Annotated in this window: 36 protein-coding genes and 1 pseudogene (2 of these 37 only partly in view); 16 read left to right on the top strand and 21 right to left on the bottom strand. The window is 67.6% G+C overall.

Annotation, left to right across the window (positions count from 1 at the left end):
• From QFZ58_RS08615 to galE, 5 genes are all read right to left on the bottom strand, one after another.
• Positions 1-1,372, bottom strand: the 5' portion of a protein-coding gene (locus tag QFZ58_RS08615) for a stealth conserved region 3 domain-containing protein (protein ID WP_307124331.1). The gene continues 1,502 nt to the left of window position 1, outside the view; 1,372 of the gene's 2,874 nt are visible here — the first part of the coding sequence; its start codon is at positions 1,370-1,372; its stop codon lies beyond the left edge, outside the window.
• A complete protein-coding gene (locus QFZ58_RS08620; protein WP_307124332.1) occupies positions 1,369-2,325 on the bottom strand; it encodes a hypothetical protein in 957 nt (318 codons plus the stop codon). The genes QFZ58_RS08615 and QFZ58_RS08620 overlap by 4 nt, the downstream gene beginning before the upstream one ends.
• Positions 2,322-4,121, bottom strand: a complete 1,800-nt coding sequence (locus QFZ58_RS08625; protein WP_307124333.1) for a stealth family protein — start codon at positions 4,119-4,121, stop codon at positions 2,322-2,324. Before QFZ58_RS08625 ends, QFZ58_RS08620 begins: the two co-directional genes overlap by 4 nt.
• Before the next feature lie 235 nt (positions 4,122-4,356).
• On the bottom strand, positions 4,357-5,463 hold the full coding sequence (locus QFZ58_RS08630; protein ID WP_307124334.1) for a hypothetical protein: 1,107 nt from the start codon (positions 5,461-5,463) through the stop codon (positions 4,357-4,359).
• 169 nt (positions 5,464-5,632) lie between these two features.
• Positions 5,633-6,637, bottom strand: a complete 1,005-nt coding sequence (galE, locus tag QFZ58_RS08635) for a UDP-glucose 4-epimerase GalE (protein WP_307124335.1) — start codon at positions 6,635-6,637, stop codon at positions 5,633-5,635.
• Positions 6,638-6,825: 188 nt separating this feature from the next.
• On the opposite strand from galE, the gene QFZ58_RS08640 reads away from it, so the two are divergent.
• The gene (locus tag QFZ58_RS08640; protein WP_307124336.1) at positions 6,826-7,890 is read left to right on the top strand and encodes an LCP family protein; all 1,065 of its coding nucleotides are present in this window, start codon (positions 6,826-6,828) and stop codon (positions 7,888-7,890) included.
• 17 nt (positions 7,891-7,907) lie between these two features.
• Positions 7,908-8,318 carry an NTP pyrophosphohydrolase gene (locus QFZ58_RS08645; protein ID WP_307124337.1) on the top strand — a complete coding sequence of 137 codons (411 nt, stop codon included), beginning with the start codon at positions 7,908-7,910 and terminating at the stop codon, positions 8,316-8,318.
• A gap of 33 nt (positions 8,319-8,351) precedes the next feature.
• Here the strand turns inward: QFZ58_RS08645 and QFZ58_RS08650 are convergent, their stop codons facing one another.
• The 9 genes from QFZ58_RS08650 to ngcE all read right to left on the bottom strand — a co-directional run bounded on the left by QFZ58_RS08650 (position 8,352) and on the right by ngcE (position 20,478).
• Positions 8,352-9,860, bottom strand: a complete 1,509-nt coding sequence (locus QFZ58_RS08650; RefSeq protein WP_307124338.1) for an amino acid permease — start codon at positions 9,858-9,860, stop codon at positions 8,352-8,354.
• Positions 9,861-10,007: 147 nt separating this feature from the next.
• On the bottom strand, positions 10,008-11,921 hold the full coding sequence (dxs, locus tag QFZ58_RS08655) for a 1-deoxy-D-xylulose-5-phosphate synthase (protein WP_307124339.1): 1,914 nt from the start codon (positions 11,919-11,921) through the stop codon (positions 10,008-10,010).
• 172 nt (positions 11,922-12,093) lie between these two features.
• A complete protein-coding gene (locus QFZ58_RS08660; RefSeq protein ID WP_307124340.1) occupies positions 12,094-13,371 on the bottom strand; it encodes a sugar ABC transporter permease in 1,278 nt (425 codons plus the stop codon).
• Positions 13,368-14,156, bottom strand: coding sequence for an ATP-binding cassette domain-containing protein (locus QFZ58_RS08665; RefSeq protein WP_307124341.1), 789 nt, complete (start codon positions 14,154-14,156; stop codon positions 13,368-13,370). The genes QFZ58_RS08660 and QFZ58_RS08665 overlap by 4 nt, the downstream gene beginning before the upstream one ends.
• 188 nt (positions 14,157-14,344) lie before the next feature.
• The gene (locus QFZ58_RS08670; RefSeq protein WP_307124342.1) at positions 14,345-15,454 is read right to left on the bottom strand and encodes a sugar ABC transporter substrate-binding protein; all 1,110 of its coding nucleotides are present in this window, start codon (positions 15,452-15,454) and stop codon (positions 14,345-14,347) included.
• Positions 15,455-15,573: 119 nt separating this feature from the next.
• Entirely contained in the window at positions 15,574-16,773 is a 1,200-nt protein-coding gene (locus QFZ58_RS08675) for an ROK family transcriptional regulator (protein WP_307124343.1), read from the bottom strand.
• Positions 16,774-17,041: 268 nt separating this feature from the next.
• Entirely contained in the window at positions 17,042-17,959 is a 918-nt protein-coding gene (locus QFZ58_RS08680) for a carbohydrate ABC transporter permease (protein WP_307124344.1), read from the bottom strand.
• A 97-nt stretch (positions 17,960-18,056) separates the two neighbouring features.
• Positions 18,057-18,980 carry a carbohydrate ABC transporter permease gene (locus tag QFZ58_RS08685; RefSeq protein ID WP_307124345.1) on the bottom strand — a complete coding sequence of 308 codons (924 nt, stop codon included), beginning with the start codon at positions 18,978-18,980 and terminating at the stop codon, positions 18,057-18,059.
• A 49-nt stretch (positions 18,981-19,029) separates the two neighbouring features.
• The gene (ngcE, locus tag QFZ58_RS08690; RefSeq protein ID WP_307124346.1) at positions 19,030-20,478 is read right to left on the bottom strand and encodes an N-acetylglucosamine/diacetylchitobiose ABC transporter substrate-binding protein; all 1,449 of its coding nucleotides are present in this window, start codon (positions 20,476-20,478) and stop codon (positions 19,030-19,032) included.
• Positions 20,479-20,973: 495 nt separating this feature from the next.
• Between ngcE and QFZ58_RS08695 the strand changes: the two genes are divergently transcribed.
• From QFZ58_RS08695 to QFZ58_RS08705, 3 genes are all read left to right on the top strand, one after another.
• The gene (locus QFZ58_RS08695; RefSeq protein WP_307124347.1) at positions 20,974-24,825 is read left to right on the top strand and encodes a GH92 family glycosyl hydrolase; all 3,852 of its coding nucleotides are present in this window, start codon (positions 20,974-20,976) and stop codon (positions 24,823-24,825) included.
• 228 nt (positions 24,826-25,053) lie between these two features.
• Positions 25,054-25,806: a hypothetical protein gene (locus QFZ58_RS08700; RefSeq protein WP_307124348.1), complete on the top strand. Its 753-nt coding sequence runs from the start codon at positions 25,054-25,056 to the stop codon at positions 25,804-25,806.
• 49 nt (positions 25,807-25,855) lie between these two features.
• Entirely contained in the window at positions 25,856-26,503 is a 648-nt protein-coding gene (locus QFZ58_RS08705) for a class F sortase (protein ID WP_307124349.1), read from the top strand.
• Between the two features lie 105 nt (positions 26,504-26,608).
• Here QFZ58_RS08705 and QFZ58_RS08710 read toward each other — a convergent pair whose 3' ends face one another.
• Positions 26,609-28,306, bottom strand: a complete 1,698-nt coding sequence (locus QFZ58_RS08710) for an LCP family protein (protein ID WP_307124350.1) — start codon at positions 28,304-28,306, stop codon at positions 26,609-26,611.
• A 432-nt stretch (positions 28,307-28,738) separates the two neighbouring features.
• Here QFZ58_RS08710 and QFZ58_RS08715 point away from each other — a divergent pair, with 432 nt between their 5' ends.
• Positions 28,739-29,206, top strand: coding sequence for a hypothetical protein (locus QFZ58_RS08715; RefSeq protein WP_307124351.1), 468 nt, complete (start codon positions 28,739-28,741; stop codon positions 29,204-29,206).
• Between the two features lie 33 nt (positions 29,207-29,239).
• Here the strand turns inward: QFZ58_RS08715 and QFZ58_RS08720 are convergent, their stop codons facing one another.
• Positions 29,240-29,863 (bottom strand): histidine phosphatase family protein, encoded by a 624-nt coding sequence (locus QFZ58_RS08720; RefSeq protein WP_307124352.1) that lies wholly within the window; start codon positions 29,861-29,863, stop codon positions 29,240-29,242.
• A gap of 308 nt (positions 29,864-30,171) precedes the next feature.
• Positions 30,172-32,427 (bottom strand): alpha-xylosidase, encoded by a 2,256-nt coding sequence (gene yicI, locus QFZ58_RS08725; protein ID WP_307124353.1) that lies wholly within the window; start codon positions 32,425-32,427, stop codon positions 30,172-30,174.
• Between the two features lie 344 nt (positions 32,428-32,771).
• Between yicI and xylA the strand changes: the two genes are divergently transcribed.
• The 5 genes from xylA (at position 32,772) to QFZ58_RS08750 (ending at position 38,571) form a co-directional block, all read left to right on the top strand.
• On the top strand, positions 32,772-33,941 hold the full coding sequence (xylA, locus tag QFZ58_RS08730) for a xylose isomerase (protein WP_307124354.1): 1,170 nt from the start codon (positions 32,772-32,774) through the stop codon (positions 33,939-33,941).
• Between the two features lie 140 nt (positions 33,942-34,081).
• Entirely contained in the window at positions 34,082-35,338 is a 1,257-nt protein-coding gene (locus tag QFZ58_RS08735) for a sugar ABC transporter substrate-binding protein (protein ID WP_373428535.1), read from the top strand.
• A gap of 10 nt (positions 35,339-35,348) precedes the next feature.
• Positions 35,349-36,320: a carbohydrate ABC transporter permease gene (locus QFZ58_RS08740; protein ID WP_307124355.1), complete on the top strand. Its 972-nt coding sequence runs from the start codon at positions 35,349-35,351 to the stop codon at positions 36,318-36,320.
• A 5-nt stretch (positions 36,321-36,325) separates the two neighbouring features.
• Positions 36,326-37,183 carry a carbohydrate ABC transporter permease gene (locus QFZ58_RS08745; RefSeq protein WP_307124356.1) on the top strand — a complete coding sequence of 286 codons (858 nt, stop codon included), beginning with the start codon at positions 36,326-36,328 and terminating at the stop codon, positions 37,181-37,183.
• 8 nt (positions 37,184-37,191) lie between these two features.
• Positions 37,192-38,571 (top strand): GH1 family beta-glucosidase, encoded by a 1,380-nt coding sequence (locus QFZ58_RS08750; protein ID WP_307124357.1) that lies wholly within the window; start codon positions 37,192-37,194, stop codon positions 38,569-38,571.
• Positions 38,572-38,943: 372 nt separating this feature from the next.
• Here the strand turns inward: QFZ58_RS08750 and QFZ58_RS08755 are convergent, their stop codons facing one another.
• From QFZ58_RS08755 to QFZ58_RS08765, 3 genes are all read right to left on the bottom strand, one after another.
• Positions 38,944-40,308 carry an alpha/beta hydrolase domain-containing protein gene (locus QFZ58_RS08755; protein ID WP_307124358.1) on the bottom strand — a complete coding sequence of 455 codons (1,365 nt, stop codon included), beginning with the start codon at positions 40,306-40,308 and terminating at the stop codon, positions 38,944-38,946.
• A gap of 189 nt (positions 40,309-40,497) precedes the next feature.
• Positions 40,498-41,727 carry an ROK family protein gene (locus tag QFZ58_RS08760; RefSeq protein ID WP_307124359.1) on the bottom strand — a complete coding sequence of 410 codons (1,230 nt, stop codon included), beginning with the start codon at positions 41,725-41,727 and terminating at the stop codon, positions 40,498-40,500.
• Between the two features lie 80 nt (positions 41,728-41,807).
• Positions 41,808-44,606 (bottom strand): aconitate hydratase, encoded by a 2,799-nt coding sequence (locus QFZ58_RS08765; protein ID WP_307124360.1) that lies wholly within the window; start codon positions 44,604-44,606, stop codon positions 41,808-41,810.
• Positions 44,607-45,060: 454 nt separating this feature from the next.
• On the opposite strand from QFZ58_RS08765, the gene QFZ58_RS08770 reads away from it, so the two are divergent.
• Together QFZ58_RS08770 and QFZ58_RS08775 are read left to right on the top strand one after the other, a co-directional pair.
• Positions 45,061-45,261, top strand: a complete 201-nt coding sequence (locus QFZ58_RS08770; RefSeq protein ID WP_307124361.1) for a DUF4236 domain-containing protein — start codon at positions 45,061-45,063, stop codon at positions 45,259-45,261.
• A gap of 156 nt (positions 45,262-45,417) precedes the next feature.
• A complete protein-coding gene (locus tag QFZ58_RS08775) occupies positions 45,418-46,947 on the top strand; it encodes a UDP-N-acetylglucosamine 1-carboxyvinyltransferase (RefSeq protein ID WP_307124362.1) in 1,530 nt (509 codons plus the stop codon).
• Positions 46,948-47,940: 993 nt separating this feature from the next.
• Here the strand turns inward: QFZ58_RS08775 and QFZ58_RS08780 are convergent.
• Positions 47,941-48,430, bottom strand: a pseudogene (locus QFZ58_RS08780) (hypothetical protein).
• A gap of 189 nt (positions 48,431-48,619) precedes the next feature.
• On the opposite strand from QFZ58_RS08780, the gene QFZ58_RS08785 reads away from it, so the two are divergent.
• The 3 genes in view from QFZ58_RS08785 to QFZ58_RS08795 are tightly spaced (each overlapping or abutting the next) and all read left to right on the top strand, a layout consistent with a single transcriptional unit that may run on beyond the window.
• On the top strand, positions 48,620-51,520 hold the full coding sequence (locus QFZ58_RS08785; RefSeq protein ID WP_307124363.1) for a hypothetical protein: 2,901 nt from the start codon (positions 48,620-48,622) through the stop codon (positions 51,518-51,520).
• Positions 51,517-52,608 carry a hypothetical protein gene (locus tag QFZ58_RS08790; protein ID WP_307124364.1) on the top strand — a complete coding sequence of 364 codons (1,092 nt, stop codon included), beginning with the start codon at positions 51,517-51,519 and terminating at the stop codon, positions 52,606-52,608. Before QFZ58_RS08785 ends, QFZ58_RS08790 begins: the two co-directional genes overlap by 4 nt.
• On the top strand, positions 52,605-57,671 hold the 5' portion of the coding sequence (locus QFZ58_RS08795; RefSeq protein ID WP_307124365.1) for a DEAD/DEAH box helicase. 507 nt of this gene lie beyond the right edge of the window; only the first 5,067 of its 5,574 coding nucleotides appear in the window; it begins with the start codon at positions 52,605-52,607; the stop codon falls past the right edge of the window. The genes QFZ58_RS08790 and QFZ58_RS08795 overlap by 4 nt, the downstream gene beginning before the upstream one ends.

Genomic DNA, 57,671 nt, shown 5'->3' on the forward strand with positions numbered 1-57,671 from the left:
ACTCCGCATCGGTGACGCGGCACAGCTGCCCGCCGTCCTTCACCAACTCGGGCCTGCGTTTGGCGACCTGCTGTTCCAGCTGGCGATGTGCGCCGGACCGGATCTGGCTCGGCGGCGCGGGCGTGGCCGCCGTGGCGGCGCCGTCCGGGCCGCTGTACGCGGCGTGGAGCGCCAACCGGTCGGCCTTCACCGCGGCCCGACCGCCGTGTGCCCGCTCGTCGACCAGGCCCTGGAAGAAGGACTCCCAGCGTGCGGTGACCAGAGGCGGCGCGAACCTGGTGATCGACTCAGCTGCCGACGCGCCCATCCGGTGGCGCAACGGGCCGTCCGTCATGAGCTGGTGCAGCCGCCCCGCCAGTGCCTCCACGTCACCGGGCGGCACCAGGACCCCCGACTGCCCGTCGAGAATGATCTCGCTGGGACCGTTCGGGCAGTCGTACGACACCACGGGGACACCCGCCGCCTGCGCCTCCATGAGGACGAGGGGGAACGCCTCGTTCTTCGAGGTCATCAGCGCGATGCTGGCCTTGGCCCACTCCTCCGCGAGATGCGGCGAGTTGCCGTTCAGCTGGACGCAGTCGTGCAGCCCCAGCTGTGATATCTGACGTCGCAGCGCCCCGCTCATGGGGCCGTCCCCGAAGATCTTCAATGTCCAGCCGGGGTGGTGGGGAGCAAGCAGCGCCCACGCTTCCAGGGCGTGGTCGAGCTGCTTCTCGCCCACCAGCCGGCCGGCTGTCACGACGGTCCTGGTCTCCAGCGTCGAGCGTGGCCGGAAACCGGCCGGCAGGGCGTTCGGCACCACTTCGATACGCGGGGCGGTCGCTCCGAGCGTCTCGGCGAACCAGTCCCGGGTGCGATCACTGAGCACCGCCAGGGCGTCAAGGCGCGCCGAGTAGCGCAGGAGCGGCTCTCCACTGGTGCCGCGCAGTTCCGAGACGCGATGTTCCTGGTGCACGGTGATCACCGCGGCGGGGGCCAACTGCACGGCCAGAGCCATGAGCGCCGGGGTGGTGGTGATGAGGATGTCGGTGTCGGTGTGCTCCAGCGCGAGGCCGAGTTCGACATCGGACAGCCTGTTGAAGGCCGCTTCCCAGGCACGGTCGACCAGACTGCTGGGCTGCGCCGCCAACGCCGCGTAGACCGAATCCGCGAGATCCGCCTTGCGCAGTGGGCGCTGCACAGGGCCGGTCATGTCGACGAGGTAATCCACCCGGATGCGTTCGTCGGGTGAGAAGAAGAGTTCGGCCTTGCTCTTGAAGACACTCAGGACACGGACGTCATGACGCTCGGCGAGTTCCGCCGCCTGGTTGAACACCGCCCGCTCCGTACCGCCCACGGCGTCGGCAGTGGTCAGCAGAAAGGTGATCTTCATGTGCTTCTCCGCCCGGCTTCAGGCATACGGCTGCACGTCACGCGGAAGTTGCCCGCAGGTGTGTAGCGAGGGTGCACGAGCAGGGGGCTCTGGCCTCTGGGGGCCACGCTCGCCTGCGTCATGGCAAATACTCGGAGCGGATTGCGGACATCGTGAAGGCGTCGCCCGAGTCGCATGCTGCGCATGCCCGGTGCGCAGAAGGTGACGTCCCAGTGTTCGGTCGCCCTGCGCTCCGGCGTCATCTGTTCCAGCGGGACGACCGTGCGCCACATCCCGTCGCCGAGTTCGGTGACCGGCTGCTGGATCCGGCGGCCTGAGGCGATGAACTCGGTCCACGGCTCGACGGCTTCGGCCCCGAGGACCCGGAAGTCGACGATGAGTCCCGTGTGGAAGAGCTTGACCTTCACGACCTCGGCGGAAGGCCGGGCGCGGGAACTGACCACCCGGAGATGGCCCGTGACCGTGCGCCCCAACCGGTACCGTCGGCCGCTGACCGGCGAGACGGACATGGGCATGGTGGGCCCGCCGTACGGCTTCGGCGGCTCAAGGAGGAGCAGCGGGAAACGGGTCGACTTGCGTCCCGTCCGTGTGGACAGCACGACCTTCCAGCGTCCGTCGTCCACAGGTACGCCACCGGCCTCCGCTCCCAGCAGGACCGCGGCGTCCATGAGGAGGCGGCCTTCCCGGTCCTCGTACACGCGTGCCGGACTTTCGTATCGTCGTCGTCCGCGCCTGATGACCAGTTCGGCCTTCTCGGGGAGGCGCGCCGAATCCGGGAGTACGGCGTGCAGGTTCACCGTCTGACCGTCGAGAACCGCCGCGTAGGCGAGACGTGCCGCGCGGCGGGAGCGCAGGGGCACGAAGAAGCGCCGCATGAGCCAGGAGCGGAGCGGAGCCGCACGTGTGGTCAGCCGGCGGCGTACGGCTGCCAGGTGCCTGCGGCGGGGCATCATCGGCCTGCTCCCAGTTCTGCGGTGCGCCGTGTCGGCAGGCCTTCGGCTCCAGGAAGCTCGAAGGGGCTCGGGACGGGGAAGTAGTCGTTGAGGAACCGTTTCACCATTCGTTCCTGCGCGTCCGGGTCGGCTGGGACGATGGTGTCGTTGATGCAGAAGGTGTCGAAATCACGCCGGGCGACCAGCCGGTCCAGTCTCCGCTGTGCCAGCGCGTCACCGATGTCGACGTACACGTACCGAAGGTTGCCGAGGGTCGCACGGGCCTGGTGGTACGCGTAGTAGTGGTGGAGCGAGGAAGCGATGGGGATGTCGTGCGGCGAGCGGAACCGGGAGTGCTGTGTCACCCAGTGGGCCCGCTCGTAGGTCTGCTCGATCTCGGCGAGCACGGAACGGCTGAGCGCATGGGGTGTGTGCTTCATCTTCTGGGAGATGACGGTGCCGAACTGCTGGGCGATCAGTCCCCGGCTGTTCTTCCCGGCCGCGTTGACCGGCAGGTCGTCCGGGGTGATCTGTCCGGACGGGATGAGGGCCTTCGACGTGAAGAACTTCGTCAGCCCGTTGGGGTGGAAGAAGTGGCCGGGGCCGACCGGTCTACCGAAGAAGACGTCGTCATTGAGGTACAGAAAGTGCTCCGCCAAGTCGCCTATGTGATGCAACTGGCTTTCGATCGCGTGGGAATTGAACGTCGGCAACGCGCTGGGATCGGAGAATATCTCGCGGTGATCGACGACACGGAGGCCCGGGTGCTCGGTGTTCAGCCAGCCGGGGGCCTGGCCTGCAGTCACCAGGTAGATGTTCCGCACCCACGGTGCGTACTGGTGGATGGAACGCAGGGAGAACCTGAGCTCGTCCCTGCTGATGTACCGGGCGTCGTTGTCGGCCTGTTCGTGCAGTCGCTCCGTCGTGTCGGGTGTGAGGGAGCGCCGAACAGCGTCCTTACCCGCGCGCCAGACCGGATCCGCGTCATCGACCCACGTGTAGACCACGTCGATCGGGTACATGTGGTCGCCGGGGAGTCGGGCCGTGAACTCGGAAACCGTACGGGCGTAGCCGGTGTGGTACGGGTTGGGGACCGCGCTGAACACCCTCTGCTCCACGACACGGAACTCCGGATCCGCCGGCAGTTCCGTGACCACGGCGTTGGGCCTGGGAGCCACCAACTCGCCGTTCCTCTCCGCCCAGAACTCCAGGTCGCAGCCGGAGTCCGGGCCGAAGACCAGTCCCCCCGTAGGGTCGCAGACATTCCAGGTCAACCGGAGGACCTCGCTCGACCGGAGCCTGTTCCAGGTCTTCGCCGACGCTCCGGGCCGCAACTGCCCGCCGGAGACGTCACGGACATAGCCGGGATTGCGCCCGAAGGCGATCTGCAGAACTTCCTCGGCGTCACCGCGGAGCCGCGACGACACGGCGACACACGGGATGTCCTTGCCGGTACCGCGGACCGCGAAGTACTCGATCTCCGCGTCTTCCAGGATGGCAACCACCATGTGCAGGTTCCTCGCCCGCGCCGCCCACTCGGTGGCACCCCGGACCACGGTGGCCCGGACGTGCTTGCCCTCGATCCGGACCACGCGCAGCGAAGCGTCCAGGCTGTGCCGGGCGGGATTGCGCCGACCCCCCAGAGCCCTTACGACGACTGCGGAGCGGGCGGAGTCGAACGTGGCCAGAAGGTGCATGACCAGATTGCGCAGAGGGACAGGCACCCGGCTTACGATGCGCCGCCGCGCCCGGACGGGAACGAGTGACCGGTAAGTGGAAACGAGCGCACTGGTCTCAGGGTTACTCACGCTGGCCACAGAACTACCGCACCATCCATACGCCCAGGGGCAATCGAGCCCGATCCCGCGCCTTCACCCGTAGAGCAGTGCCTGCTCTCCGACCCCATCACCAGAGACAGATGGGCGCCACAGAATATTCACATCTTGAACATTCAATGTCCATCTTTGATCGATGGATCGACTTATCTGTTACACACATGCAATAGGCAGGCCGTGTTGCCTGGGGGAACAAGAAGAACCGGAATACTGCCGGTCAGACGCGCACCGAGGGACCCATGACCAGTCCTGATGCGGGGGTCTGCTCGGCGATGCGCAGCTCGCCTTCCTCACCGAGGACGGCGATGATCAGGCGCCCGTACACGTCACGGATCAGAGCCGGAGGCCCCACGCACCGCTCACCGGTCGGCGCCCACCAGAGGCCCGCGGACTCGTTCTCCGTCGCGCACGCCGCCAGCATCACGTCGCCGTCGGCACTTCGGTAGGCCAGCACCGTGCAGTCGTAGCCGTCGAGCGCCATGCGCAGCACCTGGATGCGCCCGCTGACGGGTCCTCCGCCGAGGGGTATGACCCAACCGCCAGGACGATGGGCGAAGACGCCCCCGGTAGCGGAGTCGGCCCAGTAGTAGGTGATGCGGTCGGCCGCTGTTTCGAGCCCGGTCAGTGTGCCCGGCGCCGGCGCGATGTGGATATTGGGGCACCGTTCCAGCTCACCGTCCGGCTCGGACTGCCGCCAACGCATCACGCGGCCTGCGGTGTCCGGAACCAGCAGTTCTATCCGGCCGGAAGCCGATGCCACGGCCACCGCGCCTTCCTGCGCCAACTGTCCCTTCAGGTTTTTCCAGGCAGGCCACCGGCCGTTGGCCGCCTCCTGCCGCATCGTGACGTCACCGCCGGCCCTGGCCAGAAAGACGTGAAGGCGCCCCACAGCGCTCACCGCGGCACCCGGACCGGTCACCGAACGGGCCCGCTCCGGGTCCTTGTGCGGATTGCCTATCGTGTGCCACTGGGTGAGCGGGCGGCCCGTCTGGTACTGGATGGCTTGCACGACCGCCACGGAATCGCCGTCAGCCGACACCCGCCTGCCGACGAAGTGCACGAAACCGTCGGCTCCCTGGGTCATCGACAGGTGGGTCAGGCGCGGAGCGGGCAACAACTCGGGCTCGCCCCAGTCCGCCATCCCGGCCCGACGTTGCGTCCAGCGCACGAGCCCGCCTTCCGCGCGGGCGAACGCGGTCAGCCGGTGGTCCTTACCCATGAAGAGCCGCACGCCGTGCTCGCCGAGGAGACGGGACGGCTTCCCCACGCGCCCGAGCGCGGAGGCGTCCGTCCGCGCAGCGCCTCGCCCCGCCCTCGTTCGCATCAGTTCCTTCGTTTCTTCCCTGCGCCGCTGTCCGGCGCGGCCGCCGCTCCCCCGCAAGCAGTCCGGCCACCCACCCGCCGGGCGGCCGACACGTCCATGACGGATGGGCCGGCGACTCGACGATGGGCAAGTTTGCCACAAGCTTCACGAGTCGTTCACTGCGGCCGGCTCAGGCCGCCTGACGCGGTCCCCGTCGCGCCGTCGGGTGCCGGAGACACCAGCCCTCCCAGGCGGAGGTCACCATGTCACGCGGATCGCGGCGGGCCGACCACCCGAGCTCGGCTCGGATGCGTGCCGCCGAGGCGACCACCCGGTGCGGATCACCGGGCCTGCGCGCGACCGAGACGGGAGCGGAACCGGCGCCGTACCCGGTCACCTCACCGATGAGGTCGATCATCTCGCGTACCGACACGCCCTCGCCGCGCCCGATGTTGATGGTCAGGTCCGTACCGGCCTCCCGGACGAGCAGGGCGCGTGCCGCGGCGAGGTGCGCCGAAGCGATGTCGTCGACGTGGACGAAATCCCGTACGCAGGTGCCGTCCGGGGTGTCGTAGTCCTCGCCGAAGATCACCGGGGCCTCCCCCCGCGTGAGCTTCTCGAAGACCATCGGAACGAGGTTGAAGACGCCGGTGTCGGCCAGCTGCGGCGTCGCCGCGCCGGCCACATTGAAGTACCGCATCGAAGCGGTCGCCATTCCGTGCGCCTTTCCCGCCGCGCGGACCAGCCACTCGCCAGCCAGTTTCGTCTCGCCGTACGGATTGATCGGGGCGCAGGGCGTGTCTTCCGTGACCAGCTCGACGTCGGGCATGCCGTAGACAGCTGCGGACGAAGAGAGAAGGAATGCGCGGACCCCACTGTCCGCAGCCGCGCCCAGAAGGACTTGGAGACCGTGCACGTTCTCGCGGTAGTAGTACAGCGGACGCTCTACGGACTCCCCCACCTGTTTCTTCGCCGCAAGGTGCACGATCCCTCGCACGGACAGTTCCGCCATGGCACGTCGCAGCCCGTCTCCGTCGAGAGTCGATCCGTGCACGAACGGGACGCCCGCGGGAACGCGGGAACGGTCACCCGTCGAAAGATCGTCGTACACCGCGACCCGCTCGCCGGCCTCCGCCATCGCCCGGACGACGTGCGCCCCGATGAAGCCCGCCCCACCCGTGATCAACCAAGTCATGCGCGAATAGTAGATCGACACACCTTCCACGTATCACCGGGTATCTGTTCACCTGGTTCACACGTTCTACCGCTTGCCTGTTCTATAGTGCTCGGTCAGTCGATGTTTACGGACCGGTCACGCCCCCCACCCGAGTCCCACGCACTCCCCTGTCCGCCCCGGGCAACGAGATTGAGGACTCACGCACGATGAGCCACGACAGCACTCCCTCCCGACGCGCGCCCAAGCCTCGCAAGCGCCGCCGCGGCCTCAAGATCACGCTCGGGGTGCTGCTCGTCCTCCTGCTGGCAGGCGGAGGCACCGTGTACTGGATGTACAGCCGGCTCGACGGCAACATCAAGGGCGTCGACATCGACAAGGCGCTCGGTGAGGACCGTCCCGAGAAGCTGCCCACCACCGGCCAGAACCTGCTCGTCCTCGGCTCCGACTCGCGGGCCGGGGCGGAGAACAAGGAGCTGGGCGGGGGCGGCGACGTCAGCGGGGCGCGGTCCGACACCGCGATGGTGGTGCACATACCCGAAGGGCGCACCGAGGCCGTCGCCGTGTCCATTCCGCGCGACACCCTGGTGACCCGGCCCGAGTGCGTCGAGGCCGACGGTTCGACGACCGCCTCCGCCGAGCGGGTCATGTTCAACTCCGTCTACTCACAGGTCGGTCCGGCCTGCGTGGTCAAGACCGTGGAGAAGATGTCCGGGGTCCGGATCGACCACTACCTGGAGATCAACTTCGCGGGTTTCAAGGACCTGGTCGACGCGATCGGCGGGGTCACCGTCAAGGTCGAGGAGCCGATCAAGGACGAGGCCTCGGGGCTCGACCTGACCGCCGGCACGCACAAGCTCAACGGCACCGAGTCCCTCGCCTACGTGCGTACCCGGCACGGCGTCGGTGACGGCAGCGACCTGGGCCGGATCGGGCTCCAGCAGCAGTTCCTGCTCGCGCTGCTCACCGAGATCAAGTCGCAGGACCTGCTGGGCAGTCCGACGACCACGTACAAGATCGCGAACTCCGCCACCAAGTCGCTCACCACGGACGAGGGGCTCGCGTCGCTGACCTCGCTCAGCGACTTCGCCCGCTCGATGAACGGTGTCGATCCCTCCTCCATGGAGACGATCATGCTGCCGGTCGCCTACGACACCCAGGACCCGAACCGCGTGGTGGCGGCCGAGCCCCAGGCCGGCGACCTCTGGAAGGCGATCCGGACGGACGCCACGATTCCCGAGTCGGCGAAGAAGTCTCCGGCCGCCGGCGGCTGACCTGGCATTCTTCGAGAGTGACAGGTGAGAGCACTCTGGTGATCGTCGACGCCGCCAACGTGGTGGGTTCCGTACCCGACGGATGGTGGCGGGACCGGCGGGGAGCCGCCGAGCGGCTGCGGGACTCGCTGGTCCCGTACGCCTCGGCCGGGCTGCCCGGCCTCCCCGGGCCGCTGGAGATCGTGCTCGTCGTCGAGGGCGCGGCCCGGGAGGCCGGTTCCGTCCCGGGTGTGCGGGTGGAGTCCGCCAGGGGCGAGGGCGACGATCTGATCGTCGAACTGGTCGCCGGCTGGGCGTCGGAGACCGGAGCGGACCGCGACTGCCTCGTCGTCACCGCCGACCGGGGGCTGCGGCAGCGGGCCGAGGCGTACGGGGCCCGGTGCGCGGGCCCGCGTACGGTACGGCCGCTGCCGCCGTCACGGAGCTGACCCCCTGCCCGCAGGCGGGGGCTCCGGGGTTTGTCAGCGGGTGGACTCCTTGGACATCCGGCTGTTCTTGCGGCCGTACGTGAAGTAGATGACCACGCCGATCGCCATCCAGATCGCGAACCGCAGCCACGTCTCCGCCGGCAGGTTGAGCATCAGCCAGACCGAGGCCGCCACCGAGACGACGGGGAGCGCCGGCACCCACGGGGTGCGGAACGCGCGGTGCAGGTCGGGGCGGGTGCGGCGCAGGACGATGACGCCGAGGGCGACGACCACGAACGCGAAGAGCGTGCCGATGTTCACCAGGGTCGCCAGCTCGTTGATGCTCGTGAAGCCGGCCACGATCGCGATGATCACCCCGAGCAGGATGGTCGGACGGTACGGGGTGCCGAAGCGCGGGTGCGTCACGGAGAAGAAGCGCGGGAGCAGCCCGTCGCGGCTCATCGCGAAGAAGACGCGGGTCTGGCCGAGCAGCAGGATCAGGCAGACCGTGGTGAGCCCGACCGCGGCGCCGAAGCTGATGACTCCGGCGTAGAAGGGGTGCCCGACGGCCTTGAACGCGTCGGCGAGCGGGGCGCTGACGGAGAGTTCGGAGTAGTTCTGCATGCCCGTGACCACGATCGACACCGCGACGTAGAGCACCGTGCAGATGAGGAGCGAGGCGAGGATGCCGCGGGGCATGTCCCGCTGCGGCAGCTTGGTCTCCTCCGCCGCGGTGGCCACGACGTCGAATCCGATGAAGGCGAAGAAGACCACGGAAGCGGCGGTGAAGATGCCCATGACGCCGAAGTTGGTCGGTTCGTAGCCGAAGATCAGCTGGACCAGGGGGGCGTCCAGGCCGGAGCCCGAGGGCTGGGCCTTGGCCTCGGGGATGAAGGGGGAGTAGTTCGCCGCCTCGATGAAGAACAGGCCGGCGATGATCACGATCAGCACCACGGCGATCTTGATGGCCACCACGACGGTGGTCACCCGGGCGGAGAGCTTCATTCCGAGCACCAGGATCACGGTGAGGATCAGCACCAGGGCGAAGGCCAGCAGGTCGAAGCCGAATCCGCTCGCCACGTCGGGCCCGGAGAGTGTGGCGGGCATCGTCCAGCCGATGTTGTCCAGCAGGGAGCGGACGTAACCGGACCAGCCGACCGCCACCACCGCCGTACCCAGGGCGAATTCGAGCACCAGGTCCCAGCCGATGATCCAGGCGACCAGCTCCCCGAGGGACGCGTAGGAGAAGGTGTAGGCGGATCCGGCCACCGGGACGGTGGAGGCGAATTCGGCGTAGCAGAGCGCGGCCAGGGCGCAGACGATGCCGGCCGCGACGAACGCGAGCGCGGTGGCCGGGCCCGCCGTCTCCTTCGCGACCTTGCCCGTGAGGACGAAGATGCCGGTGCCGATGATGACGCCGACCCCGAAGACCGTGAGGTCCAGGGCGGAGAGCGACTTCTTCAGGGCGTGTTCCGGCTCTTCGGTATCGCGGATGGACTGTTCGACCGTCTTGGTCCGGAACAGTCCTTCTCTGCTGGGGGGCGTGTCCTGATGCGTGCTCACCGGCGTACCTCCACGCGCTCGTCGTGCACGCCATGATTCGGATCCGGGCGCCCCGGGCACGCTCCGCCCGGCCCGATTTCACGCGAATGGGCCGGTCGGACCACCCGTACAGGGTGGGCGACCGGCCCAGTGGGGCGCGCGGGCGGATCAGTCGCGGACGGGCTCCACGGCCCGGCTCTCGTACCGTCCGTCGAGCCTGGCGACGAGCCCCGTGACCTGACGGGCGATGTCCGGCGCGGTCAGTCCGATCTCGGCCATGACCTCCTTGCGGGAGGCGTGGTCGAGGAAGACCGGCGGGATGCCGAAGTCGCGCAGGGGTACGTCGACGCCCGCGTCGCGCAGCGCCTGGGCGATGGCGGAGCCGACACCGCCGGCCCTGCTGTTGTCCTCGACGGTCACGACGACCCGGTGCTGCGCGGCGAGCGGGGCGAGGGCCTCGTCGACGGGCTTGACCCAGCGCGGGTCGACCACGGTGGTGGAGATGCCCTGGGCATCCAGCAGACCGGCGATCTCCAGGCACATCGGGGCGAGCGCCCCGACCGAGACCAGGAGGACGTCGGGCCGGTCCGTGTCCGCCGTGCGCAGGATGTCCATGCCGCCCGCGGTGCCGACGGCCTTGACCGCCGGGCCGACCGCGCCCTTGGAGAAGCGGACGACGGTCGGGGCGTCGTCGATGTCGACGGCCTCGCGCAGCTGGGCGCGGACCTGGTCGGCGTCGCGCGGGGCGGCGATGCGCAGGGTGGGTACGCACTGCAGGATCGACATGTCCCACATGCCGTTGTGCGAGGCGCCGTCCGTCCCGGTGACTCCGGCCCGGTCCAGGACGAAGGTGACGCCGCACCTGTGCAGGGCGACGTCCATGAGGACCTGGTCGAAGGCCCGGTTGAGGAAGGTCGCGTAGACCGCGAAGACGGGGTGCAGCCCGCCGGTGGCGAGGCCGGCCGCGGAGACCGCGCCGTGCTGTTCGGCGATGCCCACGTCGTAGATGCGGTCGGGGAAGGCCTCCTCGAACTTGCCGAGGCCGACCGGCTGGAGCATGGCCGCCGTGATGGCGACGATGTCCTCGCGCTCGTGGCCCAGCTTGACCATTTCCTCCCCGAAGACCGAGGTCCAGTCCAGGCCGGAGGTGGAGGTGGGCAGGCCGGTGTCCGGGTGGATCTTGCCGACGGCGTGGAAGCGGTCCGCCTCGTCCTGGAGGGCCGGGGTATAGCCGCGGCCCTTTTCGGTGATGCAGTGGACGATGACGGGGCCGCCGAAGCGCTTGGCCCGCTGGAGCGCGGATTCCAGGGCCTCGATGTCGTGGCCGTCGATCGGGCCGACGTACTTGAGGCCGAGGTCCTCGAACATGCCCTGCGGAGCGATGAAGTCCTTGAGGCCCTTCTTGGCGCCGTGCAGGGTCTCGTACAGCGGCCTGCCGACGACGGGCGTGCGCTCCAGGAGGTCCTTGCCGCGGGCCAGGAACCGCTCGTACCCGTCGGTGGTGCGCAGGGTGGCGAGGTGGTTGGCGAGGCCGCCGATGGTCGGTGCGTACGAGCGCTCGTTGTCGTTGACGACGATGACGAGGGGGCGGTCCTTGGCGGCGGCGATGTTGTTCAGCGCCTCCCAGGCCATACCGCCGGTGAGCGCGCCGTCACCGATGACCGCGACGACGTGGTCGTCCTTCTTGAGGATCTCGTTGGCCTTGGCGAGGCCGTCGGCCCAGCCCAGGACCGTCGAGGCGTGCGAGTTCTCGATGACGTCGTGCGCGGACTCGGCGCGGGAGGGGTATCCGGAGAGGCCGCCCTTGCTCTTGAGCCTCGAGAAGTCCTGCCGGCCGGTGAGCAGCTTGTGCACGTAGCTCTGGTGGCCGGTGTCGAAGAGGACCTTGTCCTGCGGGGACTCGAACACCCGGTGCAGGGCGATGGTCAGCTCGACCACGCCCAGGTTCGGGCCGAGGTGGCCGCCGGTCTTGGACACCGCGTCGACGAGGAAGGTTCGGATCTCCTCGGCGAGCTGGTCCAGCTGCTCGAGGCTGAGCCGGTCCAGGTCGCGCGGTCCCCCGATGCGGGTCAGCAGGTCCACCCGTGCCTCCTTGCGTTTGAGCTGGTCGAGCGTGCCGATCCGATGAGTCTAATGTTCCCCGGGCGGCCGCGGTCATCCGGCGGCCCGTTCCGCCACGCCGTCCGGCGGCGGGCGGACGCGCACGTGCCCGGCATCGCGGAGGATGCCGGGCACATGTGCGCAGGTGCGACGGTCAGGCGCGGCCCGCGGTCTTCTGCGTCTTGCGGCTGATGGAGTCGATGACGACCGTGGCGAGAAGCACAGCGCCGGTCACCATGTACTGGATCGGCGTGGCGATGCCCTCCAGGGCGAGGCCGTACTGGATCGAGACGATCACCATGACGCCGAGCAGGGCGTTCCAGGTGCGGCCCCGGCCACCGAAGAGGCTGGTGCCGCCGATGACGGCCGCGGCGATGACGTTCATCAGGAGGTCACCGGTGCCGGACCCCTGGTTGACCGCCGCGATCTTGGAGGCCCAGAACAGGCCGCCGATGGCCGCGAAGGTACCGGCGATGGCGAACACCGAGACGCGGATCGCGGTGACGTTGATGCCGGCGCGGCGGGACGCCTCGACGCTGCCGCCGAGCGCGAAGATCTTCCGGCCGTACGCGGTGCGGCGCAGGAGGAAGTCCGTGCCGACCAGGACGACGAGGAAGAGGACCAGCGCCAGCGGGAGACCGCGGTGCTGGTTGAACATGAAGGCGGCGGCGAAGGCGAACACCGCGAGCACGACGGTGCGCACCACGATGTCGGTGACCGGCCGGGCGGGGATGCCCGCGGCCTCGCGGCGGCGGCTGTCCAGGAAGGCGGACAGGAAGAACGCGATGACGGCGATCGCGGCGAGGCCGTAGGCGGCCGCGACGTCCGTGAAGTAGTACGTGGTCAGCTGACCGACCACGCCGTCGCTGTCCAGGTTGATCGTGCCGGTGTCGCCGAGCAGCTGGAGCATGAAGCCCAGCCAGAACAGCAGGCCGGCGAGGGTGACGGCGAACGCGGGTGCGCCGATCCGTGCGAAGAAGAAGCCGTGTACCGCACCGATGACGGCGCCGCTGACGATCGCGATGACGATGGCGAGCCACTCGTTCATGCCCTGCGACACGCTGAGGACGGCGACGACCGCGCCGGAGACACCGCTGACCGAGCCGACCGACAGGTCGATCTCGCCGAGCAGCAGCACGAAGATGATGCCGACGGCCATCATGCCGGTGGCGACCATGGCCACGGCGATGTCGCTGATGTTCTTCGCCGAGAGGAACTCGGAGTTCAGGCTCTGGAAGACCACGCAGATGATGAGCAGGCCGATGACCACGGGGATCGAGCCGAGATCACCCCCGCGCATCTTGCGCTTGAACTCGGTGATGTATCCGCCGAGGCCCTGCTCGCGGACGAGCAGGCGGGGGTCGACCGCGGTGGCCGCACCCTTGGCGGCCTCCGGGTTGACCACGGGGGTGGCGGTCTTGTCGGTCGTCACTTCTTGGCCTCCGCGTTGCGCGCCGCACGACGGGTCACGGCGTTTTCCGTGGCGCCCGTGATGGCGGAGATGATCTCTTCCTGCGAGGTGGTCTTCACGTCGAAGATCCCGTTGTTCCGGCCGAGCCGGAGTACGGCGACCTTGTCGGCGACGGCCTTCACATCGGCCATGTTGTGGCTGATGAGGATGACCGCGTGGCCGCGCTCGCGCAGCCGCTCCACGAGGTCGAGGACCTGAGCGGTCTGCTCGACGCCGAGGGCTGCGGTGGGCTCGTCGAGGATGACGAGCTTGGGCTCACCGAGCATCGAACGCGCGATGGCCACGGTCTGGCGCTGGCCGCCGGAGAGCGAGGCGATCGGGATGCGGACGCTGGGGATGCGGATCGACAGCGTGCTCAGGAGCTCGCGCGAGCGGCGCTCCATCTCGATCTCGTCGAGCACTCCGAACCGGCGGAGCTCCCGGCCCAGGTAGAGGTTGCCGACGACATCGATGTTGTCGCACAGCGCGAGGTCCTGGTAGACGGTCGCGATGCCCAGGTTCTGGGCGTCGTGCGGCTTGTTGACCTGGACCGGCCGGCCGTCCCACTCGATGACTCCGTCATCGATGGGGTGGACGCCGGCGATCGTCTTGACCAGCGTTGATTTACCGGCGCCGTTGTCGCCCACCAGGGCGACCACTTCGCCGGCGTGGACCTCAAGTTCGACATCGGTGAGCGCCTGGACGGCACCGAATCGCTTGGAGACCCCTCGCAACGCCAACACGGGCGTAGCGGACACGTGAACCATCTCCTTCGCCGCCTGACCCGGCGGGGATGCCGCGCCTGGGGGAAGGCGCGGTGGTCGAGCAGAAAAATGGGAACAGAGGAAGCGTTCCGTCCGGTGCCCCGCCCGGTAGCGGGACAGTTGGTGGGCGAGGCACCGGACAGGCTTGTGGGCCCGCGGACCGGCCGTGCGGGCCGGTCACGCGGTAAGGACTACTTCAGGCCGATCGCGTCGCAGTCGGCCTTGTACTTGGCCGTGCAGATCTCGTCGATCGTCCAGATGCCATCCTTGATGATGGTCTCCTTGATGTTGTCCTTGGTCAGCGAGACGACCGGGACGAGCACCGACGGCACGCCCTTCTGGCTCGCGTTGTCGACCTTGGACGTGGCGATGGTGTCGAGCTTCTCGCCCTTGGCGAGCGCGACGGCCATCTCCGCGGCGACGACGCCCTCCTGCGGGTAGCTCTTGTAGACGCTCATGTACTGCTCACCGGTGACGATGTGCTGCACACCGGCGAGTTCGGCGTCCTGGCCGGTGACCGGCGGGAGCTTGGTGACACCGGCGGACTTGAGGGCCTGGATGATGCCGCCGGCCATGCCGTCGTTGGCGGAGTAGACGCCGTCGATCTTGTCCTTGCCGAGGGCCGTGATCGCGCCCTCCATGTTGGCGTTGGCGTTCTCCGGCTTCCACTCCTTGGTGTCGTACTCCTTGCCGTAGGTCACCTTGCCGTCGAGCACCGACTTGGCGCCCTTCTTGAAGAGCGCGGCGTTCGGGTCGGTGATGGAGCCGTGCATCATCACGACGGTGGGCTTGGCCTTGCCCTTCAGGGCCTCCAGCAGGGCCTTGCCCTGGGCGCGGCCCACCTCTTCGTTGTCGAAGGAGGTGTAGGCGTCGATCGGGCCCTCGGCGAGGCGGTCGAAGGCGACGACGGGGATGCCGGCGTCCTTGGCCTTCTTGACGCTGTTCTCGATCGCCTTGGCGTCGACCGCGTCGATGATCAGCGCGTCGACCTTGTTGGTGATCATGGTCTCGACCTGCTGCGCCTGTGTGGTGGCGTCCTGCTTGGCGTTGGCGTAGACGACCTCCGCCTTGCCTCCGGTGAGCTCGCCGACCTTCTTCTCGATGATCGGCTTGTCGAACTTCTCGTACCGAGCCGTCGCGTTCTCGGGAAGGAGCAGACCGATCTTGAGGTCGTCGCCCTTCTTGCCCGAGTCCGAGCCGGTCTTGTCGCCCGACTCCTTGGCACTCCCGCAAGCAGCAAGCGAGACAGCCATCGTGGTGGCGGCAACGGCAACGGCGGCACGACGCATACGCGTGTTCATTTCGAACCTCCCTGACGAGGCCGCGACGTTGCGGCCGAGGTGGCTGGAAGTCAACTCGGCCGCAGGGACGGCGTCAAGGAGTAAATTCTTAACGAGATGACAACGGTGCCATTCGTTATCTAAGTGAAGGCGGGAGTCCCGGCGGGGAGGGTGCTCTCCAAAAGGGATGAATCCCCCATCTCGCTCAGCACGAGGGCCAGCGCGCCCAGCACTTCCGCCCGGCCCCCGAGGGCGCCCGGCAGCACCGAGAGCTGCCGCGCGGCACTGGGGATGGCATACCGGGAGACCGAGTCCCGGATCGGCCCGAGCACCAGCTCCCCCGCCTCCGCGAGGGAGCCGCCGAGCACCACCCTGCTGGGGTTGAGGAGGTTGCAGAGGTTGGCCACGCCGCTGCCGATGTACCGGCCGACGTCTCCGATCACCCTCCGGCAGCCGGGATCGCCCTCGCGGGCCAGCTGGACGACCCGCTCCATCGTGAGATCGGGCCCGTGGCTGGGCCTGAGCAGGGGCAGGACGTACCGGGCGGCCGTGAAGGTCTCCAGGCAGCCCCGGTTGCCGCAGCGGCACACCGGCCCCGCCTCGTCGAGCGTGATGTGGCCGATCTCGCCGGCGGTGCCGCCGGGCCCGCGGTAGATGTGCCCGTCTATCACCAGACCTGCGCCGACGCCGCTGGCCACCTTGATGTAGGCGAGGTCCCGCACCCCGCGGCCGCTGCCCCAGACGAGCTCGCCCAGGGCTCCGAGGTTGGCGTCGTTGTCGACGTACACGGGCACTCCGAGGCGTCCGGAGAGCTCCTGGCTGGGATTGATGCCCGTCCAGCCCGGCAGGATCGAGGTGGATCCGAGCGTGCCGGACTCCACGTCGATCGGCCCCGGGACGCCCAGCCCTACGCCGATCACCTTGCCCGGGCTGATCCCGGTGGTCTCCACCAACCGGTTGACCAGCTGTTCCGCCCGGCCGAAGCCCTGCGCCGACGAGGCATCGACGTCCAGCGGCTCGGACTCCTCGGCCAGCACCTGGTGGGCCAGGTTGCCGATGGCCACGCGCAGGTGGGTGTGGCCGAAGTCCACTCCGATGACGATGCCCGCGTCCCCGCTCAGGGAGACGCTCCGGGCACGGCGTCCACCCGCCGAGGTGGGTGTCACCTCGACCGTGCCGCCGTCCTTCAGCTCGCGGACGATGTTGGAGACGGTGGCCGCGGAGAGGCCGGTGCTCCTGGCGATCTCGGCCTGGGTCAGCGACCCCGCCATCCGTACGGCCCGTACGACCCGCTCAAGATTGGCCCGATGCAGAGATGTCTGCGACCCCGGAGTCTCCATCGACTCTCTCACTCCTGCCGTTTTCTCTAACATGTGAACCCTAAGCTGAGCGTTTTGGGGTGGCCCCCGTCAAGACCTTGAGCAGTCGCAGCCTCCGATGAGCGCGGGGCCTCCACATACGGACACCGAAAAAATAGGCCGGTAACACCGCAAGCCGCCCTCGGCCGGTGACCGGGGGCGGCTTGCGGCGCACGGCGCCTGTTCGGTTCTGATGGGTGTTGTTGCCTCGGTGACGACAAGAGCTGTTACGTGAACAGCCCCGCGATCACTACTTGAGCGCTCCGGCCGTGAGGCCCGCGACGACCTGCCGCTGGAAGACGACGTAGGCGGCGAGGACCGGCAGCATCGCCATGACCAGCCCGGCGAAGAGGCCCGACCAGTCGCCCTTGTAGCCCTGGCTGGTGGCGAGTTCGACCAGGCCCTGCGAGAGGACCTTGCCGTCCGGGTCGGTGTTGAGCACCGTCGGCAGCATGTACTGGTTCCACTGCCCCAGGAAGTTGAAGATGCCGACGCTGATCAGGCCGGGCTTCGCCATCGGCAGCATCACCTGGAAGAACGTCCGCGTGTGCGAGGCTCCGTCGAGCATCGCCGCTTCCGCGATCGACGTCGGCAGCGTCCGGAAGAACGAGGTGAGGAAGAAGACGGTGAAGGGCAGCGAGTACGCGATGTAGACGAGAATCAGCCCGTGCCGGGTGTTCAGCAGTCCCAGGTTGTTCATGACGAAGAACAGGGGAACCAGCGCCAGGATGATCGGGAAGCTCATCCCTCCGATGAAGAGGAAGTAGATGAAGCGGTTCCCGGGGAAGTCGAACCGTGCCAGGACGTACGCGGCCATCGAGCCGAGCAGCAGGGTGCCGATGAGTGAGCCGCCCACCACCACCAGGGTGTTGAAGAAGTAGTCACTCATGCGTGCCTGGCTCCAGGCCCGCGACCAGTTCTCGAAGTGGAGCTTGTCGGGCAGCTCCCACGGTCGCGACAGGATCGAGTCGTCCGTCTTGAAGGACGACATCACCGCCCAGAGCAGCGGCATGACGACGAGGACCGCCCAGATGATCAGCACTCCGTGCGAGAAGACGTTGAGGACCTTGCCCTCGCTGCTCTTCGCCGGCTCGCCGGCCGGGGCGTCCGTCTTCCGCACCGGCGAGCGCGGGGCCGGAACGGCCGGAGGAGTCTCAGTGACCTTCACGTGTGCTCACCTCGTACAACTGTCGCGCCGGCCACCGGGACCGAACTGATTCGCATGGAGCCAAGAACCCGGTCGCCGTACTCCGTGACGACCCGCATCAGAACTCCAGCCGCTCGCGCCGGCCCAGACGCATCACGATGGCGGCGAAGAGCATGGTGACGATGAGCAGCCCGACACCGATCGTGGTCGCGTAGCCGGCCTGGGCGTCACGGAAGGCCGTCTGGTAGACGTACAGCGGCAGGACGGTGGTGGAGTAGTCGGGACCGCCCGGGCCCACCGTCATGACCTGTACGGCGGTGAACGCCTCCACGCCGAGCGCCAGGATGCCCATGTAGACCCAGCCGGACTGCACGGTGTCCCAGAGCAACGGCAGCGTGATCTTGAAGAACGTGGTGACACGACTGGCGCCGTCGAGAAGCGCCGCCTCGTAGAAGTCCTTCGGGACGGACGCCATTCCGGCGGAGAAGAGGACGACGAAGAATCCGACCGTCGACCAGATGAGCACCACCATCACGCAGTACAGCGCGAGATCGGGGTCACCGAGCCAGTCCGGCTGAAGGCTTTCGGCGCCGATCGCCTTCAGCGTCGCATTCAGCATTCCCGACGTCGGGTTGAAAGCGAACTGGAAGAGCAGGGCCACGATCACGATCGACAGGACCTGCGGGAAGAAATAGGCGATCTTGTAGAACGAGGAACCCCGCACGCCGGCGACCGCGGCGCTTTTGCGGCGACGGCCGCCGACATTGAGCATGAAGGCGAAGAAGAGCGCGAGGCTCAGCGTCACCAGCGGCAGCAGCAGCGCGAGCAGCACACTGTGCTGCAGTGACTTCCAGAAGATGTCGTCGTCGAGCATGCGACTGTAGTTGTCGAAGCCGACCATCTGGAAGTCCGGACTCAGTCCGGTCCAGTCCGTGAACGAGTAGTAGATGGACTGGGCGAAGGGCCAGATGACGAATATGGCGTACAACGCCAGCGGGGCTGCCAGGAACCCCGCGATGAACCGGTACTTGCCGTGCTGCATCGTTACCGACCCCGATCTCTGAGCGGGTGCCGCCGCTGGTGACGGTTGCTCACTGGTGCTTGTAGTGCTTGATGGACTGGTCCTTGGCCGCGGCGTCCGCGAAGGCCTGGATCTTCTTGATGGTCTCCGCCGGGGTCGCGCGGCCGGCCATCATCTCGCCGATGCCGGCGATTCCGATCTGCTCCTTCTGCAGCTTGACGTACCAGTCCTGCAGTCGCGGGTTGACCACGTTGTCGCCGGCCTTCTTCAGGACGTCGACACCCGACTGCATGGCGGTGGACAGGGTCAGGCCGTCGGTGCCGCCGTTGAAGGCGCTGAGGGACTTGACCGACTTGGTGAAGTTCTTGGAGGAGTCCTCGCTGAGCATGATGCGCAGCTGCTCCATCGCACCCTCGGGGTTCTTCGCCTTCGCCGGGACGATGAACGGCTCACCGCCGGAGGCCCAGATGGTGCCGAAGGGCAGCTTGTCGGATGCGTCGAGGCTGGACGGCGCGCCGACCATCATCTTGAAGTCGTCCGGCGTGGTGGGCGCGGCCTCGTTCTCCACCCACGAGCCGTTCGGGATGAAGAGCGCCTTGCCCTTGGTCCACTCCGTCTGCGACTGGATGTGGGTCAGGCCGGGCGTGCCCTTGAGGATGTAGCCCTTCTGGAAGAGCTCGTAGTACGCCTCGAACGCGGCCTTGACGGCCGGGTCCTTCCAGGCGTTCGGCTCCAGGTTGTCGATCTTGTCGAGGACCTCGCGGCCGCCGATTTTGCCGATGAAGGGGTAGAGGGAGAAGGGCAGGTAGTACGGGTACTTGCCGGGGTACGTCCAGCCGGCGATGCCCTTCTTCTTCGCCTTCGCACACAGCGCGAGCATGTCGTCCCAGGTCTCCGGGTACGCCGCGTCGAGCTTCTCGAGGTTGGTCTGCGAGTACCAGACGCCGTAGACCGTGTACGCGTAGTACATGATCCAGACGGGGTCGCCGTCGAACTGGCCCATCTCCAGGACGCCCGGACGCAGCGTGTCGCGGACCTTCTTGGCCGGGTCGTCGTAGGACGGGGCGTCCATCAGCGGGGTGAGGTCGAGCAGTTGCTTCTTGCCGACCAGGACACCCATGTCCATCTGCTCGGCGCCGGAGTTGTCGATCAGGTCCGGCGGGGTGCCTCCGTTGAAGCGCGGCTGCAGCTGTGACTGGATCTTCTCCGTCGCGGCGTGCTTGACCTTCGGTGCCTTGGGGAAGGCCTCGTTGTACTTCTTCTCGGCGTCGATGGCGTACTGCTCGCCGAAGCCGCCGTTGAAGATCACGACCTCGAGAGCGGCGGTCTCGTTGACACCGAGCGGGTTCTTGGCGCTCTTCGTGCCCTTTTCGACCTTGTCGTCGGTGCCGCTGTCGCCGCTCGCGCAGGCCGACAGGAAGCTCATCGTGGGAACAGCGATCAGGCCGAGTGCGGCAGAACGCTTGATCACATCGCGACGGCCAAGGCCCTCATTCTTGTGGGCGGAGGTGGATCCCATGCTCAAGTCCTCGCCTTCTTCAGGACTCAGGCGGTGTACCGGTCACCCGTCGTGAATTCGCCTCAGGCGAAGGGCCCCGCCACCGCGGTCAGTTGCGCTTGGGTCGTGCAGATTGCCGGATTGCCAGGTGCAGTGGGGGAGTTTCGGGGAGCGTGCAGCGAGCCGCCTCGGCGCCCCACAGCCGTTCCCCCGTCCCCCGCGCCCGCGACCGTGTGAAACGGCTGTGCAGACGCCGACAGGTATAGTCCACTTGTCGCCAACTGAGCAAGATCGAATGCAGGTTTGAGCGGCAGTCTTTCCCGAGTTGAGACCTCGTGGACACCTCGGCACCGCACGCCCTGGGCCCGGAACGCACTTTTCCGCATAACGGCCGATTCGCCCTGCGGACCGCGTGCAACACCCTTGACACATACAGCCACTTGCCTCCCTACTGGAACCCGCATCGCCTCATGACAACGTTGTCCATTGCATTGCCCCCAGGAGGAACGGCTCCGCATGCAGCCCCTACGTGGTCTTCACCAAAGCTCCCGTAAGAGACAAAGCCGCTCGGCCGCGGTCATTGCGGCTTCTCTCGTCCTGGTCGCGGCAGCCCCCACCGCGGCCTTCGCGCAACCGTCCGGGCCTCAGAAGCCCTCCGACGACACGTCGTTCAGCTCCTCCTTCGAGGCCGACGAAAAGCAGCCGGACTGGCGTAATACCGTCGAAGAGGGACCTGATGGAAAGAAGAGGGCATCGGGTGTCGACGGCGGATTCTCCGCCGGAATACCGGGCAATGTCACCGATCAGGTCACGGATCTGCGAGCCAGCGGCGAGAACACCGCGGGCGGCGAGGCCAAGGAGAACCTCGTCGACGTGGCGTCCGGCACCAAGTGGCTGGCCTTCGCCCCGTCCGGCTGGGTCGAGTTCGATCTCGCCGAGCCCACCAAGGTCCTCACCTACGCGCTCACTTCGGCCAACGACCATGACGAGCGCGACCCCCGGGACTGGACGCTGAAGGGGTCCGCCGACGGCAGCACCTGGACGGATCTGGACACCCGGACCGGCCAGACCTTCTCCGAGCGCTTCCAGACGAAGTCGTACGACTTCACGACGGACACGGCCTACCAGCACTTCCGGCTGGAGATCACCAGGAACAACGGTGCCTCGGACGCGATCCAGCTCGCCGACGTGCAGTTCTCCGACGGGGACACCACCACCCCCGCTCCCGGCGAGATGCGCACCCAGGTCGACCGCGGGCCGTCCGGCTCCCCCACCGCCAAGTCGGGCGCCGGCTTCACCGGGAAGAAGGCCCTGCGCTACGCGGGTACCCACCAGCCGGACGGGCGCGCGTACTCGTACAACAAGGTCTTCGACGTCGACACGGCCGTCACCAGGAACACGCAGCTGTCCTACCTGGTCTATCCCCAGATGGCCGAGACCGACCTCAGCTATCCGGCGACCCACGTGGCGGTGGACCTGGCCTTCACCGACGGCACCTACCTGAGCGACCTCGAGGCGACCGACAGCCACGGCGGCCTGCTGACCCCGCAGGGCCAGGCCGACGCGAAGCGGCTGTACGTCAACCAGTGGAACAAGGTCGCCTCGTCCATCGGATCGGTCGCGGCCGGCAAGACCGTCGACCGGATCCTGGTGGCCTACGACTCCCCCAAGGGGCCCTCGAAGTTCCAGGGCTGGATCGACGACATCACGATCGCCCCGAAGGCGCCGGAGAAGCGCAAGGCCCACCTCGCGGACTACGCCTCGACCGTCCGCGGCACGAACTCGAGCGGCGGCTTCTCGCGCGGCAACAACTTCCCCGCGACCGCGGTCCCGCACGGCTTCAACTTCTGGACCCCCGTGACCAACGCCGGCTCCACGAGCTGGCTGTACGACTACGCCCGCGGCAACAACGAGGACAACCTGCCCACGCTGCAGGCGTTCGGCGCGAGCCACGAGCCGAGCCCCTGGATGGGTGACCGTCAGACCTTCCAGATGATGCCGTCGGCGGCCTCCGGTACCCCGGACGCGTCCCGGACGGCACGCGCGCTGCCTTTCCGCCACGAGAACGAGACGGCGCAGCCGCACTACTACGGGGTGACGTTCGAGAACGGCCTCAAGGCCGAGATGACGCCCACCGACCACGCGGCGCGGATGCGGTTCACCTACCCGGGTGACGACGCGAGCCTGGTCTTCGACAACGTCGACAACAGGGGCGGGCTCACCCTCGACCCGGAGACCGGTTCCTTCACCGGCTTCTCCGATGTGAAGAGCGGCGGCTCCACCGGCGCCACGCGGCTCTTCGTATACGGCGTCTTCGACGCGCCGGTCACGGACAGCGGCAGGCTGAAGGGTGGTGGCGGCGACGACGTCACCGGCTTCTTCCGCTTCGACGCGGGCAAGGACCGCACGGTCGGCCTGCGGCTGGCCACCTCGCTGATCAGCGTCGACCAGGCGAAGAAGAACCTCGCCCTGGAACTGCCGGAGAAGACCTCCTTCGACAAGGTGAGGAAGAACGCGCAGAAGGCCTGGGACAAGATCCTCGGCAAGGTCGAGGTCGAGGGCGCGAACGCGGACCAGCTGACCACGCTCTACTCCAGCCTGTACCGGCTCTACCTCTACCCGAACTCGGGCTTCGAGCAGGTGGACGGCAAGAGCACCTACGCGAGCCCCTTCTCGCCGCAGACGGGCACCGACACCCCGACCAGGACCGGCTCGAAGATCGTCCAGGGCGAGGTGTACGTCAACAACGGCTTCTGGGACACCTACCGGACGACGTGGCCGGCGTACTCCTTCCTCAGCCCGAAGCAGGCGGGCAAGATGGTCGACGGCTTCGTCCAGCAGTACAAGGACGGCGGCTGGATCTCCCGCTGGTCCTCCCCCGGCTACTCCGACCTGATGACCGGCACGAGCTCGGACGTGGCCTTCGCGGACGCGTACGTCAAGGGCGTGGACTTCGACGCGGAGGCGGCGTACGACGCGGCGGTCAAGAACGCCACGGTGGCCCCGCCGTCCTCCGGTGTCGGCCGCAAGGGCATGGAGACCTCCGTCTTCACCGGATATGCCAACACCTCGACCCACGAGGGCCTTTCGTGGTCGCTGGAGGGCTACCTCAACGACTACGGCATCGCACAGATGGGCAAGGCGCTCTACAAGAAGACGAAGAAGCAGCGCTACAAGGAGGAGTCCGAGTACTTCCTCAACCGCGCGCAGAACTACGTCAAGCTCTTCGACGACAAGGCCGGCTTCTTCCAGGGCAAGAAGGCCGACGGCGACTGGCGCGTGCCCTCCGACCGGTACGACCCGCGGGTCTGGGGTTACGACTACACGGAGACCAACGGCTGGGGTTACGCCTTCACCGCTCCGCAGGACAGCCGGGGCCTCGCCAACCTCTACGGTGGCCGCGACGGTCTGGCCGAGAAGCTGGACACGTACTTCGCCACTCCCGAGACGGCGGGACCCGAGTTCGTCGGTTCCTACGGGGGCGTCATCCACGAGATGACCGAGGCGCGTGACGTACGGATGGGGCAGTACGGCCACAGCAACCAGGTCGCGCACCACGTCACGTACATGTACGACGCGGCCTCACAGCCCTGGAAGACGCAGGAGAAGGTCCGCGAGGTCCTCGGCCGCCTGTACACGGGCAGCGAGATCGGCCAGGGCTACCACGGCGACGAGGACAACGGCGAGCAGTCGGCCTGGTTCCTCTTCTCCTCGCTCGGCTTCTACCCGCTGGTCATGGGCAGTGGTGAGTACGCGATCGGCTCGCCGCTCTTCACGAAGACGACGGTGCACCTGGAGAACGGGCGCTCGCTCGTCGTGAAGGCCCCGAAGAACAGCGACAAGAACATCTACGTCCAGGGCCTGAAGGTCAACGGCAAGAAGTGGGCGTCCACTTCACTGCCGCACGACCTGCTGGCCAAGGGCGGGGTGCTGGAATTCGACATGGGCTCCAAGCCCTCCGCCTGGGGCACGGGCAAGGACGCGGCCCCGGTCTCCGTCACCCAGGACGACAAGGTGCCGGCGCCCCAGGGCGACGTGCTCGAGGGTGAAGGCGCGCTCTACGACGACACCTCGGCCACCTCGGCCACGGTCGGGTCGGCGGACCTGCCGGCCGGTACGGACACGAAGGCGCTGCAGTACACGCTGACGTCGGCCACCGCGGCGAAGGCACCGAAGGGGTGGGTGCTCCAGGGCTCCTCGGACGGGACGGCCTGGAAGGACCTCGACAAGCGGACCGGACAGACGTTCACCTGGGACAAGCAGACCCGGGTGTTCTCCGTGGGCAGCCCCGGGACGTACGCGAAGTACCGGCTGGTCCTCGACGGCACGGCGACGCTGGCGGAGATCGAGCTGATCAGCCAGAAGTAGTCCGCCCGGACGCTCCTTCGGTGCAGGGTGCCCCTTTCGGCGAAGTCCGCCGGGAGGGGCACCCGCGTGTTCCGGCAGGGCACCCGATTGCCGTACTCGCGCTATCTGCCGATCAGGGTACTTCTGACGCGTTTTCAGTGTCTTACCGGACTTTTACGAGGATTCGTGGCATCCCTTAGGCGATCAGGTGATCAGTACGACAATCATCTCGGCTTGAAGGAGCCCTTCATGCGCATTTCCGCTTCCGTCCGCGCCCGCGGCGTTCGCACGGGCACCACGGTGGCCGCCGCGGTCGCCGCCGCCGGCATCACCCTGGCCGGCGCACCCGCCGCCTACGCCGCCCCCGGCGACAGCGGGGACATCGACGTCACCTCGGTCGGCTGGCACTCGCGTGGTGACCGCGACGGCGTCGAGGTCTGCAAGTTCGTGCTCGCCGCGAACAACTTCGACTCACTCCCGGCGGTCCCCTGGACGATCACCGAGCAGCCTCCGACCGTGCCCCCGGGCGACACGCTGTTGGGTACCCTGCCGCTCGTGAACGGCACGGCCCGCAGCCAGGAGTACCTGCTCCCCGAGGGCACGTACCAGTTGGTGTGGGTCGTCCCGGCGGGCCCGAAGCAGAAGAGCTTCGAGGTCGACTGCTCCCGACGCGGCCAGGGTCAGGGCGGAAGCCGTGGGGACGGCCAGGGTCAAGGCGACACCCGTGGGGACGGCCAGGCCCAGGGCGGCAGCCGTGGGGACGGCGAGGAGCGGGGCTCGTCGTCGGACTCGGCTGCCGAGAAGGGCACCGACATGGGGTACGACAAGCCGTCCGGCGCCGTGCCCGCGGGCGGCGGCGGCGTCCCCGACATCGAGAGCGTGAGCTCCGAGAGCGACTCGAACGTCGGGACCACCGCCGCGCTGGTCGCCGGGGCTGCCGGAGTCGCCGGTCTGGTCATGGTCCGCCGGACCGCACGTCGCCGTGCCCGTGGCGAGGCATAACGCCCGCTGCCGACGGCGACGAGGACCCACTCGCGCCTGCCGTCTCACCATGACGCTGTGCGTGACGTTCTCACTGGTGACCGGCATCGTCTGGGTGTCCTCGGACTCCTCCGAGGACACCCCGTCGGTCGCCGCCGCCCGCGGCGGTGACGCCGCGGGCGGCGGGCAGGAGCCGTTCCGCAGGGCGCCGCACAAGCCGCAGGAGCACGTGCCCGCCTCGCACGCGCCGCTGGTGCACTCCCGTCCGCTGAAGGTCGCCATTCCCGCCATCTTCATCGAGGCGCCCGTCATCGGCCTCGGCCTCGACGGGAAGGGGCGGCTCGGGGCCCCACCGTTGAGCGAGCCGAAAGTGGCCGGGTGGTACGAGAGGGGCGCCTCGCCCGGTGAGGCGGGCACGGCCCTGATCGTGGGGCACCGGGACACGAAGACGGGACCCGCGATCTTCCTCAACCTGAACGCACTGCACCGGGGCGACAAGGTCAGGGTGGTACGCGCGGACAGGAAGACCGCGGTGTTCACGGTCGACGCCGTGAAGACGTACACGAAGGACGAGTTCCCCGACGACAAGGTGTACGGGGCGACCGGGCGGCCCGAACTCCGGTTGCTGACGTGCGGAGGGCGTTTCGACAAGAAGGCCGGTTACTCGGCCAACGTCGTCGTCTTCGCCCATCTCACGTCGTTGAAGAAGGCGGTCTGATCCCGCCAAGGGCTCCGGCCGGTACCTCGGGGGGGCAGAGGTACCGGCCGTCCGCGTCGCACCGGCCGCCCGCGTCGCACCGGCCGCCCGCCGTGCGGGGCGGCGCTACTTCCCGCAGGCGTCCTCGTCGGCCCGGGACTGCTTGACGTCCACCTTCTTCGGCGGGGCGATCGGCGTACCGGCCGCCGTGAAGTCCGGCCCGAGGACGAGTGTCATCGGCTCCTTCTCCGCAGCGGCCTTCGTGCCGGGCTTCAGCGCCGAGGCGGGCAGTCCCATGAGGTCCGCGAGCTCGCGCGCCTGGTCGGCCTGGTTCGGCCCGTACTCGAGTGTCGTCCTCGCCACGTTCTTCGGGGCGTTGCCGACGTTGCTCGACCTCGCCACACCCTTGGAGTTCTGCAGCCAGGCCAGGACTGCCCCTGCCGACCCGGCCGGAGCACCGCCGTTGGCGAGGTCGACGCGCACGGCCGAGGCCTCGGCCCGGGGGCCTTCGAGGAGGGCGGCCTGCTTGTCCTTGGCCGCCTTCTTGTCCTTCTTCACCTCGGTCAAGGACACGTCGTTCTGCAGCATGCTGAAGAGCTTGGGCGCCTCGACCGGGTTCAGCACGACCGTGATGGGTTCCGGCTCGGCCGGGTTGTCGACCACCGGCACCGTCATCAGGGTGATGTTCTTCAGGTCGATCTTGCCGAGTTCCCTGGCGAGGGTGACGAGCTTGCCGGCGCTGCCTATCCCCTTGTCCACCGTCAGCGCCTTGGTGGCCGCCTCGGCGACGTCGAGCATCTTCATGGGGCTGCTCAGCGTCTCTTCCTTCAGCTGCCGCATCATCGACGCGACGAACTTCTGCTGCATCTCGATCCGGTCGAGGTCGCTCTCGTTCTTCAGACCGTGCCGGTTGCGCAGGAACGACAGCGCGTCCTCGCCCGCGATCGTGCTCTCCCCCGCCGGCAGGTCGAGACCGGTCCCGCCGTCCTCGTCCTTGAGGGGCTCCTTCAGACACACCTTGACGCCGCCGACGGCGGTGGACAGCGTCTTGACCGCGTTGAAGTCGAACATCATGAAATGGTCGACCTCGAGGTGCGTGATGGCCTCGACCGTCCGCATGGTGCAGCCCGGATCCCGGCCGTTCACCCCGTAGGACTCGTTGAACCTCGTGGGGGACGTCGAGCCGGCGACGACCTTCGTCGAGCCGTCGGACTGTTTGGTCCCGCAGTCCGGGATCGTGGTCATGAGATCCCGGGGGATGCTCACCACGGTCGCGTTGGAGCGGTCACCGGATATGTGGAAGAGCAGCGTGGTGTCGGCGTGGCCGGTGACGTTGGTCCGGTTGCCGTAGGCCTCGTTGCCCTTGCCGACGCGTACGTCGTTGCCGATGATCAGGATGTTGGCCGGCCCGTCCTCCAGGACGGTGTCACTTCCCACGTCACCGACGTCGACGGTGCTGATGTTGCCGTCGAGGCGGTCGTACCAGTAGTACGCGTACGCCGAGCTGCCGACGAGGACGAGGGCGAGCGCGCCCCCGGTCCATATCAGCACCTTCCTCCTGCCACGCTGCTTGCGCTTGCGGCGACCGGACCCGTGCTGGGTGTGCGAAGGGGGCGCGTCGCGGCGGTTTCGCCGGCCGGGGACACGGGCGGACGCGGGGGCGGCGGTACGGCCGCCGGAAGCGGGGGCGGCGCCGGAGCCGTCACCGGGGCGAGTCGCCGAAGGGGCGTCCAGGCGCAGTTCGTAATGGCCGGTCTCCGGGTTGACCACCCACTGGTCCACAGGATCCGCCTCGTCCGCCCCTTCATAGGTGTGCGCGTCCATGCTTCCCAGTCCTCCGTCAGGTGCTACACGAGTCGCCTGATTGTTCGACGCGTCATACTAACGGGGTGGTTCTCCGATCAATGACCTCTGCGAGAAGTCCGCGCCGACCCGGAGAAGGCACCTTGGTGAATACGTGGCGCTCCGTCAGTTCCCTTGTCTCGATTGTCGGTCGGGGACGGCCGGCACGTGCCGTGCGGCACCGGCCGCCCGCATGTGTGCCGTTGTCGTCCGGCGTCGGTCCCACCTCGCGGCCGAGCAGGAGACGGCGCCGCGAGTTCGGGAGTGCTCCCCCGCCGACCGGAGGCCGGCGCGCGGCGGGGCCCCGTGACCGCTTCGCGCGGCCGGTGGCGGAACCGGTGCGCGTGGGCGTGCGGCGCCTCGTGCGCACCGAGGGGGATGGCCAGGCGGCACGCCGCTGTCTACGCTCGCGGGATGGGGTGGACGACGGTCGCTGGAACGCTGGTCGGTGCGGTCATCGCGCTGGGCTCGGCACTGCTGATCGAGCGGCGCCGCGATCGGCGCGAACTCGCACGGGACTGGAGGTCGAGCCGGAAGGACCTGTACTCCACGTACCTCTCCACGCTGGCCCGCGCACGCAGCGAACTGTGGGCCGTCGCCCGCGACGTCGACCTGCCCGCGGAGGAGCGGTCACGGGCGGCGAGGGCGGCCTTCGCCGGTTGCTACGACCTGCGGTACCAGTTCGAGGTCTTCGCGCCCCGGTCGGTCGTCGAGCCGGCCCTGCTGTACTTCCGCCGGGTCCGGGATCTGCGTGATTCCGTGGGAGCCGGCCTCCGTCACGGAGTCCCGGAGTACGACCTGCGCGCGGAACAGATCGCCGACGCCCTCCATCGCGTGCGGGACGCCATGCGGTCCGACATGGGTACGGACGCCATGGCCTGAGCGGAGGCGGCGCGCCTCCGCTCAGGCTCCACGTCAGTCGATGGCGTTGAACAAGCGCTCCGGAAGGGCCATGTTGAGAGCCGTCACGACCGGCTTGCCGTGCTCCGTGCCGAGTCGGGAGACCGCCCCCGTGGCGAGCTGGAACAGCTCACCGCTCGCCGGGGTCAGCCGCAGATAGCGGGCGGTGAGCACCCGCAGGAAGTGGGAGTGCGCCACCAGGGCGATGTCGGCCTCGCCGAGGCGGGACGCCGCCGCCCTGACCTCCGCCAGAACCCGGTCCGCCCGGGCCCCGACCTCCTCCGGGGTCTCCCCCGGGTGCTCGGCCGGGCCGCGGGCGACGCCGTCGGTCCACAGGTTCCAGTCGGGGCGGGTCCGGCGGATATCGATCGTCGTCACTCCCTCGTACGCCCCGTAGTCCCACTCGTGCAGGTCCGGGGTCTCACGGGGGGCGGGCAGCTCGGCCAGCTCGGCGGTGCGGCGGGCGCGGAGGTACGGGCTGGTCAGGGTGAGGCCGATCTCCCGCTCCGCGAGCAGCGGTACGAGGGCGCGGGCCTGCCGCTCACCCAACTCGGTCAGAGGCAGGTCGGTGTAGCTCGTGTGCTGCCCCGAGCGGGACCACTCGGTCTCGCCGTGCCGGATGAGGATGAGCTCGCCCATGTGTACGTCCGCCTTCTGTGCCGTGCCGTTCGCGCGTTGCCGCTGGTGCCAACCCCCCGGCCAACGATCGCATTCCTGCCGCCCCGGCGTTGCGCGGCTCGCCCCTGAAGGGCGCTTCCCGCGTGTGCCCGGCGCCGGAGGCAGCCGTTCCGCTGACTTCCGTGACGTGCTCCGGGTGGAGGGGGCCCGCCCCTTACACCTGCCCCCGGTCCCATGGCTCCGAACCGCGCCGCCTGCGGGGAGCCGCCGGTCGGTGGACAGCCGGACCGCCTTCGCCCCGGCGCTCCGGTTGTCCACGGGGAACGGCGTCAGCGGCTTACGGCCGTCAGGCCCTCCTCGCCCACGACCGTGACCGTGTACGGCCGGTCCGTGTCCGTCGTCACGCGGATTTCGCCGCCCTGGCGAACCACCTCGTACGTCGCGGCCACCGCACCCGTGCGATCGGGGACCGTCACCGTGCGGGTGAAGTCGCCCGTGCCCGCCGGGGCGAAGACGCGCAGCTCCAGGTCGTCCAGCCACTCCCCGTCCGGGCGGGACTCGTCCGCACCGAGGGCCAGGACCGCACCCTGGCGGACCAGGAGGGGCAGGCTGTCGAAGCCGTGGGTCTCGTGGCACCACCGCGGGCCGGTCACCGTCTCACCGGTCAGCAGGTGGGTCCAGACGCCCTCGGGCACGTAGTACTCGACGTGGCCGTCCTCGGTGAAGACCGGTGCGACGAGGACGTCCGGCCCCAGCAGGTACTCGCGGTCCGCCGTGCGGGCCGTCGGGTCCTGCGGGAACTCCAGCAGCAGGGGACGCATCGTCGGGACGCCCGTGCGGTGGGCCTCGACGGCAGCTCCGTACAGGTACGGCATCAGGCGGTGCTTGAGCCGGGTGAACTGCCGGGCCACGTCCACCGCTTCGTCACCGAACTCCCACGGCACGCGGTACGACGACGAGCCGTGCAGCCTGCTGTGCGAGGAGAGCAGGCCGAAGGCGAGCCAGCGCTTGAAGACCGCCGGGTCGGGGGTGCCCTCGAAGCCGCCGATGTCGTGGCTCCAGAAACCGAAGCCGGACAGGGAGAGCGAGAGGCCGCCGCGCAGGGACTCCGCCATGGCCTCGAAGGAGGACCAGCAGTCGCCACCCCAGTGGACCGGGTACTGCTGGCCGCCGGCCGTCGCCGAGCGGGCGAAGAGGACGGCTTCGCCCTGACCGCGCTCCTCCTCCAGGAGCTCGAAGACCGCCTTGTTGTAGAGGTGGGTGTAGTAGTTGTGCATGCGCTCCGCGTCGGAGCCGTCGTGCCAGACGACGTCCGTGGGGATGCGCTCGCCGAAGTCGGTCTTGAAGCCGTCCACACCCTGGTCGAGAAGCACCTTGAGCTTCCTCTGGAACCAGGCGGTGGCCTCCGGGTCGGTGAAGTCGACCAGCGCCATGCCGGCCTGCCACTTGTCCCACTGCCAGATGTCACCTCCGGCGGTCTCGACGAAGTAGCCCTTCTCCGCCCCCTCCTCGTACAGGGCGCTCTTCTGCCCGATGTACGGGTTGATCCAGACACAGATCCTCAGGCCCTTGTCCTTGAGCCGGGCGATCATGCCCTCCGGATCGGGGAAGACGGCCGGGTCCCACTCGAAGTCGCACCACTGGTACTCGCGCATCCAGAAGCAGTCGAAGTGGAAGACGCTCAGCGGGATCCCGCGCTCGGCCATGCCGTCGACGAAGGAGGTGACGGTGGCCTCGTCGTAGGACGTGGTGAAGGAGGTGGTCAGCCAGAGGCCGAACGACCAGGCCGGCGGGAGGGCGGGGAGACCGGTGAGGGCGGCGTACCTGGACAGGACCTCCTTGGGGGTGGGGCCGGCGACGACGAAGTACTCCAGCGTCTGGTCCTCGACGCTGAACTGCACCTGGCCGACGGCTTCGGAGCCCACCTCGAAGGAGACCTTGCCGGGGTGGTTGACGAAGATGCCGTAACCGCGCGAGGAGAGGTAGAACGGGATGTTCTTGTACGCCTGCTCGCTGCTCGTGCCGCCGTCGGCCTGCCAGATGTCGACGACCTGACCGTTCTTGACGTACGGCGTGAAGCGCTCACCGAGGCCGTGGACGGTCTCCCCGACACCCAGGGCGAGTTGGGCGACCATGTGGTGGCTGCCGTCGGGGACGGTCGCGAAGGCGGTGCCCTTGCGCCCGGCCGATGTCAGGACCTGTCCGTCGCCGTCGAGGAACTCCAGGCCGAAGGCGCCCTCGGTGGGCACGCGCAGGGTGAGCGGGCCGCTGGTCAGCTCGGCGGCGGTGCCCTGGGTGCGGGTGGTCGCGGCGGACCGGGCGGCCGCACCCGGCAGCTCGAAGTCGGGTCCTTTGCCGCGCCTGCCCGCGTGGTGGGTGAGACGCACGGCGATGACGCCCTCGGCGGGCGCGTAGGCGTCCACGGTGATCAGCGGTGCGTTCAGCGTGTCACCACGACGCTCGACTCGCTTGACGGCGGCGTAGGCGGCGAGACGGTCGTCGTCGAGGCGGACGTCGCGGACTTCGGTGGCGTAGGAGGCGTGCACACCGTTGCGCAACTGCCAGAAGCCGTCGGTGAACTTCATGGGGGTGGTCCTTCGTCCGTCTCGGGAGTACGGGAGTCGGAGGTTCGGGGGTGCGGGAGTCGGGGCGGCGGCGGTACAACGCGGCGGCGGCGGACCTCCCGATTTTGATCGTACACAAAACAAATGTGACGAGAGGGCGGGTGCGTCCCCGGGAACGGCCGGGCATCCCGAAAGTTTCGACCCGCACCACACGGGCGGGATCGGCCATGATGGCGCCACGTGAGCGATACGTCACGGAAACGGTATAGAAACCCCCGACGGGATGGAGTATTAGTACTGCAAGCAAACAAATAGGTCGGCCGGCAGCGCTGGCGCCCGCACCTTCGTCGACAAGAGGCTGATCAATGTCGGAACGCTTCACGCCCACCCCTGAGGACAGGTTCACCTTCGGTCTCTGGACGGTCGGCTGGCGTGGCAACGACCCGTTCGGTGAGCCGACCCGGCCCGCGCTGGACCCGGTCGAGTCGGTCGAGCAGCTGGCCGCGCTCGGGGCACACGGTGTGACGTTCCACGACGACGACCTCATCCCCTTCGGCTCGAGCGACAGCGAGCGGGCCCGCCTGATCGGCCGGTTCAAGGACGCCCTGGAACGCACCGGGATGAAGGTCCCGATGGCGACGACGAACCTGTTCACCCACCCGGTGTTCAAGGACGGCGGCTTCACCTCCAACGACCGCGACGTCCGCCGCTTCGCGCTGCGCAAGGTCATCCGCAACATCGACCTCGCCGCCGAGCTCGGCGCGCGGACCTACGTCGCCTGGGGCGGCCGCGAGGGCGCCGAGTCCGGCGCCGCCAAGGACGTCCGCGTCGCCCTGGACCGCATGAAGGAAGCCTTCGACCTGCTGGGCGACTACGTCACCGAACAGGGCTACGACCTGCGCTTCGCCATCGAGCCCAAGCCCAACGAGCCCCGCGGCGACATCCTCCTGCCCACCATCGGCCACGCCCTCGCCTTCATCGAGCGCCTCGAGCGCCCCGAACTGGTCGGCGTGAACCCCGAGACCGGACACGAGCAGATGGCCGGACTCAACTTCCCCCACGGCATCGCCCAGGCCCTGTGGGCCGGCAAGCTCTTCCACATCGACCTCAACGGCCAGTCCGGCATCAAGTACGACCAGGACTTCCGCTTCGGCGCCGGCGACCTGCGCCAGGCCTTCTGGCTCGTCGACCTCCTGGAGACCGCCGGCTACGAAGGCCCCCGCCACTTCGACTTCAAGCCCGTACGCACCGACGGCATCGACGGCGTCTGGGAATCCGCGAAGAACTGCATGCGCAACTACCTCATCCTCAAGGAACGCGCCGCCGCCTTCCGCGCCGACCCCTCCGTCCAGGACGCCCTCACCGCCTCCCGCCTGCACGAACTCGCCCGCCCCACCGCCGACGACGGCCTCAAGAGCCTCCTCGCCGACCGCACCGCCTACGAGGACTTCGACGTGGACGCCGCCGCGACACGCTCCATGGCCTTCGAAGCCCTCGACCAGCTCGCCATGGACCACCTCCTCGGCGTCCGCTGACGTTGCGGGTGCCCGGCGGTTCCACCGCCGGGCACCCCTTCCCGTGCCCGTACCCGCCGGACCGGCGCACGGTCTCCGCACAGAGCTCGTGGGAGCGCTCCCCCACTCCCCGGCCCCCCTCTCACCGCAAGGGCACCACCGTGACAGAACCTTCCCCGGACGGCCTGGCCCGACGCCACCGCAGCAGGCGGATCGTCCTCCCCCTCACCGTCGTCTCCGCCGTCGTCGCCGGCACCGTTCTGTCCGGGTGCGGCCAGCAGCGCGACGACGACGTCTACACCGTCATGAACTCCTCGACCGACGAGTCGTACCACCGCTGGGACGGCGACACGCTCGCGCGCTGCAGCAAGCAGCTCGGAATCACCATCGAGCAGCAGAGCGTCCCGGCCGCGCAGCTGATGACGAAGGCGCTGCGCATGGCGTCGTCGAAGTCGCTTCCGGACGTCCTTCAGCTGGACGCCTCCGAGATGCCGACGTTCGCCGAGGCCGGCGGCCTGATACCGCTGAAGGACCTGGGGCTGACCACCACGGACATCCCCGAGGGGATCGTCGACTTCGGTTCGTTCGACGGTAAGTACTACGGCGCCGCGCGCACGGTGAACACCCTGGCGCTGTTCTACAACAAGGACACCCTCGACAAGGCCGGTCTGAAGGTGCCCACCACGTGGGCCGAGATGCAGTCGACCGCCAGGAAGCTGACCAGGGGCAAGCAGTACGGCCTCGCACTGAGCGCGGGCGGCGCGGAGGACGGCGTCTTCCAGTTCACCCCGTTCATGTGGTCGAACGGCGGTGACGAGACGAAACTCGACAGCCCCGAGGTCGCCGGTGCGCTGGACTACTGGAAGGCGCTGCTGAAGGACGGCTCGCTCTCCAAGTCCACGGTCAACTGGACCCAGGCCGACGTGAACGACCAGTTCATGGCCGGCAACGCCGCCATGATGATCAACGGCCCGTGGCAGGTGGAGACCCTGAACGCCAAGAAGGGGCTCAACTGGGGCATCGCGCGGATTCCCGTCCCCGAGGCGGGTGACGACTCGGTCGGCCCGCTGGGCGGCGGTGTGCTCACCGTGCCCAACACCGGCGACACCGAGCGCGAGAGGACGGCCGCGAAGATCATCGGGTGTATGGCGGGCGAGCAGGAGCAGATCACCTACGCCCTGAACAGCTGGATGGTCCCGGCGAACAGCAAGGCAGCCGCCGTCTGGCGCACCAAGGCCCCGGAGCTGGCGGCCCTGGCCGGACAGGTCTCGACGGCCCGCTCCCGCACCGCGAAGGTCGGCGCGCAGTGGTCGTCCGTGTCGCTCGCCCTGCAGAGCGCCTTCCAGTCCGCCCTCACCGGCGAGTCCAGCGAGGCCGCTCTGAAGCGTGCCCAGCAGCAGGTCACGAGCGGGAACTGAGGTAAGAACCATGTCATCCACCACAGCCTCGGCCGCCGCGCCGCCGGCCGGCCCGAAGGCCGCCGACGCCGGTGCGGCTTCCATGCCCGTGAACCCGCGGAGCGCCAAGCGCCGCAGGACACTCGCCCAGTGGGGGTTCATCGCCCCCGCCGTGATCTTCATGGCGCTGTTCTTCGGCTACCCGCTCGTCCGCAACGTCGTGATGAGCTTCCAGGACTACTCGCCGTCCACCTTCTTCACCGGTGAGGCGCCGTTCAACGGCCTGGACAACTGGAACAACGTCTTCAGCGACGGCCTGTTCGGCAAGGCCCTGTGGCAGACGATCCTCTTCACGATCGGCTCGCTCGCCGGGCAGTTCTGCATCGGTCTGGCCCTCGCCGTCTTCTTCACCCGCCGCTTCCCGCTGAACGGGATCCTGCGCTCCCTGATCCTGCTCCCGTGGCTGGTCCCCATGGTCGTGTCCGGCATCGTCTGGCGGCGCATCTTCGACCAGGACACCGGTGTCCTCAACTCCTTCCTGGGAACCGTCGGCCTCCCCGCCGACACGCCGTGGCTGACCAGCACCGGCATGGCGCTGGTCTCGGTGATCCTCGTGAACATCTGGATCGGCATCCCGTTCAACATGGTGATCCTCTACGGCGGTCTCCAGGAGGTCCCCAAGGAGCTCAACGAGGCTGCGGCCCTCGACGGCGCCTCGGCCTGGCGCACGTTCCGCTCGGTCACCCTGCCCATGCTCAAGCCCGTCATCACCGTGGTGCTGGTGCTCGGCTTCATGTCGACGGTCAAGATCCTCGACCTGGTCCTCGCCCTCACCGACGGCGGCCCCGCGGACTCCACCCAGACGCTCGGCACGCTCACGTACCAGAACTCCTTCGTCCAGATGGACTTCGGGGCCGGTGCCGTGGTCGGCAACATCCTGATCCTGATCTCCGCCGTCTTCGCGGTGTTCTACCTGCGGGTCAACCGCAACGAGGGGAAGTGACCGGCATGGCGACCACCACCCAGATCCCCGCCGCCCCGGCTCCCGCAGCCGTCCACCGGCCGAAGCGCCGCTGGGGTGCGACCGTCTTCGGCGTCGTCGTCCTCGCGGTCATGCTGTTCCCGCTCTACTGGATGATCAACACCGCGCTGCAGCCGGACGCGAGCCTGGTCGACGTGGGCCCGGTCCCCACGGGCGTGGACTTCTCCGGCTTCACCTCCGCGCTCACCGAGCAGGGCGGCAACCTGCTGACCTCCCTGGCCGTGGCGCTCGGCGCCGTGGCCATCTGCCTGGCGATCTCCGCGCCGGCGGCGTACGGGCTGGCGCAGTTCAACCTGCGCGGGGGCAGGACGATCGTCTTCGGCACGCTCATCACCCAGATGGTGCCGGGCATCGTCATCGCCAACGCCCTGTACAGCGCGTACGTCGACCTCGGCCTGGTCAACTCCTACTTCGGCCTGATGCTGGCGGACGCCTCGCTGGGCATCCCGTTCGCGATCGTGCTGATGCGCTCGTTCATGGTGTCCATCCCGCGTGAGGTCATCGAGGCCGCCGAGGTGGACGGCGCGGGCCGCGTCCGTACGTTCGTCCAGGTCGTCCTGCCGATGAGCCGCAACTCGCTGATCACCGCCGGGCTGTTCTCGTTCCTGTACGCGTGGAGCGACTTCATGTTCGCGCTCACGCTGAACACCACGGACGACGTCAAGCCGATCACGCTGGGCATCTACCAGTACATCGGCGCGCACGTCGGCGACTGGGGTTCGGTCATGGCCGCGTCCGTGCTCTCCGCGGTGCCCGCCGCGGTCCTCCTCGTCCTGTCCCAGAAGTACATCGCCGCCGGGATCACCGGCGGCTCGGTCAAGTAGGGGTATTCATGAGCGACTTCCCGGTCTTCCCGCCCGGTTTCGTCTTCGGCGCGGCCACGGCCTCGTACCAGATCGAGGGTGCCGTGGAGGAGGACGGCCGCGGCCCGTCCATCTGGGACACCTACAGCCACACGCCAGGCAAGACGGACGGCGGGGACACCGGCGACGTCGCGTGCGACCACTACCACCGCTACCCGGAGGACGTCGCCCTGCTGCGCGACCTGGGTGTGGAGTCGTACCGCTTCTCCATCGCCTGGTCCCGCATCCAGCCCACGGGCAGCGGGGCGGTCAACCCCAAGGGGCTCGACTTCTACTCCCGGCTCGTCGACTCGCTCCTGGAGGCGGGCATCGAGCCGGCCGCCACCCTCTACCACTGGGACCTGCCGCAGGCCCTGGAGGACAAGGGCGGCTGGCGGGTACGCGAGACCGCCGAGCGCTTCGGCGAGTTCACCGCCGTCGTGGCCGAGCACCTGGGCGACCGGGTGCCGCGCTGGATCACCCTCAACGAGCCGTGGTGCAGCGCCTTCCTCGGCTACTCGGTGGGCCGGCACGCGCCGGGCACCAAGGAGGGGCGCGGGGCGCTGGCCGCCGCGCACCACCTGCTGGTCGGCCACGGCCACGCGATGACCGCGCTGCGTGCTGCCGGGGTCCGGGAGGCGGGCATCACCCTCAACCTGGACCGCAATGTCCCGGCCACGGAATCGGACGCCGACCTCGCCGCCGTCGTACGGGCCGACACCCAGCACAACCTGGTCTGGACGGAGCCGATCCTCGCCGGCCGCTACCCGGCCACCGAGGAGGAGACCTGGGGTGAGCTGATCACCGGTCAGGACTTCCGCCGTGAGGGCGACCTGGAGCTGATCTCCCAGCCGCTGGACTTCCTGGGCATCAACTACTACCGGCCGATCGTGGTCGCCGCCGCCCCGCACCGCGAGGCGGACCCGGCGCTGCGCGTCGCCACGGACAACCGGTACACGGAGGGCGAGTACCCGGACGTCCGCAAGACGGCCATGGGCTGGCCGGTCGTCCCGGAGTCCTTCACCGACCTGCTGACCGTGCTCAAGCAGACGTACGGTGACGCCCTGCCTCCGGTGCACATCACGGAGAACGGCTCCGCGGAGTTCGACAGCGTCGAGGCGGACGGGTCCGTACGGGACACCGACCGGGTCACGTACCTGCGCGACCACCTGACGGCGCTGCGGGCCGCCATGGACGCGGGTGTCGACGTCCGCGGCTACTACGTGTGGTCGCTGCTGGACAACTTCGAGTGGGCGCTGGGTTACGCGAAGCGGTTCGGGATCATCCGCGTCGACTACGACACGCTGGAGCGCACCCCGAAGGACAGCTACCGCTGGTACCAGCAGCTGATCGCGGCGCACCGGGCCTGATCGTTGTCTCACACCGGGGGCGTATGCGGGCGGGACGACGCGTACGCCCCCGGTTGTGTGCGTGAGCGTGTGCGTGAGCGTGTGCGTGAGCGCAGGCCCCGGTCCACCGCGTTCCGGCCGAAACGCAGCACCCGCTCGACGCGCCCTCCGCCCGGAGGTCTCTGCCCGCCCCGTCCGGGCGGGCAGACACCAGCGGTTCCTTGCCCGCCGCCGCCCGGGCGGACTCGCTCGCGGCCCGGGCGCGGACGGTACGGGGCACGGCGGGGGCGCAGGGCGCGTCCCGGCACACGCACCGCGCCCGCACACCGTCAGTCCCGGCCCACACCGCGCCCGCACACCGTCAGTCCCGGCCCACACCGCGCCCGCACACCGTCAGTCCCGGCCCACGTCCGAGGACACGGCCTCCCGCAGGTTCACGAGCGCGTCGGACGGCAGGAGATGGCCCTCCCGTACCGCACGGGCGTCGGCCGCCGCGACCCCGGCCGCGTAGCCGGCGTGCGTGGGATACAGCCGGTCCAGCTGTTCCGCGGTGAACGGCACGTGGGTCCCGAACAGCACGCAGAACGTCTCACCGGTGTTGTCCCCGGTGTTCAGGGCGGTGGGTACCTCGACCTGCGAGAGCCTGACGCCGCCCCGGGCCAGTCCTGAGGCGTCCCGGGCCTTGGTGCCGTCGGAGGCGAACTCCAGGGGAGGTGCGGCCGGCGGGAGCACGCCGTGTTCGACCCAGCGCCCCAGGTGCGCATAGGCGGCTGCGAGCACGTGGTGCAGCGGCACCTCGCTGAACGGCGGCCGCGCGCAGGAGAACGTGGGCGCCGCGCCGAGGTCACGGGCGAGCAGAGGCTCGCGGTAGGCCTGTCCGAACCTGCCGGAGTGCGCCGCCCCGGCCACCTCCCAGCGCCGGTAACCGTTGTCGTCGGCCCGCCGGACGGGTGTGCGTACGTCGGTCTCCGACAACACGTGGAACACCGGTTCACCGCCCGTACGGCTGGGCGCGGAACCGACGACGAAGCCGTAGCCGTCGAACACCGGACCGGTCTGCGGCAGCACCCGGTCGTAGTAGACCGTCATCCGGCCCGCCGACTGTGACGCCCCGATGCCCAGGAGCGTCCGTGCCCGGAGCGGGCCGAGTACCTTGCCCGTTCCCGCGCGCAACGCCGCGGCGGCCTGGGCGTACAGGTCGTACGACATCTCGTCGGCCGTGAAACGTCCCCGTCCCGTCACGTCGAGGCGCCCGTAACGGGCAGGGCTCCAGTCGCGCAGCTGGTCGACGCCGACGCGCTGGGCCGACACCCCCACCCAGGCGTACCCGGCGCGCGTGATCTGGTCGGGGGCCCACAGGGCGTCCAGGTCGTAGCCGCCGCTGACGTTCTGCCACTCCGTCAGTACTGTGCCGTTGAACCGCGCCGGGCTGCTCGGCCGCCGCACGACGATGCGGGTCGTGTACGGCACGTCGTCCGCGAGCCGTTCCCCGGTGGGGCCGTAGGCGTCGGCCCGTCCCGACAGGTAGAACTCCTCCTCGACGTACCCGGCCCCGGCGAGATCGGGCGCGGAGAGCCAGGGGTAGGTGCCGGCCGTGTCGTTCGCCTTCGGGTCCCCAGGCAGGGAGCCGGGGACCGGGCCGCTCACGGCCGGTTCCGCCGTCCTGTCCCGGGGGGCCGCCGAGTGTGCCGTCGCCGCGGGGAGCGCGGTCGCAGTCGCACCCGTGCCCAGAACGACGGCGGCCAGGGAGACCGACACCAGCCGTAAGGTCGTGCGCCACGTGGTCAAGAGCGTGCCCCTCTCCTGTCGGCGGGCCGTCCGCCCGCCCTCACGCACGACGGTGCCGGTAAGGCGCGTCGGCGCGCACCGGCGAAACCACCGGCCACGTGGACCGGCGCGGTCGACCGGGCGCGCCGGTCACGGTGCGCAGGCCGCGGGACCGCACGCTCACCGCGGCGCGTACGCCCCCGGGTCGGCCAGTACCTCGTGCACCACTCTGGCCGCGGCGCCCCGCGCCGCGTCACCGGAGAGGGACGAGGCGCGCAGCCTGCTGCCGTTCTCGTGCCAGCGGCCCGAGACCACCCGTGCGGTGAGCTGGGCGTCCGCCGGACCCTCCAGCCACGGCATGAGGGTGCGGTAGATGCCGCCCAGGACGACGGCCTCGGGGTCGAACAGGTTCACCGCGCCGGCCAGCACCACCCCCAGCCGGTCCCCCGCCTCCCGCAGCGCCTCGAGGGCCCGCGCCTCACCGCGCGCGGCCCGCTGCTCGAGCTCGCCGATCCCCCGGACCCCGGCCCCCGGGTCGATTCCGGCGGCCTCGAGCAGCGCCGCCCGGCCCGCGTACTGCTCCAGGCAGCCGTGCGCCCCGCACCGGCAGAGCGGCCCCTGCGGGTCCACGACGACGTGCCCGATCTCGCCCGCGAACCCGTGGGCGCCGCGCAGCATCTCACCGTTCACCACGAGCGCGCCGCCCACGCCGATCTCACCGGTGACGTAGAGGAAGGTGCGGACGCCACCCGGATCGCCGAACCACAGCTCGGCCAGAGCCGCCAGGTTGGCCTCGTTGTCGGAGCCGACGGCCAGCGCGCGCCCGGCGGGGCGCAGGGTGCTGAGGGCCTGCCCGAAGATGCCCTCGGCGGCGACCCGGCTCCAGCCGAGGTTCGGTGCCTGCCGGACGACGCCGCCGGATACGAGGCCGGGCAGGGCCAGCTCGACACCGACGACGCGCAGTCGCTGCTCCCGGGTGGAGGCGATGACCCGGTTGGTCAGCCGGGCCGCGTGGGCCAGGACCTCGGCGGGCGGGACGCCCCTGTGGTCGGTGTGTTCGGTGACCCGGACCCGGTCGGTGCCGGTGAGGTCGACGGCGCAGACCGACACGTAGTCGATGTTGATCTCCACACCGAGCCCTGCCGGTCCGGTGCGGGAGAGCGTGAGGACGGTGCCGGGGCGTCCGGCCGAGCCGCTGGAGGTCTTGCCCGACTCGCTGAGGCAGCCGAGTGCGAGAAGTTCCTCGACGAGCGAGGAGACGGCGGCCCTGGTCAGCCCCACGAGGCCCGCCACCCGGGCCCTGGTGACCTCGCCCTCCTCACGGACGGTCCGCAGGACCAGGCTCAGGTTGTGGCGCCGCACGGACTCGTGTCCGGCCTTGGCCGCCGGCGAGGTCAGGTTGCTCTTCATCAGGCCTTCGAAGCTAGTACAGCGAAGGGCCGCACCCCGGTTCCCCGGGGTGCGGCCCTTCCTCTGCTGCCGGAGATCGTCTACTTGCGGATCAGGCTGCGGAGCACGTACTGCAGGATTCCGCCGTTGCGGTAGTAGTCCGCCTCGCCGGGGGTGTCGATGCGGACGACGCCGTCGAACTCGACACCGGTGTCGGTGGTGACCTTGACGGTGCGCGGCGTGGTGCCGTTGTTCAGCTCGGTGACACCGGTGAAGGAGAAGGCCTCCTCGCCGGTCAGGCCGAGGGACTCGGCGGTCTGGCCCTCCGGGAACTGGAGCGGCAGGACGCCCATGCCGATGAGGTTCGAGCGGTGGATGCGCTCGTAGGACTCGGCGATGACGGCCTTGACGCCCAGGAGCGCGGTGCCCTTGGCCGCCCAGTCGCGGGACGAGCCGGAGCCGTACTCCTTGCCCGCCAGGATCACGAGCGGGGTGCCGGCGGCCTGGTAGTTCTGCGAGGCGTCGTAGATGAACGACACCGGGCCGCCGTCCTGGGTGAAGTCGCGCGTGAAGCCGCCCTCGGTGCCCGGCGCGATCTGGTTGCGCAGGCGGATGTTGGCGAACGTGCCGCGGATCATGACCTCGTGGTTGCCCCGGCGCGAGCCGTAGGAGTTGAAGTCACGGCGCTCGATGCCGTGCTCCGTGAGGTACTTGCCGGCCGGCGTGTCGGCCTTGATCGCACCGGCCGGGGAGATGTGGTCGGTGGTGACCGAGTCGCCCAGCTTGGCGAGCACCCGGGCGCCGGTGATGTCCTCGACCGGGGTCGTCTCCATCGTCATGCCCTCGAAGTACGGGGGCTTGCGCACGTAGGTGGACTCGGAGTCCCACTCGAAGGTGTTGCCGGTCGGGATCGACAGCGCCTGCCACTGGGCGTCACCCGCGAAGACGTCCTGGTAGGACTTGTTGAACATGTCCTCGCCGATGGCGTTCGCCACGACGTCGTTGACCTCGGCCTCGGTGGGCCAGATGTCCGCGAGGTGGACGGGCCTGCCGTCCTGGTCGACGCCGAGGGCGTCCTTGGTGATGTCGACCTTCATCGAGCCGGCGAGGGCGTACGCGACGACCAGCGGCGGGGACGCCAGGTAGTTCATCTTGACGTCGGGGTTGATCCGGCCCTCGAAGTTGCGGTTGCCGGAGAGCACCGAGGTGACGGCCAGGTCGTGGTCGTTGACCGCCTTGGAGACCTCGTCCGGCAGCGGGCCGGAGTTGCCGATGCAGGTGGTGCAGCCGTAGCCGACGAGGTTGAAGCCGACCTTGTCGAGGTAGGGGGTCAGGCCCGCCTTGTCGAAGTAGTCGGTGACGACCTTCGAGCCCGGGGCGAGGGTGGTCTTGACCCACGGCTTGCGGGTCAGGCCCTTCTCGACGGCCTTCTTCGCCACGAGCGCCGCGGCGACCATGACGTACGGGTTCGAGGTGTTGGTGCAGGAGGTGATCGCGGCGACGGTGACGGCGCCGTGGTCGAGCTCGTACGTCGTGCCGTCGGGGGCGGTCACGGTGACCGGGTTCGACGGTACGGGGACACCGGTGGAGGAGGCGTGCTCGGGCGCGCCCGAGCCGTTGTCGTCGCTGCCGTAGGCCGGGGCGTCACTGGCCGGGAAGGACTCGTCACTCGCCTCGTCCACCGGAGAGCCCTGCAGCTTGTTCGGCTGCGGGGCCGGCGCCTCGACGTAGTTGAGGACGTCGACCGCGAACTGCTCGGCGGCGTTCGCCAGGACGATGCGGTCCTGGGGGCGCTTCGGGCCGGCGATGGAGGGGACGACCGTGGAGAGGTCGAGCTCGAGCTTCTCGGAGAAGTCCGGCTCGGCGGCCGGGTCCAGCCAGAGGCCCTGCTCCTTGGCGTACGCCTCGACGAGGGCGACCTGCTGCGCGTCGCGGCCGGTCAGGCGCAGGTACTTCAGCGTCTCGTCGTCGATCGGGAAGATCGCGGCGGTGGAGCCGAACTCGGGCGACATGTTGCCGATGGTGGCGCGGTTCGCAAGGGAGGTGGCGGAGACGCCCTCACCGTAGAATTCGACGAACTTGCCGACGACACCGTGCTTGCGGAGCATCTCGGTGATGGTCAGCACGAGGTCGGTGGCGGTCGTGCCGGCCGGGAGCTCGCCGGTCAGCTTGAAGCCGACGACGCGCGGGATGAGCATGGAGACGGGCTGGCCGAGCATCGCGGCCTCGGCCTCGATGCCGCCGACGCCCCAGCCCAGCACACCGAGGCCGTTGACCATGGTGGTGTGCGAGTCGGTGCCGACGAGGGTGTCGGGGTACGCCTGGCCGCCCCGGACCATGACCGTGCGGGCCAGGTGCTCGATGTTGACCTGGTGGACGATGCCGGTGCCCGGGGGGACGACCTTGAACTCGTCGAAGGCGGTCTGGCCCCAGCGCAGGAACTGGTAGCGCTCCTTGTTGCGGCCGTACTCCAGCTCGACGTTCTGCGCGAACGCGTCGTTGGTGCCGAACTTGTCGGCGATGACGGAGTGGTCGATGACCAGCTCGGCCGGGGCCAGCGGGTTGATCTTCGCCGGGTCGCCACCGAGTTCCTTGACGGCCTCACGCATGGTGGCGAGGTCCACGACACACGGGACGCCGGTGAAGTCCTGCATGATCACGCGGGCCGGCGTGAACTGGATCTCCTGGCTCGGCTGCGCCTGCGAGTCCCATCCACCCAGCGCCCGGATGTGGTCGGCGGTGATGTTCGCGCCGTCCTCGGTACGGAGCAGGTTCTCCAGCAGCACCTTCAGGCTGTAAGGGAGGCGCGCGGAGCCCTCGACCTTGTCCAGCTTGAAGATCTCGTACGACTCGTCGCCCACGCGCAGCGTGCTGCGGGCGTCGAAGCTGTTCGCCGACACGACAGTCTCCTTCTTCAATGTGCGCGTACTACCGCGCCGCGCCTCATTGGCGGCCGGCGCCGCGTGGTGCCGCCTACGGCCCCGACCATCCGCTAAGGTAAGGCTTAGTTAGGTAACCCTTACCGTGCGGCGGCTGCGGCGCGCCTCGGCAGATATCTCGATGTCGAGATAACTCTAGTACATCGCCGCCGCGCGGTCATGCCAGGGCGCCCGCGAGCACCGCGCCTGTCCGCGGCTCACCGGAATCCGGACGGGCGGCCTCGGGCCGCGGCAGCGAGGGCCCCACCCGGTGAACGGCGTCCGCCGGGCGGGGCCACGCCGGTCCGGCGCCCGGCGGCCCTCAGGCATGAGGGGGCGACTTCGGGATATCCGTACCCGTGTGCGCACCGCTGTCCGCGCTCCCACCCGAGCTCGGTCCGCACCCTGTCCGCACTTTCCGACGGAGGAGGCAACGATGCCGCTCACCTTCCGCAAGAGCTTCCGGATCCTTCCGGGCGTCCGGCTGAACATCAACCGCCACTCATGGTCCGTCACCACGGGCGGCGAGCACGGGCCGAGGCACACGACGAGCAGCACCGGACGGCGCACCACGTCGATGGACCTGCCGGGCCCGTTCGGCTGGCGCAGGAGCACCCGGCGCCGCCGCAGCGGCTGAGGGCCCACCCGTTCGGCCGCGTCCGGCGCGCCGGACGGTCCCGCGTCCTCCCACCCTTGGGATGCGGGCCTCCCGGGGCCACAGGTGCCCGACATCCACTCGAACACCACACCCCCGGCACGACCTTCATCTCATATCTGAGATAGCGTTCCACTCATGGAAGACGACTACCTCGCACGTATCGGCAAGCTCATCCGCGACGCCCGCCAGCACCGGGGCTGGACGCAATCGCAGCTTGCCGAGGCGCTCGCCACCAGTCAGAGCGCCGTCAACCGCATCGAGCGCGGCAATCAGAACATCAGCCTTGAGATGATCGCCCGCATCGGTGAAGCCCTCGACAGCGAGATCGTGTCACTCGGCTATGCCGGGCCCATGCACCTGCGTGTCGTCGGCGGGCGCCGGCTCTCCGGCTCCATCGACGTCAAGACGAGCAAGAACGCGTGCGTGGCCCTGCTCTGCGGCTCCCTGCTCAACAAGGGCCGCACCGTGCTGCGCCGGGTGGCACGCATCGAGGAGGTCTTCCGGCTGCTGGAGGTCCTCAACTCCATCGGTGTCCGCACCCGCTGGATCAACGACGGCGTCGATCTGGAGATTCTGCCGCCCGCCGAGCTCGACCTCGAGGCCATCGACGCGGACGCCGCGCGCCGCACCCGCTCCATCATCATGTTCCTCGGCCCGCTGCTGCACCGCGTGGACCGCTTCACCCTGCCGTACGCGGGCGGTTGCGACCTCGGTACCCGGACGATCGAGCCGCACATGATCGCGCTGCGCCGCTTCGGTCTGGAGATCGCGGCGACCGACGGGCTGTACCACGCGCAGGTGGACCGGGCGATCAAACCCGGCCGCCCGATCGTCCTGACCGAGCGCGGCGACACCGTGACCGAGAACGCCCTGCTGGCCGCCGCCCGGCACGACGGCACGACCGTCATCCGCAACGCGTCCTCCAACTACATGGTCCAGGACCTGTGCTTCTTCCTGGCGGCGCTCGGCGTACGCGTCGACGGGGTGGGTACGACGACCCTCACCGTGCACGGTGTGCCCGAGATCGACGTGGACGTCGACTACTCCCCCTCCGAGGACCCGGTCGAGGCGATGAGCCTGCTGGCCGCCGCAGTGGTGACGGAGTCGGAGCTGACGATCCGCCGGGTCCCCATCGAGTTCCTGGAGATCGAGCTCGCGGTCCTGGAGGAGATGGGCGTCGACTGCGACCGCACGGCGGAGTACGCCGCCGACAACGGCCGTACCCGGCTGGTGGACCTGACCGTGCGCCCCTCCAAGCTGGAGGCGCCCATCGACAAGATCCACCCCATGCCCTTCCCCGGGCTGAACATCGACAACGTGCCGTTCTTCGCTGCCATCGCCGCCTCCGCACACGGCCAGACCCTCATCCACGACTGGGTCTACGACAACCGTGCCATCTACCTCACCGACCTCAACCGCCTCGGCGGCAGGCTCCAGCTCCTGGACCCGCACCGGGTCCTGGTCGAGGGGCCGACCCGCTGGCGCGCCGCCGAGATGATGTGCCCGCCCGCGCTCCGGCCGGCGGTGGTGGTACTGCTGGCGATGATGGCGGCCGAGGGGACATCCGTCCTGCGCAACGTGTACGTGATCAACCGCGGTTACGAGGAACTGGCCGAGCGGTTGAACTCGGTGGGTGCGCAGATCGAGATCTTCCGGGACATCTGAGGGGTAGGGTGTCGTGCCCTTAGGCGGCACGGGGCGCGACACCCCTAAATACCTGATGACCTGCGGTTATACCCTTTCTCGACCTTCCATTGATTACCGCTACTTTTCATCACCTTGTGCAACGCGTGTGCAAGATGACCTTGGATGGGTAACGATGCGTCAGGCCCGCCTGATCGCCCGTCACCCTTTACGGAGAGTGCTCACCAGAGGGGCCTCGCCATGCCCGCAACGACGCCGCCACTGGCGTTCCTTAAATTCGGAGTTCAGCCCTCGCCGCGCCCGCATCCAGCGCACCGCACGGCTACGGCCAGTCCCGGCCCGGACCTCCACGAGTACCGGCGCTCCTTCGATCATCCAGCTGACCCGCACGTCCGGGTCGGTGGTTTGCTGACCGAGGCGCTCGCCGAGAGCATCCGCGATAGCGTCCTGCCCTGCAACACGTCGAGGTGTGCAGTGAGGTATGTGCTGCCTCGCCGAGCCCCACTAGCAAGTGGTGACGAGGAACTGATAGCGGCACAGGGATGGGCGTGACAGGCTCCTTCATGGGGAACATTCACTCAGCCACCTCGGAACCCCGGGTGATATGCCCCGGCCCCCGGCGGGCTCGCGGTGAACGCCAGCGAGTGCTGATGAAAAGCCCGGAAAAGTCCCTGGGACGTCTGTTCCGAGGGCGCCCTGCGTGCGATTCACGTACCAACTGGTCGGACGGATGGGAACTCTTGCGTAGGACACCTGCCCGGCACCTGTCAGCAGCCGAGAAGAGGACACGCGCCTCGTCATCAACTGCGTCAGTCTCCGCTGCGTACCGGACAGAACGACCAATTAGAGCCACCTTCCGCATCAGTGGCTGGCACCAGACGAACTCTTTCCCACTGCTGCGCGTCGCGGGTCGATACGCCCCCTTCACGTGGCCGGATCGGCTGCCCCAGGCAGTTCATGCAGACGCCTCCCCGTCCGACTCAAGAAGTCGATCTCGCCTACCGGTGAGCTCTTTCAGAGTTGTCTCTCCAGAGTTAGGACGGCGGCAGCGATGAACGTTCATGCGGTTGGGACTACAACGGGCTCGGGGGAAGATGCGCCAGGACTTCAGCCGCGCAACGCCTCGCCCGCCGGGTGCTCGCGCTCCGGGATCGGGACAACCTGTGCATTCACGCCGGGGCGGCGGTGCTCCAGCGAGAAGTCGGCCCACCTCTTGCCGACCCGGCCGCACGCGGCAAGCGTTCCGTCGAGCGGGACGTAGTCGGGGTCGGTCTCCCGCAGGATTCTTAGCGCCCGGGTGCCCGACGGGCGCGGTGGCCTACGGCAGCGGTGACGACGGCGATCCGTGTGAGCGGTTCGTGCCGCCGAAGGTAGACCAGCGGACGAGAGCACGCTGATGGGACGGGAGCTTGCAGCGACGGTCACCCCCACGGGTGACGATGAGCACGATTACCCACTCGACCAGGACGTGAGGCAAGTCGAGTGCGGCAGGATAGGAAACCAACGAGGCTCCTGCGCAGATGAGTTGAGACGTCGAACACCTCTGCCAACGGCACAGGAGCTTCGTGCTTTGCGGAACGCCGGCCGGTCACCCGATCGGTGGGCACTCTCAAAAGTTCGACGTACGGAGTGTCGTTGGCTTGCTCCAGACTGTGTCTAGTGCAAGGCGGGACCCAGGGGAGGGAGACCGAGCATGACAAAAGCGACGCCTGGCGGTTCGATCGAAATGCTCAAGCATCTACACGAATACCTCGATGAGCATTTTCGAACCCTTCACGCACATCGCCAGGCGCTGCAGCCAGCGGCCCCCGTATTTGCTCTGGAGCATGATCTCAGCCAGAACGACCTGGATCTACTTTCAACCACGGTGCGCGGGGCCGTCACAGAAGGATTCGATATTCGGCACCGCGCTTGGTGGCTGCCCTTCGTAGTATATGCCGCCGAAATCGGATACCTCTATACCGGAGATGAGTACTGGCCCCTGTTCTCTCAAGAGACATCAGGATGGGAGCGCGGCCCACAATGGAAGACTTACGATAATCGCAGACATATTAAACAATGGTTCGAACGGTTCGCAGCCGAATATGGAGGAATCGAACCCAGGGGAGCCTTTGCCTCGAACTTCAGCATCATCGCATGGCCCATCACGCATGCCATCATGCCAGCCGATCTGCAGCGCCAAATGGCACAACTCCTTTACGAAGCGCGTGCCATACTTACGTCATCCATGCTGAATGATCCGCACAAACTGGGCTCCTGCCTGGCAGCGCGCACGGGCGGGTACAGCGACCGCTTCCAAAAGTTCTGCTCGAATCAGATCCTGCTCGGCCATATCGCCGCAGCGCTACTGTCAGGCGACGGCGAGGGATCCCCGTACCTGGTGCAATCAACGCTCGCCCGCCTGGTTGACGCCCTATCGAAGGAACACGAGTCGAGGGACTGGCTGGATCAGGCAATAAATTCTGCGCACACAGTGCGCTCTGCCGGTTTCCTTCCGGCGAATACCAGCTCAGGGAAAGAGCGCCAAGGGCAGTACACCTATACTGCATCGCATCCGCGACTTCTTTTGCAACAAGAGGGAGGCGGATGGCGTCCCTGCTTGGAGCTACCCGACCTCACGACTCTACAAGCGGAAAATGACCAGATAAGCGAGGAGCTGCGGAGACTACGCCCGAAGATTGAAGGACGCCGTCAGCCACTTCCTCGCGGAAAGCTCTTGTACCCAGGCAGAGTGCTGCTCACCGCGTGGCCCCGGCCAGGCACCCCCATTATCCAATTGGAGCAGGGATCCAGGCATGTCAATGAGTTGATAGCCGAACGTTGCGCCATCACTAAGGGACCATGGTGGCTCTTCCGGAAACAGCCCGGCGGACTAGCTGTCGAAATAAAGGGCGGCTTCGTCCGGCCAGGTCATGAATACTGCTTGGTCGGCCGCACCGGCATTTCTCCTCCGGCACTTCCGTGGATATCTCCATCCGCTGTCCACGCCGATGAAGTGAACGCTTTCGATGTGAAGGTGCCCCAAACCCTCAATGACGTGGAGATAGCCCAGCTTGCGGCAACCGGGCTGTCGGTGGTGTCGAACGTTTCCATCCACCCTGTAGGTGTTGTTCCAGCTTCGTGGGATGGCGACGGATCCGCCGAGTGGATGGCTGGGGATCCAGTACTTCTAGCGGTGACGTCCACTCATTTGACAGAGAGATGCTCAGTTCGAGTAGACGGCGGTTCACCCTTTCCGCTCGAATGGCCAAAAGGCAGTCAGTCACTGATTTTCGCTCTAGAGGGACTCTCCGTAGGTACACACGAGGTGCACGTTGCACTACTGTCCGGAGATGCAGGCGGGTCATTCGCAAGCGGGTCACTTGCTGTCACCATTCGCGATCCTCATTCGAACTTGGAAGACCAAACAGAGGGATCAGGCATCCGCCTGTATGCCACTCCAGCCCGCCCAAAACTAACCGAGATATGGGATGGCCGGGCAAGTCTATCGGCAGACGGCCCAGCCGGCACTAAGGCCGAGCTGACTGTCGTACTGCGTGACGACGCCGGTAAGGAACTAATGCACCTGCGCCATACTATTTCGTTCCCTTTCACCGACAGTGCGTGGACGAAACTGGCGGCTCAGGAATTCCGCACGGGGAAAGGGAAACTGCAAAGCGTCTATAGTGTCGCTGAGTCATGTGAAGTATCAGTCTCCCGAAGCGGGGTAGGCTTCGCGTCCCTTGTATGCGAACGCGGATTTTACCCCCTTCGTTGGGTACCAACAAAGCAGCGCAATGACAGGCACACAGTACGCTTGATTGACCGTACAGGCCGTAATGAAACGCAAGTACTCCTATATTCTGTGGAGAATCCGCTGGTCGGCGAGCAGAGAGATGTCTGGAAACCGGTTGACGTCCCCGTAGGTGGCGGCATGCTCCGAGCCGTTTCCAACAATGCGACCGCAGCCATCATCCTGCCACCTGACCCCAATTGGCTGCGCCAGAGAGCGGGTACTCAGCCAATTATCCGCTGCACAGGCGCCCCACTGCCAGAAGCGCTCAAACTGATACGTAATTACCATTATTGGCAGGACGCCGACCTGTCGGCCGATCCCTTCTCCCACCATCAGCGAAAACTGGTGCTCGACGCGATCACAACGGCCCTCGCGTCACTCATGGCCGGGAGTAGATGGGCCAACTTCGAACGCCGACGAGGTTGCCTCAGTGCGCCGAGGAGACCGGACACGCTGGATGAGATGCAACAGCTTGTAGGAGATTCGCAGGCACAGCGTGATGTGGCTCGTTACATCGCCAGACATCTCTGGCAGTGGTCGAAGTCCCTGTCTGCATTGCGGGAAGGTTTGGGCGAGGCAATCGCCCCCATTACCGCTAGCACTGGTATCGGGAACCCGCGTGACGCAGCGGACTTTCTACTGCTTCTTGCAAGCCGACCCGGCTCCCTGGACGGTGGGGACAGCACCGAGCTCGACAGGATGCTGAAATGCGTGCTGGTGTCCCCCGTACTTATCCGAGCGGCTCGATTCGCAATCTTGGGTATTGAGGACCTTCATGAGGGCTCAGAACGTTCGACGATGATGGGAGGTTTCCAGTGAAGGTAACAGTGCTCGGAAAACAGGAGGCCGCAGAACTCACAGTTCGTTCACTCTGGCTGGATGAGACAACAACTGACGCGTTTTCTGCAGAGGCGCTCTCCGCTCTGCTTCGCCGTGCGGCGTCCTTTCTTTGCCCGGCACCTCCGCGCCGACTCGTAGACGCAGTTCTTGAGGCTCTCAGCCCACTGGACGAAGCATCCCTGGTTACACGACAACAGGTAGCGACGTACCTGGACCTCTTGGTTTCGATCGGTGACCTGATCGAGCTTCCTGCTCAACCGGATCACATAAGCCGGCAGATATACCTGGCCCCACCCTCATCCGTGGAGAAGGCCCCCGGACAATATCTATTGCTCGGTGTGCGGCCCAATGGCAAACCGATTGTAAATGAGTCGCTGAGCGCAGGAGTGCAGAACGAAGGTCACACCCGGTCCCTCAATCTCGACGCACAGCTCGCTCCGGCCCGCCTGCGTGCCGCCGGCCTGCACGTTCTGCCTCGCGATCACTGGCTTAATCGACCTAGGGTCGAGCAGGCAGCTGCGGTGGTCGACGTGATGCGTCAGCGCCTGGACCGAGTCGGCGAGTCCGGCCAGATCGGCGGTCTCACGATTCTCGACCCAACGGCATCAGTCCATTACTACCGAGGCCGCTGGCGGCCGCTCGGACCCCGTGACTCAGGAGACTTCGTTGCCCGTCGGCCGCAAGCTTACGGTGCCGACTTGTGGTGCTTCGTGCGTGCAGAACATGGGTTCCCTCGCGCACTGGTGGACCTTCCGGCTGATGACCTCACCGCGGCAGGCTGCGACGAGGCCTGGCGCACCCAGGCGGCCATCGACGCCCTGGCAGGCACACCGCAAGCCATGCGAGTAGGCCCCGCGTCCGGTGCCCCGGGCGAGAGACGGCTGGATCTATTCAGCCCCGTCCCCAGGTGGGCACAGCGCAACCTCGAGCTGGTGGGGATCCCCATCTCACGGGTAAAGGGTGCGCTCATCTCTTACCGAGTACCGAAGTTGGCGGTTGACAACTTGTCGGCGTTCTTCGCTGACATGCTATGGATGCATGTCAGCGAAGAGGGAGGGGTGGCGTGACAGTGGAAGCGCCAACGATCGCAGAGACGATCAGCAAGATCCAGACGGCCCTGCGGGACTACATCGAAGCGACATATCACATCGGGCATCGCACCGTGCTCGACCAGCGTCGTGCACTGCTCAAGCAAGAGGGAGTGCTGTCCCAAGCTCCCTTCATCGAAAGCACTCCTCGGTACCAAACCGACCGCCACTTCGATGACCTGGACCTCGACGACACCGTGCGGGAGCTCCTCGGCGCTCTGTCGACGGATACGGCCGATTCGAAGCGCCTGCTGTACGACCCGCCCTACACCCACCAGGCTGAGGCACTCGAGTGGACTGCACGCGATGGCCGGAGCCTAGCCATCACAACCGGCACAGGTTCAGGGAAGACCGAGTCGTTCCTCCTGCCGATGCTGGCCAAACTCGCAGCAGAGGCCGCACACAAGCCGGAGTCCTTCAAGGTCCCGGCTGTCAGGTCTCTGATCCTCTACCCGATGAATGCGCTAGTGAACGACCAGTTGGGCCGTCTTCGGCTCCTGCTGAGCGATCCTCGTGTCACTGCCAGGTTCAACGAGTGGGCCGGCCGCCCGGCGCGCTTCGCCCGCTACACCAGCCGGACGCTGTATCCCGGCGTACGCAACGTCAAGAAGGACAAGGAGCGTCTTCACGCCATCGAGGACTTCTACATCAACCTGATCGATTTGGCGAACGATGACTCCTCGCCGCAGCGCGATGAAGCAGATGCTCTCGTCAAGGAACTTAAGTCACGTGGGAAGTGGCCGGCTAAGCCGGATTTGAAGGCGTGGTACGGCAAGAGCGGTGCCCGGTGGCAGAACAAGGCCGGTGAGTTCATCCGTGCCATCACCCGCCCCGAAGATCCGGAGCTACTTACCCGCCACGAGGTGCTGGCGGAGCCCCCAGACGTTCTGATCACTAACTACTCGATGCTCGAGTACATGATGATGCGTCCGCTCGAGCGGCCGGTCTTTGATGCAACGCGGGACTGGTTGGCGAAAAATCCCGACGAGAAGTTTCTTCTGATCATCGATGAAGCTCACATGTACCGGGGAGCCGCTGGCGCCGAGGTGGCGCTCCTCCTTCGTCGTCTACGCGCGAGGCTCGGTATCCCGGCGAGCCAGTTGCAGGTGATCTGCACAAGTGCCAGCTTCACGACCCCCCAGTATGCGCGCCAGTTCGCCGCGCAGTTGAGCGGCAAGTCCGAGGCCGGCTTCAAGAGCGTGGAAGGCAAGCTGTCCCTTCGCCCGGGCGCCAGCGCAGGCAGCCTACAGGACGCACAGGCTCTGGCCGCCGTACCGATGCACGAGTTCTATGAAGGTGCTGGGGACGAGGCCCGCATCGCTGCGGTTCAATCCCTGCTGGACTACTGCGGAGTGAGCCCAAGACAGGCTGTCCCGGTCGGCGAACTGCTACACGAAGCGCTCGACGCCTTCGGACCGATGGGTCTCCTCGTCAACGAGACTATGAAGCAGGCTCAGCCCGTCAGTGACTTGGGCACCTTCATCTTCCCGGGTGTGGACCAGAAGCTCGCGGATGAAGCCGTTTCTGCTCTGGTCGCGCTCGGTAGTGCAGCCCGGCGGTCGGCGGATGGTGCGGGGCTGCTGCCGTGCCGTGTGCATGCGTTCTTCCGTGGGCTGCCCGGGTTGTGGGCATGTCTCGACCCCGAATGCCCGGAGGTCGACCGGGCGGCTTACCCGGAGCCGGGGCCGGTGGGCCAGCTTTATGCCCAGCCCCGAGCGACCTGTGACTGCGGCGCCAGGGTCTTTGAGCTGTACACATGCCGGCATTGCGGCTCCTCCTATGCACGAGCGTATACCGACGACCTCTCCAACCCGTCTCACCTGTGGAATGAGCCGGGAGGGGCCTTCCAGTCCGCGTCCGGCTCCATTCCCGAACTTCAGCCCCTGGACCTTCTCCTGGAGGAACCGTACGAGAAGAACGTCGAGATCGCCGACCTCGACCTGGTCACCGGCAGGCTCAACCCGGATAAGGTAATCGATCGCCGGGTCCGAAGCGTTTTCCTTCCTCGTCTTCGGAGCGGGGAAGTAATCAAGGGCGAAGAGGACGGCGACGAGACCGAAGCGGACGGCGAGTTCAAGCCCTGCGGTGTCTGCGGTCAGCGCGCCGGCTACGGCCGCTCGTCAGTGCAAGATCACCAGACGAAGGGTGACCAACCGTTCCAAGCCTTGGTGACCCGGCAGCTTGAGGTGCAGCCACCCGGCGCGCAACCAAAAACCGACTTCGCACCGTTGCGTGGGCGTAAGGTGCTCGCTTTCTCCGACTCCCGGCAGGTTGCCGCCAGGCTCGCTCCAAACCTACAGAGCTATTCCATGCGCGACGCCATGCGACCCCTGATTCTGCGCGGGTGGCAAGAGCTGGAGAATACAACGCTCGAGCCCATGCTGTCCCTGAACCAACTGTATTTGGCAGCCATGGTTGGATCTCGCCAGCTTTCGGTCCGGCTTCGCCCTGAACTTCGCCCCTCTGAGTCACTTCACGTACTGGACCGAGTTGAAACAGCTATCGAGAAGGGCGCGCTTGCAGGAAACTTCGGCGAGCTAATGCAGTTGTTCGGCATCACCGACTCGCCACCGCATGCGCTGATGCGGACGATGTACACGACACTCACTGACAAATACTTCGGGCTTGCATCCCTCGGCCTCGCATCCCTACGCGAGCCGCGAGTCAGGACTGCCGATCTGCTCTCGCTGCTCCCCGACATCGAGGGTGTCGCCACAAGTGACGAGTCCAAGCTGGCTCTCATGCGGATGTGGCTCATGCAGTGGACTACGCCCGGCATCTGGTTCCCGTCGATGACTGATGGAGACTGGTGGATGACGGACGGCGGCGTTCGTCCGCACACAGGGAAGTTCAACACGATTAGCCAGTGGCTCGAAACTAAGGCAGCGAAGAAACAGTTCAGCGACACATGGCTGCCAGCACTGCTTCAAGAATTCTGCGATGCTGTGGCTGGGAAGTTCCGCCTGCCGGCCTCAAAGGTGTACCTGGATCTCGAAACGACTTGGGGCTATTGTGAGCGCTGTCGTTTTACTCAGCGGCCGTTCCCTGGTTCTTCTCGGTGCGTCAACTGCCGAGACGAGAAAGTTCGTGTCCTAGACCCTGATACGGACCCGGTCTTCCAAGCCCGCAAGGGGTACTACCGCGCCAGCGCCGCACGGGCTCTGCGGGACTCTTCCGAGCCTCCGATGAGCATCATCGCTGCCGAGCATACGGCGCAGCTCAATGCCGCGGCTCAGTCAGACGCCGTCTTCTCCAAGGCAGAAGAGCATGAGCTGCTTTTCCAGGACGTCGACCTCGGTTTGCCCGGATCCGGAGACCGGAAAAAACCCGCCGCCATCGATGTCCTGTCGTGCACGACCACTATGGAAGTAGGCATCGACATCGGGAACCTGTCCGGTGTCGCCCTGCGCAACATGCCACCCTCGCGGGCTAACTATCAGCAACGCGCAGGGCGAGCTGGTCGGCGGGGCAACGCAGTCGCCACCGTGCTGGCCTTTGGCAGTGCCGACACCCACGATGATCATTATTTCCGCCAGCCGGAACTGATGATCCGCGGTGAGGTTGACGACCCGGTACTGACGATGGACAACGACGAGATCACACGCCGTCACGTGATCGCGTATCTACTGCAGCGTTACCACCAGGATCGCCTTCCTGACATCGCCCCAGACGCGCAGCCGCAGCTTTTCGAGGTACTGGGAACGATTGCGGAGTTCACCGGATCATCCTCTCCACTGAACAGGGTCGACCTGGAAGAATGGCTGCGGGTCAATGAGACGACTCTTCGCCAAGACATTGCGGCATGGCTTCCCGATGAGCTCGGCCAAGAAGGCCTCCGATCCGTCCTCGAGGACTTCGTCACAAGGACACTCGGCGAGATCGACAAGGCTCTTGATCTCGATGCCAGCGGACACCCCGTGACTGCTTCCACGAGTGACACATCATCGGAGTCTGACAAGGAGGATACGGAAGATCCGAGCGAGGGTGCGGAGGCGCCGGATGCCCGGCGGACCCAAAAGAACCTGCTCGATCGACTCCTGTACAAGGGAGTGCTACCGCGTTACGCGTTCCCGACGGATGTCGTTTCATTCCACGTTTTCGATCTCGATCGATCTACTCGCTTCAGGCCTGAGTTCCACTACGCGCCCAGTCAGGGTCTTGCGGTAGCACTCAGCCAGTACGCCCCGGGCAAGGTGGTGTGGATCGACAACAAGGAGTGGACCTCCGAGGCGATCTATGCACCAGTCCAGGAGACGCGCCACCAAGCTTGGAAGGAAAGGCTGCTCTACTTCGAGTGCCAAGTGTGCCATTACGCGAACTACTACTCATACGGCGAGGCCGCGCCCGGGGATGAACGTGACTGTCCGGCCTGTCGAGCCGATGGAAAGTTCGGTAAGGCCAAAAACTGGATGCGCCCGCCAGGATTCGCGCACCCGGCCAGGAAGGACCCCGGCACCAGTGCAGACAAGGCGCCGGCCCGCAGTTACGCCACGCGAGCCAAGCTCATGGCGTCCGGACCGACCGAGGAAAGCGCCTGGCAGCGCGTCACAGACACGGACCGGCTAGAGCAGACCTATCACCGCGAGACGCTGCTAGTTACGAACACCGGTCCCCGCAACGAGGGGTACACCTACTGCACGCTGTGCGGTCTCATCGAGCCGACAGCGTCGGCCACAGGCGTGGTCAATGGGACACACAAGAAGCCCTACCCCGACGATAAGGAGCCGAACTGTCCCGGGTCGCGTTCGACCCGCGGTCTGGTGCTGGGTACGGACTTCATCTCCGACGTGCTCCTGGTGCGTCTGAAGGTGGATGCGCCCATCACCCTCGATCCGGCCTACCTATCGACGCACATCGCGCTGCGCACAATTGCTGAGGCCCTGACGATTGCTGCGACACGGAAGCTCGGCATCGAGACCTCGGAGTTGCAAGCGGAATACCGTCCTGCACTGACGCCCCTTGGCGGTGAAGGTCGGGAAGCCGACATCTACATGTACGACACCCTCGCTGGCGGTGCCGGCTTCACTCGCCGGGTCAACGAC

Source organism: Streptomyces sp. B1I3 (assembly GCF_030816615.1).
GTDB lineage: Bacteria > Actinomycetota > Actinomycetes > Streptomycetales > Streptomycetaceae > Streptomyces.

What these genes read in the sequence shown, in the direction of transcription:
- QFZ58_RS08670 (WP_307124342.1), bottom strand. Translation starts at nt 15,454, where the DNA reads ATGAACACGCGTATGCGTCGTGCCGCCGTTGCCGTTGCCGCCACCACG.
- QFZ58_RS08705 (WP_307124349.1), top strand. Translation starts at nt 25,856, where the DNA reads ATGACGCTGTGCGTGACGTTCTCACTGGTGACCGGCATCGTCTGGGTG.
- QFZ58_RS08675 (WP_307124343.1), bottom strand. Translation starts at nt 16,773, where the DNA reads ATGGAGACTCCGGGGTCGCAGACATCTCTGCATCGGGCCAATCTTGAG.
- QFZ58_RS08685 (WP_307124345.1), bottom strand. Translation starts at nt 18,980, where the DNA reads ATGCAGCACGGCAAGTACCGGTTCATCGCGGGGTTCCTGGCAGCCCCG.
- QFZ58_RS08740 (WP_307124355.1), top strand. Translation starts at nt 35,349, where the DNA reads ATGTCATCCACCACAGCCTCGGCCGCCGCGCCGCCGGCCGGCCCGAAG.
- QFZ58_RS08750 (WP_307124357.1), top strand. Translation starts at nt 37,192, where the DNA reads ATGAGCGACTTCCCGGTCTTCCCGCCCGGTTTCGTCTTCGGCGCGGCC.
- QFZ58_RS08775 (WP_307124362.1), top strand. Translation starts at nt 45,418, where the DNA reads ATGGAAGACGACTACCTCGCACGTATCGGCAAGCTCATCCGCGACGCC.
- QFZ58_RS08770 (WP_307124361.1), top strand. Translation starts at nt 45,061, where the DNA reads ATGCCGCTCACCTTCCGCAAGAGCTTCCGGATCCTTCCGGGCGTCCGG.
- QFZ58_RS08665 (WP_307124341.1), bottom strand. Translation starts at nt 14,156, where the DNA reads ATGGTTCACGTGTCCGCTACGCCCGTGTTGGCGTTGCGAGGGGTCTCC.
- xylA (WP_307124354.1), top strand. Translation starts at nt 32,772, where the DNA reads ATGTCGGAACGCTTCACGCCCACCCCTGAGGACAGGTTCACCTTCGGT.
- QFZ58_RS08745 (WP_307124356.1), top strand. Translation starts at nt 36,326, where the DNA reads ATGGCGACCACCACCCAGATCCCCGCCGCCCCGGCTCCCGCAGCCGTC.
- ngcE (WP_307124346.1), bottom strand. Translation starts at nt 20,478, where the DNA reads ATGGGATCCACCTCCGCCCACAAGAATGAGGGCCTTGGCCGTCGCGAT.
- QFZ58_RS08785 (WP_307124363.1), top strand. Translation starts at nt 48,620, where the DNA reads ATGACAAAAGCGACGCCTGGCGGTTCGATCGAAATGCTCAAGCATCTA.
- QFZ58_RS08630 (WP_307124334.1), bottom strand. Translation starts at nt 5,463, where the DNA reads ATGCGAACGAGGGCGGGGCGAGGCGCTGCGCGGACGGACGCCTCCGCG.
- QFZ58_RS08620 (WP_307124332.1), bottom strand. Translation starts at nt 2,325, where the DNA reads ATGATGCCCCGCCGCAGGCACCTGGCAGCCGTACGCCGCCGGCTGACC.
- QFZ58_RS08720 (WP_307124352.1), bottom strand. Translation starts at nt 29,863, where the DNA reads ATGGGCGAGCTCATCCTCATCCGGCACGGCGAGACCGAGTGGTCCCGC.
- QFZ58_RS08700 (WP_307124348.1), top strand. Translation starts at nt 25,054, where the DNA reads ATGCGCATTTCCGCTTCCGTCCGCGCCCGCGGCGTTCGCACGGGCACC.
- galE (WP_307124335.1), bottom strand. Translation starts at nt 6,637, where the DNA reads ATGACTTGGTTGATCACGGGTGGGGCGGGCTTCATCGGGGCGCACGTC.
- yicI (WP_307124353.1), bottom strand. Translation starts at nt 32,427, where the DNA reads ATGAAGTTCACCGACGGCTTCTGGCAGTTGCGCAACGGTGTGCACGCC.
- QFZ58_RS08710 (WP_307124350.1), bottom strand. Translation starts at nt 28,306, where the DNA reads ATGGACGCGCACACCTATGAAGGGGCGGACGAGGCGGATCCTGTGGAC.
- QFZ58_RS08715 (WP_307124351.1), top strand. Translation starts at nt 28,739, where the DNA reads ATGGGGTGGACGACGGTCGCTGGAACGCTGGTCGGTGCGGTCATCGCG.
- QFZ58_RS08695 (WP_307124347.1), top strand. Translation starts at nt 20,974, where the DNA reads ATGCAGCCCCTACGTGGTCTTCACCAAAGCTCCCGTAAGAGACAAAGC.
- QFZ58_RS08640 (WP_307124336.1), top strand. Translation starts at nt 6,826, where the DNA reads ATGAGCCACGACAGCACTCCCTCCCGACGCGCGCCCAAGCCTCGCAAG.
- QFZ58_RS08760 (WP_307124359.1), bottom strand. Translation starts at nt 41,727, where the DNA reads ATGAAGAGCAACCTGACCTCGCCGGCGGCCAAGGCCGGACACGAGTCC.